The 44,044-nt window shown below is 63.2% G+C and carries 42 protein-coding genes and 1 other RNA gene; 10 read left to right on the top strand and 33 right to left on the bottom strand.

What is annotated here, in order from left to right:
* The first annotated feature begins 91 nt into the window (after nucleotides 1-91).
* Entirely contained in the window at nucleotides 92-547 is a 456-nt protein-coding gene (locus ABE459_RS16855; protein ID WP_125462726.1) for a DciA family protein, read from the top strand.
* A gap of 239 nt (nucleotides 548-786) precedes the next feature.
* Here ABE459_RS16855 and lpxC read toward each other — a convergent pair whose 3' ends face one another.
* From lpxC to rsmI, 18 genes are all read right to left on the bottom strand, one after another.
* A complete protein-coding gene (lpxC, locus tag ABE459_RS16850) occupies nucleotides 787-1,698 on the bottom strand; it encodes a UDP-3-O-acyl-N-acetylglucosamine deacetylase (RefSeq protein ID WP_110991614.1) in 912 nt (303 codons plus the stop codon).
* Nucleotides 1,699-1,812: 114 nt separating this feature from the next.
* Entirely contained in the window at nucleotides 1,813-3,009 is a 1,197-nt protein-coding gene (gene ftsZ, locus ABE459_RS16845; protein WP_110991615.1) for a cell division protein FtsZ, read from the bottom strand.
* A 55-nt stretch (nucleotides 3,010-3,064) separates the two neighbouring features.
* Nucleotides 3,065-4,327 (bottom strand): cell division protein FtsA, encoded by a 1,263-nt coding sequence (gene ftsA, locus ABE459_RS16840; protein WP_110991616.1) that lies wholly within the window; start codon nucleotides 4,325-4,327, stop codon nucleotides 3,065-3,067.
* Between the two features lie 14 nt (nucleotides 4,328-4,341).
* Entirely contained in the window at nucleotides 4,342-5,211 is an 870-nt protein-coding gene (locus tag ABE459_RS16835) for a cell division protein FtsQ/DivIB (protein ID WP_125462725.1), read from the bottom strand.
* Nucleotides 5,212-5,216: 5 nt separating this feature from the next.
* Nucleotides 5,217-6,173: a D-alanine--D-alanine ligase gene (locus tag ABE459_RS16830; protein ID WP_125462724.1), complete on the bottom strand. Its 957-nt coding sequence runs from the start codon at nucleotides 6,171-6,173 to the stop codon at nucleotides 5,217-5,219.
* On the bottom strand, nucleotides 6,170-7,618 hold the full coding sequence (murC, locus tag ABE459_RS16825) for a UDP-N-acetylmuramate--L-alanine ligase (protein WP_125462723.1): 1,449 nt from the start codon (nucleotides 7,616-7,618) through the stop codon (nucleotides 6,170-6,172). Before murC ends, ABE459_RS16830 begins: the two co-directional genes overlap by 4 nt.
* On the bottom strand, nucleotides 7,611-8,690 hold the full coding sequence (murG, locus tag ABE459_RS16820; protein ID WP_346648112.1) for an undecaprenyldiphospho-muramoylpentapeptide beta-N-acetylglucosaminyltransferase: 1,080 nt from the start codon (nucleotides 8,688-8,690) through the stop codon (nucleotides 7,611-7,613). Before murG ends, murC begins: the two co-directional genes overlap by 8 nt.
* A complete protein-coding gene (ftsW, locus tag ABE459_RS16815) occupies nucleotides 8,680-9,891 on the bottom strand; it encodes a putative lipid II flippase FtsW (protein ID WP_189654557.1) in 1,212 nt (403 codons plus the stop codon). Before ftsW ends, murG begins: the two co-directional genes overlap by 11 nt.
* Nucleotides 9,891-11,237, bottom strand: coding sequence for a UDP-N-acetylmuramoyl-L-alanine--D-glutamate ligase (gene murD, locus ABE459_RS16810; RefSeq protein ID WP_125462720.1), 1,347 nt, complete (start codon nucleotides 11,235-11,237; stop codon nucleotides 9,891-9,893). Before murD ends, ftsW begins: the two co-directional genes overlap by 1 nt.
* Before the next feature lie 6 nt (nucleotides 11,238-11,243).
* Complete coding sequence (mraY, locus tag ABE459_RS16805) at nucleotides 11,244-12,326, bottom strand: phospho-N-acetylmuramoyl-pentapeptide-transferase (protein ID WP_110991623.1); 1,083 nt, start codon at nucleotides 12,324-12,326, stop codon at nucleotides 11,244-11,246.
* Complete coding sequence (murF, locus tag ABE459_RS16800; RefSeq protein WP_125462719.1) at nucleotides 12,326-13,693, bottom strand: UDP-N-acetylmuramoyl-tripeptide--D-alanyl-D-alanine ligase; 1,368 nt, start codon at nucleotides 13,691-13,693, stop codon at nucleotides 12,326-12,328. Before murF ends, mraY begins: the two co-directional genes overlap by 1 nt.
* Nucleotides 13,686-15,173, bottom strand: a complete 1,488-nt coding sequence (locus ABE459_RS16795; protein WP_279845243.1) for a UDP-N-acetylmuramoyl-L-alanyl-D-glutamate--2,6-diaminopimelate ligase — start codon at nucleotides 15,171-15,173, stop codon at nucleotides 13,686-13,688. Before ABE459_RS16795 ends, murF begins: the two co-directional genes overlap by 8 nt.
* Complete coding sequence (locus ABE459_RS16790; RefSeq protein WP_189654556.1) at nucleotides 15,173-16,906, bottom strand: penicillin-binding protein 2; 1,734 nt, start codon at nucleotides 16,904-16,906, stop codon at nucleotides 15,173-15,175. The genes ABE459_RS16795 and ABE459_RS16790 overlap by 1 nt, the downstream gene beginning before the upstream one ends.
* A complete protein-coding gene (ftsL, locus tag ABE459_RS16785) occupies nucleotides 16,906-17,199 on the bottom strand; it encodes a cell division protein FtsL (RefSeq protein ID WP_070092339.1) in 294 nt (97 codons plus the stop codon). The genes ABE459_RS16790 and ftsL overlap by 1 nt, the downstream gene beginning before the upstream one ends.
* On the bottom strand, nucleotides 17,196-18,137 hold the full coding sequence (gene rsmH / locus ABE459_RS16780) for a 16S rRNA (cytosine(1402)-N(4))-methyltransferase RsmH (protein WP_110991785.1): 942 nt from the start codon (nucleotides 18,135-18,137) through the stop codon (nucleotides 17,196-17,198). The genes ftsL and rsmH overlap by 4 nt, the downstream gene beginning before the upstream one ends.
* Nucleotides 18,138-18,139: 2 nt before the next feature.
* The gene (gene mraZ, locus ABE459_RS16775) at nucleotides 18,140-18,595 is read right to left on the bottom strand and encodes a division/cell wall cluster transcriptional repressor MraZ (RefSeq protein ID WP_021784148.1); all 456 of its coding nucleotides are present in this window, start codon (nucleotides 18,593-18,595) and stop codon (nucleotides 18,140-18,142) included.
* 308 nt (nucleotides 18,596-18,903) lie between these two features.
* An RNA gene (rnpB, locus tag ABE459_RS16770) (RNase P RNA component class A) lies at nucleotides 18,904-19,263 on the bottom strand.
* A 67-nt stretch (nucleotides 19,264-19,330) separates the two neighbouring features.
* Nucleotides 19,331-20,173, bottom strand: a complete 843-nt coding sequence (gene rsmI / locus ABE459_RS16765; RefSeq protein WP_322360298.1) for a 16S rRNA (cytidine(1402)-2'-O)-methyltransferase — start codon at nucleotides 20,171-20,173, stop codon at nucleotides 19,331-19,333.
* Nucleotides 20,174-20,394: 221 nt separating this feature from the next.
* Between rsmI and ABE459_RS16760 the strand changes: the two genes are divergently transcribed.
* The 5 genes from ABE459_RS16760 (at nucleotide 20,395) to ABE459_RS16740 (ending at nucleotide 24,115) form a co-directional block, all read left to right on the top strand.
* Entirely contained in the window at nucleotides 20,395-22,212 is a 1,818-nt protein-coding gene (locus ABE459_RS16760; RefSeq protein WP_323830730.1) for a penicillin-binding protein activator, read from the top strand.
* Nucleotides 22,212-22,583, top strand: coding sequence for a YraN family protein (locus ABE459_RS16755; RefSeq protein ID WP_323830729.1), 372 nt, complete (start codon nucleotides 22,212-22,214; stop codon nucleotides 22,581-22,583). Before ABE459_RS16760 ends, ABE459_RS16755 begins: the two co-directional genes overlap by 1 nt.
* An 86-nt stretch (nucleotides 22,584-22,669) precedes the next feature.
* Complete coding sequence (locus tag ABE459_RS16750) at nucleotides 22,670-23,263, top strand: phosphoheptose isomerase (protein ID WP_011535550.1); 594 nt, start codon at nucleotides 22,670-22,672, stop codon at nucleotides 23,261-23,263.
* Nucleotides 23,260-23,838 carry a BON domain-containing protein gene (locus ABE459_RS16745; protein ID WP_125462715.1) on the top strand — a complete coding sequence of 193 codons (579 nt, stop codon included), beginning with the start codon at nucleotides 23,260-23,262 and terminating at the stop codon, nucleotides 23,836-23,838. Before ABE459_RS16750 ends, ABE459_RS16745 begins: the two co-directional genes overlap by 4 nt.
* A 58-nt stretch (nucleotides 23,839-23,896) precedes the next feature.
* Nucleotides 23,897-24,115 carry a YgdI/YgdR family lipoprotein gene (locus ABE459_RS16740; RefSeq protein ID WP_110991629.1) on the top strand — a complete coding sequence of 73 codons (219 nt, stop codon included), beginning with the start codon at nucleotides 23,897-23,899 and terminating at the stop codon, nucleotides 24,113-24,115.
* A gap of 52 nt (nucleotides 24,116-24,167) precedes the next feature.
* Here the strand turns inward: ABE459_RS16740 and ABE459_RS16735 are convergent, their stop codons facing one another.
* The 7 genes from ABE459_RS16735 to rplM all read right to left on the bottom strand — a co-directional run bounded on the left by ABE459_RS16735 (nucleotide 24,168) and on the right by rplM (nucleotide 29,033).
* Nucleotides 24,168-24,599, bottom strand: coding sequence for a ClpXP protease specificity-enhancing factor (locus ABE459_RS16735; RefSeq protein WP_323830728.1), 432 nt, complete (start codon nucleotides 24,597-24,599; stop codon nucleotides 24,168-24,170).
* Between the two features lie 12 nt (nucleotides 24,600-24,611).
* Entirely contained in the window at nucleotides 24,612-25,235 is a 624-nt protein-coding gene (locus ABE459_RS16730; protein ID WP_110991631.1) for a glutathione S-transferase N-terminal domain-containing protein, read from the bottom strand.
* A gap of 117 nt (nucleotides 25,236-25,352) precedes the next feature.
* A complete protein-coding gene (locus ABE459_RS16725) occupies nucleotides 25,353-26,132 on the bottom strand; it encodes a cytochrome c1 (RefSeq protein WP_125857530.1) in 780 nt (259 codons plus the stop codon).
* Nucleotides 26,132-27,343, bottom strand: a complete 1,212-nt coding sequence (locus tag ABE459_RS16720) for a cytochrome bc complex cytochrome b subunit (protein ID WP_110991633.1) — start codon at nucleotides 27,341-27,343, stop codon at nucleotides 26,132-26,134. Before ABE459_RS16720 ends, ABE459_RS16725 begins: the two co-directional genes overlap by 1 nt.
* Nucleotides 27,343-27,936 carry a ubiquinol-cytochrome c reductase iron-sulfur subunit gene (petA, locus tag ABE459_RS16715; RefSeq protein WP_125462712.1) on the bottom strand — a complete coding sequence of 198 codons (594 nt, stop codon included), beginning with the start codon at nucleotides 27,934-27,936 and terminating at the stop codon, nucleotides 27,343-27,345. The genes ABE459_RS16720 and petA overlap by 1 nt, the downstream gene beginning before the upstream one ends.
* A 261-nt stretch (nucleotides 27,937-28,197) precedes the next feature.
* On the bottom strand, nucleotides 28,198-28,590 hold the full coding sequence (rpsI, locus tag ABE459_RS16710; RefSeq protein WP_003260797.1) for a 30S ribosomal protein S9: 393 nt from the start codon (nucleotides 28,588-28,590) through the stop codon (nucleotides 28,198-28,200).
* A 14-nt stretch (nucleotides 28,591-28,604) separates the two neighbouring features.
* Nucleotides 28,605-29,033, bottom strand: a complete 429-nt coding sequence (gene rplM, locus ABE459_RS16705; RefSeq protein WP_003260798.1) for a 50S ribosomal protein L13 — start codon at nucleotides 29,031-29,033, stop codon at nucleotides 28,605-28,607.
* A gap of 257 nt (nucleotides 29,034-29,290) precedes the next feature.
* Between rplM and ABE459_RS16700 the strand changes: the two genes are divergently transcribed.
* Together ABE459_RS16700 and ABE459_RS16695 are read left to right on the top strand one after the other, a co-directional pair.
* Nucleotides 29,291-30,331, top strand: a complete 1,041-nt coding sequence (locus tag ABE459_RS16700) for an NADP(H)-dependent aldo-keto reductase (RefSeq protein WP_323830727.1) — start codon at nucleotides 29,291-29,293, stop codon at nucleotides 30,329-30,331.
* 262 nt (nucleotides 30,332-30,593) lie between these two features.
* Entirely contained in the window at nucleotides 30,594-31,490 is an 897-nt protein-coding gene (locus ABE459_RS16695) for a GlxA family transcriptional regulator (RefSeq protein ID WP_178125866.1), read from the top strand.
* 121 nt (nucleotides 31,491-31,611) lie between these two features.
* On the opposite strand, the gene zapE is transcribed toward ABE459_RS16695, so the two are convergent.
* From zapE to ABE459_RS16680, 3 genes are all read right to left on the bottom strand, one after another.
* Nucleotides 31,612-32,706, bottom strand: coding sequence for a cell division protein ZapE (gene zapE / locus ABE459_RS16690; protein ID WP_125462710.1), 1,095 nt, complete (start codon nucleotides 32,704-32,706; stop codon nucleotides 31,612-31,614).
* Between the two features lie 195 nt (nucleotides 32,707-32,901).
* Nucleotides 32,902-34,251 carry a tryptophan--tRNA ligase gene (locus ABE459_RS16685; RefSeq protein ID WP_323830726.1) on the bottom strand — a complete coding sequence of 450 codons (1,350 nt, stop codon included), beginning with the start codon at nucleotides 34,249-34,251 and terminating at the stop codon, nucleotides 32,902-32,904.
* 24 nt (nucleotides 34,252-34,275) lie between these two features.
* Complete coding sequence (locus tag ABE459_RS16680; protein WP_125462708.1) at nucleotides 34,276-34,911, bottom strand: alpha/beta fold hydrolase; 636 nt, start codon at nucleotides 34,909-34,911, stop codon at nucleotides 34,276-34,278.
* A 135-nt stretch (nucleotides 34,912-35,046) separates the two neighbouring features.
* Between ABE459_RS16680 and ABE459_RS16675 the strand changes: the two genes are divergently transcribed.
* On the top strand, nucleotides 35,047-35,484 hold the full coding sequence (locus ABE459_RS16675) for a DUF1043 family protein (protein ID WP_110991640.1): 438 nt from the start codon (nucleotides 35,047-35,049) through the stop codon (nucleotides 35,482-35,484).
* Nucleotides 35,485-35,792: 308 nt separating this feature from the next.
* On the opposite strand, the gene mdeB is transcribed toward ABE459_RS16675, so the two are convergent.
* Nucleotides 35,793-38,471: an alpha-ketoglutarate dehydrogenase gene (mdeB, locus tag ABE459_RS16670; RefSeq protein WP_323830725.1), complete on the bottom strand. Its 2,679-nt coding sequence runs from the start codon at nucleotides 38,469-38,471 to the stop codon at nucleotides 35,793-35,795.
* A 36-nt stretch (nucleotides 38,472-38,507) separates the two neighbouring features.
* A complete protein-coding gene (locus tag ABE459_RS16665; protein ID WP_110991642.1) occupies nucleotides 38,508-39,704 on the bottom strand; it encodes a methionine gamma-lyase in 1,197 nt (398 codons plus the stop codon).
* Between the two features lie 127 nt (nucleotides 39,705-39,831).
* Here ABE459_RS16665 and ABE459_RS16660 point away from each other — a divergent pair, with 127 nt between their 5' ends.
* The gene (locus tag ABE459_RS16660; protein ID WP_323830724.1) at nucleotides 39,832-40,311 is read left to right on the top strand and encodes an Lrp/AsnC family transcriptional regulator; all 480 of its coding nucleotides are present in this window, start codon (nucleotides 39,832-39,834) and stop codon (nucleotides 40,309-40,311) included.
* Between the two features lie 190 nt (nucleotides 40,312-40,501).
* Here the strand turns inward: ABE459_RS16660 and cysN are convergent, their stop codons facing one another.
* The 3 genes from cysN to cysD form a co-directional block, all read right to left on the bottom strand.
* Nucleotides 40,502-42,403, bottom strand: a complete 1,902-nt coding sequence (gene cysN / locus ABE459_RS16655; RefSeq protein ID WP_323830723.1) for a sulfate adenylyltransferase subunit CysN — start codon at nucleotides 42,401-42,403, stop codon at nucleotides 40,502-40,504.
* Between the two features lie 53 nt (nucleotides 42,404-42,456).
* A complete protein-coding gene (locus ABE459_RS16650) occupies nucleotides 42,457-42,798 on the bottom strand; it encodes a four helix bundle protein (RefSeq protein ID WP_323830722.1) in 342 nt (113 codons plus the stop codon).
* Between the two features lie 99 nt (nucleotides 42,799-42,897).
* A complete protein-coding gene (cysD, locus tag ABE459_RS16645) occupies nucleotides 42,898-43,815 on the bottom strand; it encodes a sulfate adenylyltransferase subunit CysD (RefSeq protein ID WP_110991645.1) in 918 nt (305 codons plus the stop codon).
* Nucleotides 43,816-44,044 lie beyond the last annotated feature (229 nt).

Raw genomic sequence — 44,044 nt, 5'->3', positions numbered from 1 at the left:
GCCCGCTCCCACGGTGACGCGTGGGAGCGGGCTTGCCCCGCGATGAGGTCGCAACTGTTAGACTGCCGGTTTTGTAACCCCCTGCGTACTCATGGCCTACAAACCCTCCCCCGCCCGCCCCCCCGCCGACCTGCTGCGCAAGGCCAGGCCGCTGCGCCTGCTGCTCAACCAGGCCGAGCGCCTGGAGCATCTGCAGCGCCTGCTGGAAAGCCAGCTGCAACCGGCCGCCCGCGAGCATTGCCATGTGGCGTCGTGGAAAGAGGGCACCTTGTTGCTGGTGGTCACCGACGGCCACTGGGCCACCCGCCTGCGCTACCAGCAGAAGCGCCTGCAGCGTCAGTTGCTGGCGCTGGAAGCCTTTGCCAACCTGACCCGGATCCTGTTCAAGGTGCAGCCGCCACTGGTCGCGGCCAAACGCGAGGGTCAGGGGCCGGAGCTTTCGGAAACTGCCGCAGAAAGTATCCGCGGCTCAGCCGAAGGCATCAGCGATCCGAAGCTCAAGGCCGCGCTGGAACGGCTGGCCGCGCACGCCCAGAACAAAGACTGAACACGTCCGAACTGACTGCGGCCTGTGGGGGCGGGTTTACCCGGGAAGCATGCGCTGCGGTGGATGGCACGGGCTTCGCCCGTGTTCGCGGGGCAAGCCCGCTCCCACAGGGATCGCGCTAGCTTTAGCAGTTGAGTAAGACAGTTGCTCCTACTACAGAAGCCGTGCAGCGACTGAATGCGAAAATAAAAAAGGCCACCCGAAGGTGGCCTTGATCAACAACTAGAGAGTGTTCGAACTTACACAGCCGCAACAGGGCGCATGTACGAGATCGGTGCCGTGCTGGCATCTTCGAAGAACACCACTTCCCAGGCGTCGGTTTCAGCAATCAGCTTGCGCAGCAGCTGGTTGTTCAACGAGTGGCCGGACTTGTAGCCCTTGAACTCGCCGATCAGGCTGTTGCCCAGCAGGTAAAGGTCGCCGATGGCATCGAGGATCTTGTGCTTGACGAATTCGTCTTCGGAGCGAAGGCCGTCTTCGTTGAGTACGCCGGTCTCATCGACCACGATGGCGTTCTCGACACTGCCGCCCAGCGCAAGGTTGTGCTTGCGCAGGTACTCGATGTCACGCATGAACCCGAAGGTCCGCGCGCGGCTGACTTCCTTCACGAACGAAGTGCTGGAGAAGTCTACAGACGCGCTTTGGGTCTGGCCCTTGAGGACCGGGTGATCGAAGTCGATCTCGAAGCTCACCTTGAACCCGTCGAACGGCAGGAAAGTGGCGCGCTTGTCGCCCTCTTCCACTGTCACTTCGCGCAGGATGCGAATGAACTTCTTCGGTGCGTCCTGTTCTTCCAGGCCGGCCGATTGGATCAGGAATACGAAAGGTCCGGCGCTGCCATCCATGATCGGCACTTCCGAGGCGGAGAGCTCGACGTAGGCGTTATCGATGCCCAGGCCCGCCATGGCGGAGAGCAGGTGCTCGACCGTATCGACTTTGACGTCACCGTTGACCAGCGTCGTAGACATGGTGGTCTCGCCGACGTTGGCCGCGCGCGCCGGGATTTCGACCACAGGGTCGAGGTCGGCGCGGCGGAAGACGATGCCGGTGTCGACAGGCGCAGGCTTGAGGGTCAGGTAGACCTTCTCCCCGGAGTGCAGGCCGACGCCCGTGGCACGGATGGTATTCTTCAGGGTGCGTTGTCTAATCATGGCATTGGCCGCTTCAGCGCAAATAATGCGAACAGGTATCAACAAAGGCTGGGGATGATAACAGACCCGGCCTTTGCTGAACACCAATCACCCTTATACCCCTGATAAATTCCATCAATCGGCCTGACGACGCAGGAACGCAGGGATATCCAGGTAGTCCAGATCGTCCTGTGGGTTGAGTTTAGCGGCCGCCGCTGCACCTGCATGGGCCTGGTTGCGCATGACAGTCGGGCGCTCCAGATCACGATAGTTGACGGCTGGCTGCTCCTGGCGAACCGGGGCCGGGTTGGAGGACTCGTACACCTGCTGAGCGGTCTGCAGGGTGTTGTCGACCACCTTGACCGGCTTCTCGATGCGCGCACCCAGGCCAGTAGCGACCACGGTCACGTGCAGTTCGTCGCGCATGTCCGGATCGATCACGGTACCCACCTTGACCATGGCGTGGTCGGAGGCGAAGGCTTCGATGATGCTACCCACGTCGGAGTACTCACCCAGCGACAGGTCCGGGCCTGCGGTGATGTTCACCAGGATGCCGCGGGCGCCCTGCAGGTTGACGTCTTCGAGCAGCGGGTTGCGGATCGCCGCCTCGGTGGCTTCACGGGCGCGGTTCGGGCCGCTGGCGCAACCGGTACCCATCATGGCCATGCCCATTTCGCTCATCACGGTGCGCACGTCGGCAAAGTCGACGTTGATCATGCCAGGGCGCTTGATGATGTCGGAGATACCGCGCACGGCGCCGGCCAGCACGTCGTCGGCCTTGGCGAAGGCAGACAGCAGGCTTGCATCCTTGCCCAGGATGGTCAGCAGCTTCTCGTTGGGGATGGTGATCAGCGAGTCGACGCTGTCAGCCAGCATGCGGATGCCTTCGTCGGCGATCTGCATGCGCTTGCGGCCTTCGAACGGGAACGGACGGGTCACCACCGCAACGGTGAGGATGCCCATTTCCTTGGCCACTTCGGCGATGATCGGCGCAGCACCGGTACCGGTACCACCACCCATGCCAGTGGTGATGAACACCATGTTGGTGCCCTGCAGCACTTCGGCGATGCGCTCACGGTCTTCCAGCGCGGCCTGACGGCCGACTTCCGGATTGGCGCCTGCGCCCAGGCCCTTGGTCACGCCGGTACCCAGTTGCAGAATGGTGCGCGCGCCGATGTTTTTCAGCGCCTGAGCATCGGTGTTGGCGCAGATGAACTCGACGCCTTCAATGTTGCTTTTGACCATGTGGTTAACGGCGTTGCCGCCGCCACCGCCCACACCGATCACCTTGATGACCGGGCTTTGCGGGACGTTGTCTACGAGCTCGAACATTTTCCCTCTCCTTACAGTTCTCTAGTTATTGCGCCTACCACTACTGCTTTGAAACTTAGAAGTTGCCCTGGACCCAACGCTTGAGTCGTTCAAGCACCGGGGCCTTCGGTTCATCGCCATAGCTGTTGTTGCTGCTGTTGCTGATGCCGGTCAGGGACAGGTCCTCGGACTGCTTCTGCAGCCCGTAGGTGAGCAGGCCCACACCGGTGGAATAGATCGGGTTGCGCACCACGTCGCTCAGCCCCCGAACGCTGTGCGGTACGCCCAGGCGTACCGGCATGTGGAAGATTTCCTCGGCCAGTTCCACGGCGCCTTCCATTTTCGCGGTACCGCCGGTGAGGACGATGCCGGCCGGCACCAGGTCCTCGTAGCCGCTGCGACGCAGCTCGGCCTGGATCAGGGTGAAGAGCTCGTCGTAACGGGGCTCGACGACCTCGGCCAGGGCCTGGCGCGACAGCTCGCGCGGTGGGCGGTCGCCCACGCTCGGTACCTTGATGGTCTCGCCGGCGCCAGCCAGTTTGGCCAGGGCGCAGGCGTAGCGGATCTTGATTTCCTCGGCGTACTGCGTAGGTGTGCGCAGGGCCATGGCAATGTCGTTGGTGACCTGGTCGCCGGCGATCGGGATCACCGCGGTGTGGCGGATCGCGCCTTCGGTGAAGATGGCGATGTCGGTGGTGCCACCACCGATGTCCACCAGGCACACGCCCAGCTCTTTCTCGTCGTCGGTCAGCACCGAGTACGCCGAGGCCAGCTGCTCGAGGATGATGTCGTCGATCTCAAGGCCACAGCGGCGCACGCACTTCTCGATGTTCTGCGCGGCGTTGACCGCGCAGGTGACCACGTGGACCTTGGCCTCCAGACGTACGCCGGACATGCCCAGTGGCTCGCGCACGCCTTCCTGGTTGTCGATCACGTAGTCCTGCGGCAGGGTGTGCAACACGCGCTGGTCGGCCGGAATCGCCACGGCCTGGGCCGCGTCGAGTACGCGCTCAAGGTCGGCGGTGCTGACTTCGCGATCGCGGATGGCGACGATGCCGTGGGAGTTCAGGCTGCGGATGTGGTTGCCGGCCACGCCGACGAACGCCGAGTGGATACGGCAACCGGCCATCAGCTGGGCCTCTTCCACGGCGCGCTGGATCGATTGCACGGTGGACTCGATGTTCACCACCACGCCCTTCTTCAGGCCGCGGGACGGGTGAGTACCGATACCGACGATTTCCAGGGTACCGTCTTCGCCGACTTCACCCACCAGCGCCACCACCTTGGAGGTGCCAATGTCCAGCCCGACGATCATTTTGCCGCTATGCGCGTTTGCCATGGTCCTGCCTCTCTCTAATTCTTCGCAACGGCGGGTTGGGCCGTCGTCGGTGCAATCGGTTCCCGCCAACCAACGGCCAGACCGTTGGCGTAACGCAGATCGATGCGGGCGATAGTGGTGATCTGGTCTTTAAGCGTTTTGTCGTAAATGGCAATGAAACGGCGCATTTTCTCCACCAGATGGTCACGCCCCAACAGCAGTTCGATGCCTGGCCCGGCGCTGCCCGCGCCAGTGGTCAGGAACCAGCTGCCTCGCTCGCGCAGCTCCAGGCGAGCGATGGAAAAGCCCATGGGGCGCAGCATCTGGCTCAATACCTGATACTGCTGCATGACTTGTTGCTGAGCCCGCTGCGGCCCGAACAGCTGCGGCAGGTGCTCGTAGTTGGCCAGCTCGCGCGGGGTGAAGGCCTGGCCCTGGTTGTTGAGCAGGGCCTCGTCACCCCAACGCGCCACCGGCAACTGTTCTTCCAGGCGGATCACCACTTCATCCGGCCAGACCCTGCGCACTTCGGCGTGGGCGATCCACGGCATCTGTTCCAGCTCGACGCGCATGGCCGTCAGGTCGACGGTGAAGAAGCTCGCCGCCACATAGGGCGCGATACGCTGCTGCACCGCCTGCTGGCTGATGTAGCTGAGGTCGCCCTGCACGGCGATCTTGGTGATCGGCCGATCGGCATACGGCATCAGGCGGATAGCGCCTTCATAGGCGCCAAAGCCTGCAGCCACCAGCAGCACCGGCCACAACAGGCGCTTGAGGCCGCCGAAGCTGGGACGGGGCAGGCGCGCCGATACGGGCTCGTCGGCCACCAGTCGGCTGGCACCACGCGGCACCGGCTTGCTGCGGCCGGGGACGGGTTGCTGCTGACGTATCATCGCGCCTTGCATGGCTGTTAACCTCGCGTCGCTACGCTGTCGGCCAGGATCGCCAGCACCAGTTGCTGGAAGTCCAGGCCGGCCGCGCGGGCCGCCATGGGCACCAGGCTATGATCGGTCATGCCAGGTGCGGTGTTGACTTCGAGCAGCCAGAACCGGCCCTGCTCGTCCTGCATCACGTCCAGCCGGCCCCAACCTTCGATGCCAACGGCATCGCAGGCACGCGCGGTCAGGTCGATCAGCTCTTGTTCCTTGACGCTGTCCAGGCCGCACGGGATGCGGTACTGGGTGTCATTAGCGATGTACTTGGCGTCGTAGTCGTAGAACACGTGGGGGGTGCCCAGCGCGATCGGCGGCAGCACCTGGCCACGCAGCACGGCGATGGTGAACTCCGGGCCGTGAATCCATTGCTCGACCAGTACTTGCGAATCGTATTTGGCGGCGTCTTGCCAGGCGGCGATCAGTTCCTGCTCGCTGTTCACCTTGGCCATGCCGATGCTCGAACCTTCATGGGCAGGTTTGACGATCAGCGGGAAGCCCAGTTCCGCACTGGCGGCAACACAATCCTGCTCACTGGCCAGCACGGCGTGGCGCGGGGTTGGAATGCCCAGGCTCTGCCACACCTGCTTGGTGCGCAGCTTGTCCATGGCCAGGGCCGAAGCGAGGATGCCGCTGCCGGTGTAGGGGATGCCCAGGCACTCGAGCAGGCCTTGCATGCTGCCGTCTTCACCGCCACGGCCGTGGAGGATGATGAAGGCGCGGTCGATCTTCTCGTTCTGCAGCCGCGTCAGCAGGTCATCGCCCACGTCGATGCCGACCACGTCGACACCGGCGCTGGTCAGCGCCTCGATCACCGCAGCGCCGGACTTGAGCGACACCTCGCGCTCGGCGCTCTTGCCGCCGTACAGCACGGCGACGCGGCCGAATGCTTTGACGTCGAGGGTGGAATGCAGCGTGTCGTAGGCGCTGGTCATTTCGACTTCTCCTGCTTGGCGCCAGCGAACAGCGGGCTTTTCATCAGTTGCGGGGCCAGGCCGCCGACATCACCGGCACCCTGGCACAGCAGGATGTCGCCGGCGCGCAGCAGCGGCTGCACCAGCGGCGCCAGCTCGGCGCCACGCTCGATGTAGATCGGGTCCAGCTTGCCGCGCTGGCGGATGCTATGGCACAGCTGGCGGCTGTCGGCGCCCGGGATCGGCTCTTCGCCGGCCGGGTAGACCTCCATCAGCAGCAGCACGTTGGCGTCGCCCAGCACCTGCACGAAGTCGTCGTACAGGTCGCGGGTACGGCTGTAGCGGTGCGGCTGGTAGACAATCACCAGACGGCGGCTCGGCCAGCCGCCGCGCACGGCCTTGATCACCGCGGCAACTTCGGTCGGGTGGTGGCCGTAATCGTCGACCAGCATCACGCTGCCGCCTTCGACCGGCAGCTCGCCGTACACCTGGAAGCGTCGGCCGACGCCCTGGAAGCCGGACAGGCCCTGGACGATGGCCTCGTCGCTGATGCCTTCGTCAGTGGCGATGGCGATGGTGGCCAGGGCATTGAGCACGTTGTGGTTGCCCGGCATGTTCACCGACACCTCAAGCGGCTCGCAGTCGCGGCGCAGTACGGTGAAGTGGGTCTGCATGCCCTGCTGGCGCACGTTGATGGCGCGGATGTCGGCCTCTTCGCTGAAGCCGTAGGTGACCGTCGGGCGCTTGACCTGGGGCAGGATCTCGCGCACCACCGGGTCGTCCAGGCACATCACGGCCAGGCCGTAGAACGGCAGGTTGTGCAGAAACTCGACGAAGGTCTTCTTCAGCTTGTTGAAGTCACCTTCGTAGGTTGCCATGTGGTCGGCGTCGATGTTGGTGACCACGGCGACCATCGGCTGCAGGTGCAGGAAGCTGGCATCGCTTTCGTCGGCTTCGGCGATCAGGTAGCGGCTGGTGCCCAGCTGCGCATTGGTGCCGGCGGCGGTCAGTCGGCCACCGATGACGAAGGTCGGGTCCAGGCCACCGGCAGCGAACACCGAGGCCAGCAGGCTGGTGGTGGTGGTCTTGCCGTGGGTGCCGGCCACGGCGATACCGTGGCGATAGCGCATCAGTTCGGCGAGCATCTCGGCACGCGGCACCACCGGGATGCGGCGCTCGAGCGCAGTGGCGACTTCCGGGTTGGCCGGGTTGATCGCGCTGGATACCACCAGCACATCGGCGCTGGCGGCGTTCTCGGCGCGGTGGCCGACGAAGATCTCGGCGCCGAACGATTCCAGGCGTTCGGTGACCGGCGAGGTCTTGAGGTCGGAACCGGACACTTCATAGCCCAGGTTCAGCAGCACTTCGGCGATACCGCACATGCCCACGCCGCCGATACCGACGAAGTGGATACGGCGGATACGACCCATCTTGGGCTGCGGCATGGCTTTCTGGCTTTCAACCATGGGCCACCTCCAGGCAGATATCGACCACGGTGCTGGTTGCGGCAGGTTTGGCCAGGCGACGCGCGGTGCCGGCCATGGTGTTGAGTTTCTCGGGTTGCATCAGCACCTCGTTCAGGCGTTCAGCGAGCTGCGCTGCGCCAGTTGTCGCTTGCGGCATCAGGAAGGCAGCGCCTTCACGAGCCAGATAATGGGCGTTGTGGGTCTGGTGGTCGTCGATCGCGTGGGGCAAGGGCACCAGCATCGAAGGCAGGCCTGCCGCCGCGAGTTCGCTGACGGTCAGGGCACCGGCCCGGCAGACCACCATGTCGGCCCAGCCATAGGCGTGGGCCATGTCCTTGATGAACGGTTCTACCTGCGCCTCGACCCCCGCCTCCTGATAACGCTCGGCGGTGATCGGCGCATGGTGCTTGCCGGCCTGGTGGAACACCTCGGGCCGCAGGTTCGCGGGCACCTCGGACAGGGCCTTAGGCAACAATTTGTTCAATGGTTCCGCACCCAGGCTGCCGCCCATGACCAACAGGCGCGCGCGACGATCGGCCAAGGGCGCTCGCTGCGCATCCATGAACAGCTCGGCACGCACCGGATTGCCGGTGGTGCGCAGCTTGTCGCTGGCGGCGAAGGTGCCCGGGAAGGCCTCGCACACCCGCGCCGACAGCGGCACGAGCAGACGATTGGCGGTACCGGCGCGGGCGTTCTGTTCATGGATCACCAGGGGCACGCCGCACAGCCGCGCGGCCACACCGCCAGGGCCGGTCACGTAGCCGCCGAAACCGATCACGCAGACCGGTTTGAGCTCACGGACGATACGCCGTGCCTGCAGCACGGCCTTGACCAGGCTGAACGGTGCCTTGAGCAGCGACAGCTTGCCTTTGCCGCGTAGGCCGCTGACCTGGATCAGGTGCAGGGGCAAGCCGGCCTGGGGCACCAGCTCGTTCTCGATGCCGCGCGGGGTGCCCAGCCAGTGCACGCTGTAGCCACGGGCCTGGAACTCGCGGGCACAGGCCAATGCCGGGAACACATGGCCGCCGGTACCGCCGGCCATGATCAATACGTTCTTGCCGTCAGCGGCCATGATTGGTCTCCTCGGCAAAGTCGTGTTCGTTGAACTCGTGTTCCTCGCTGCCCAGGTGCGTGCGGCTCTCCCACTCGATGCGTAATAACAAGCCCACGCAGGCGCAGCAGATCACCAGCGAACTGCCCCCGTAGCTGAGGAACGGCAGCGTCAGGCCCTTGGTCGGCAGCAGGCCGACGTTCACGCCGATGTTGATCAGGAACTGGCCGATCCACAGGAAGGCCAGGCCGAACGCCATGTAGGCGGCGAAGAACTGCTTGGCCTTCTCGGCCCACAGGCCGATGTACAGGGCGCGCACCGTGACGAAGACGAACAGCGCGACGGTCAGCAGCGAGCCGACTACGCCCAGCTCTTCAGCCAGCACCGAGAACACGAAGTCGGTGTGCGCTTCGGGCAGGTAGAACTGCTTCTGCACGCTGTTGCCCAGGCCCACGCCCAGCCACTCGCCGCGGCCGAAGGCGATCAGCGCCTGGGTCAGCTGGTAGCCGGAGCCGAACTGGTCGGACCACGGGTCGGTAAAGGTGATCAGGCGCGCCATCCGGTACGGCTGGGCCTGGACCAGCACCACCACCGACACCACCGCCAGCACCACCATCAGCGAGAAGCGGAACAACCCCACCCCGCCCAGGAACAACATGGCCGCAGCGGCGCCCATCATCACCACGGTGGCGCCGAAGTCCGGCTCCATCAGCAGCAGGACGGCCATCGGCAGCAGCACGATGAACGGCTTGAAGAAGCCCATCCAGGTTTCGCGAACTTCGGTCTGTCGGCGCACCAGGTAGCCGGCCAGGTAGATGACCACGAAGACCTTGGCGATCTCGGAAGGCTGGACGTTGAAGAAGCTGAAGCCGATCCAGCGCATCGAACCGTTAACCTCGCGGCCGATACCGGGCACCAGCACCATCACCAGCAGGCCGAAGGCGCAAATCAGCATCATGAAGCCCATGCGCTGCCAGGTGGCGATCGGCACCATCATGGTCATCACTCCGGCGCCCAGGCCGAGGACGACGTACACCAGGTGGCGGAACATGTGATAGAGCGGGTTACCCGACTGCACCGCGGCCACTTCCGAGGACGCCGAGGTGATCATCACCAGGCCCAGGCCAAGCAGCGCCAGGCAGCCGGCCAGCAACGGGAAGTCGAGGTCGATGCCACGGCCGCTGATCAGCGGCGACGGGTACGGCTTGAGGATGCCGAAGATCATGCCAGCCCCTCCGCCGCCTGGGCGAACAGGCGCCCGCGCTCTTCGAAGTTCTTGAACATGTCGAGGCTGGCGCAGGCCGGCGACAGCAGCACGGCATCGCCGGGCTGGGCCAGCTCGGCGCAGCGCTGCACCGCTTCATCGAGGGTTTTCACCCGCACCTGCAGCACGTCATCGCCAAGGGTTTGCGCCAAGCGCTCGGCATCGCGGCCCAGCAGCACCACCGCACGGCAATGCTGCGCCACCGGCGCGCGCAGGGCGGCGAAGTCAGCACCCTTGCCGTCACCGCCGGCAATCAGTACCAGCTTGCCTTCGATATCGGCCCCCAGGCCTTCGATAGCAGCCAGTGCGGCACCGACGTTGGTGGCCTTGGAATCGTCGTACCAGTTCACGCCGTTGCGCTCGCGGATCCACTGGCAGCGATGGGCCAGGCCCTTGAACTCGCGCAGGGCTTCGAGCATGGGCGCGAACGGCAGCCCGGCGGCATGGCCGAGGGCCAGGGCCGCCAGGGCGTTGCTCTGGTTGTGGGCACCGCGAATCTTCAGCTCGCGCACCGGCATGAGCGTCTGGAATTCGAAGGCCAGGTATTTTTCGCCGTCGACTTCGCGCAGGCCAAAGGCCTTGAAGTCCGGCGTATTGAGGCCGAAGGTCCAGCACGGCAGGCCTTCCACCGGCAATGGGCGGCTCAGCGCGTCCTGGCGGTTCACCACCACCTGCCGGGCGCCGCGGAAGATGCGGTGCTTGGCCAGGTGATAGGCCGGCAGGCCGCTGTAGCGGTCCATGTGGTCTTCGCTGATGTTCAGCACCGTGGCCACTTCGGCATTGAGCTGGTCGGTGGTTTCCAGCTGGAAGCTCGACAGCTCCATCACGTAGAGCTCCACGCTGTCATCGAGCAGGTCCAGCGCCGGCGTGCCGAGGTTGCCGCCGACCGCCACACGTTTGCCCGCCTTGGCGGCCATTTCACCGACCAGGGTGGTGACCGTGCTCTTGGCGTTGGAACCACTGATGGCCACGATCGGCGCCTTGGCGTAACGGGCGAACAGCTCGATGTCACCGGACAGCGTCACGCCACGTGCCGCTGCCTGCTGCAGCGCCGGGGTCGCCAGGGCCAGGCCGGGGCTCACGTACAGCGTGCTGGCGCGGCACAGGAAGTCCACATCCAGCTCGCCACAGCGCACTTCCACCTGCGGGTAATCACGGCGCAGGGTGTCCAGTTCCGGCGGTTGCTCGCGGGTGTCGGCGACCGCAAAGGCAATGCCCCGGCTCGCCAGGAAGCGAACCAGGGACATGCCGCTCTTGCCGAGGCCGACAACGATGCGGAATTGGTCGGAAGCGATCAGTGACACGCTCGTTTACCTCAGTTTCAGGGTGGCAAGGCCGATCAGCACCAGAATCACGGTGATGATCCAGAAACGGACGATCACCCGTGGCTCGGGCCAGCCCTTGAGTTCAAAGTGGTGATGGATCGGCGCCATGCGGAACACGCGCTTGCCGGTCAACTTGAAGGACGCGACCTGGATCACCACCGACAGGGTTTCCATCACGAACACACCGCCCATGATGAACAGCACGATTTCCTGGCGGACGATCACGGCGATGGTGCCCAATGCGGCGCCCAGCGCCAGTGCACCGACGTCGCCCATGAACACCTGGGCCGGGTAAGTGTTGAACCACAGGAAGCCCAGGCCGGCACCGATCAGCGCGCCGCAGAACACAATCAGCTCGCCGGAACCCGGTACGTAAGGGATCAACAGGTATTCGGCGAACTTCACGTTGCCCGACAGGTAGCAGAAGATGCCCAGGGCACCGCCGACCATCACCGTCGGCATGATCGCCAGGCCATCGAGGCCGTCGGTCAGGTTGACCGCGTTGCTCGAACCGACGATGACGAAGTAGGTGAGCACGATGAAGCCGGCACCCAGCGGAATGGTGAGGTCCTTGAGCATCGGGATGATCAGCGTGGTCTCGACGCTGGTCGGCGCGGTCTTGTAGAGGAAGATCGCCGCAGCCAGGCCGAATACCGACTGCCAGAAATACTTCCAGCGGCTTGGCAGGCCGCGCGAATTCTTCTCGATCACCTTGCGGTAGTCGTCGACCCAACCGATGGCGCCGAACGCCAGGGTGACGATCAGTACCACCCAGACGTAGCGGTTGGTCAGGTCGGCCCACAGCAGGGTGCTGATGGCGATGGCGGAAAGAATCAGCGCGCCGCCCATGGTCGGGGTGCCGGACTTGGACAGGTGCGATTGCGGGCCGTCGTTACGCACGGCCTGACCGATCTGGCGGATCTGCAGGGTACGGATCATCCACGGGCCCAGGCACAGGGCCAGGGTCAGCGCGGTCAGTACACCCAGGATCCCGCGCAGCGAGAGGTACTGAAAGACCGCGAAGCCCTTGTAGAACTGTTGCAGATACTCAGCCAACAGCAGCAGCATTAATGTTTCTCCCCGCCGGTTTCGCACAGTGCAGCCACGACGTTTTCCATCGCAGCGCTGCGCGAGCCCTTGATCAAGATAGTGGTGTCGCTGGCGGTCTCGACGCGGACGGCATCGATCAGCTCAGCTTGTGTAGCGAAATGGCGGCCATTGGCGCCGAAAGCCTGTACCGCATGGGCCATGTTGGCACCCACCGCGTATAGCGCATCGACCTTGCCGCGGGCGTAGTCACCTACCTGGCGATGGCCTTCCTCGGCCCATTGCCCCAGTTCGCCGATATCCCCGAGCACCAGAACGGTGCGCCCGGAAAAGCCGGCGAGTATATCAATGGCCGCACACATCGAGGTGGGATTTGCGTTGTAGCTGTCATCGATCACCCGCACACCGTTCGGCGCAATCTGCGCCACGGTGCGGCCCTTGACCGGTTGCACGGCCTCGAGGCCAGCTTTGATACCGCTCAGGCTCAGACCAACGGCATGGGCGGCGGCGGCGGCGGCCAGGGCATTGCTGACGTTATGAGTGCCGAGCAGGTTCAATTGAACCGGCACGTTGCCATCAGGCCCATGCAGGGTGAACGACGGGCAGCCACGGGCATCGCGACCGATGCCGCTGGCATAGAAGTCGGCCTGCGGGTTGTCCAGGGCGAAGCTCAGGATGCGATGAGCACCGGCACGCTTGCGCCAGATTTCGAAGGCTTTGTCGGCCAGGTTGAGAATGGCGGTACCGCCCTCGCCCAGGCCTTCGAGGATCTCGCCCTTGGCCTCGACGATTTTCTCGGGGCCGCCGAACTCACCCACATGGGCAGTGCCGGCGTTGTTGATGATCACCACCTGCGGCTGGGTGAGGCCGACGGTGTAGCGGATCTCGCCGATGCGCGAAGCGCCCAGTTCGATCACCGCGGCGCTGTGCTCGGGGGCGATCTCCAGCAGCGTCAGCGGCGCGCCGAGGTCGTTGTTCAGGTTGCCACGGGTGGCATGGACCAGGCCCTGGGTACGCAGGATCGCGGCCAGCATTTCCTTTACGGTGGTCTTGCCACTGGAGCCGGTGATGGCGACCACGGGCTTGTCGTAGCCGGCACGGTTCAGCGCACCGAGCTGGCCGAGGGCCACACGGCAGTCGGCGACCAGCAACTGCGGCAGGTCGACGTCGGCAATTTCCCGCTCGACCAGGGCCGCGACCGCACCCTTGGCCTTCACGTCAGCCAGGTAGTCGTGGCCATCGAAACGCGGCCCGGTGAGGGCGACGAACAGTTGACCGGCACCCACGCTGCGACTGTCGATGCTGACGCCGGTGAAGCTGGCGTCGGTACTGACCAGGCGCGCACTCAGTGCTGTGGTCAGCTGGCTGAGGGTCATGGGCTTAAGCATGCGGAGCCTCCCAGGCGGCCAGGGCCTTCTCGGCCTCGACCAGGTCGGAGAAGTCATGGCGCTCGCCATTGATCTCCTGGTAATCCTCGTGCCCCTTGCCGGCCAGGACGATCACGTCATTGGCGCTGGCGGTAGCGATCAGGTGGGCGATGGCCTCGCCACGGCCAGCGACGAACTCGACGCTGGCGGGCTGGGCGAAACCGGGGCGAATATCGTCGAAGATCCGCTGCGGATCTTCAGTGCGCGGGTTGTCGTCGGTAACCAGCACGCGGTCGGCCAGGCGCTCGGCCACTTCGGCCATCAGCGGGCGCTTGCCGCGATCGCGGTCACCGCCACAGCCGAACAGGCACAGCAACTGGCCGTGGGCATGCGGGCGCAAGGCTTCGAGGACTTTTTCCAGCGCATCAGGCGTGTGCGCGTAATCGACCACCACCAATGGTTTGTCGCCGCCACCCAGGCGCTGCATGCGGCCCACCGGCCCCTGCAGTTGCGGGGTGACCTTGAGGATCTCGTCCAGCGAATAATCCAGCGCCAGCAGCGCTGCCACGGCGGCAAGCATGTTGCTCAGGTTGAAGCGACCCAGCAGCTGACTGCGCAGGGTGCGCTCGCCCTGGGCGGTGACCAGGGTGGCGCGCACGCCATCGTCATTGAAGCTGGCTTCGCGACAGAACAGCGAGGCGTCCGGGTTTTCCAGGCTATAGCTGAGCAGCCGGGTCTCGCTGTGATCGCTGCTGGGGCGACGGGCAAAATCATCGGCCAGGCGGCGGCCAAACGCATCGTCCAGGTTGACCACCTGGCAACGCAGGCTCGGCCAGGCGAACAGCTTGGCCTTGGCGGCCTCGTAGGCCTCCATGCTGCCGTGGTAGTCGAGGTGGTCGCGGGACAGGTTGGTCATCACCGCGATATCGAATTCCAGCGCAGCGACGCGCCCCTGCTCCAGGGCGTGGGAGGACACCTCCATGGCCACGGCCTTGGCGCCGCCCTTCTTCAGGTCGTTGAGCGTCGCCTGCACGGCAATCGGATCCGGAGTGGTCAAGCGGCCACTCTGCAGCTCGCCATAGAAGCCGGTACCCAGGGTGCCGATCAGGCCGCAACGCTGGCCGAGGGCATCGAGGGCCTGGGCCAGCAGTTGGGTGACACTGGTCTTGCCATTGGTACCGGTGACGCCCACCAGGTTCAGCTGGCGGCTCGGCTCACCATAGAAGCGCCCGGCAATCTGCGACAGCTGGCCGATCAAACCCTTGACCGGGATCAGCGGCGCGTCGGTGATCGGCAGTACGCTGGCACCTTGTTCTTCGTAGGCCACCGCGGCGGCGCCACGGGCCAGGGCATCGGCGATATGGTCACGGCCATCGACCTTGGCGCCGGGCACGGCGAGGAACAGGTCGCCCGGGCGTACGGCACGGCTGTCCAGGGTCAGTTCCCGGATCAACGGGTCGCGGCTGGCGTTGGCGAATAGCTTGCTCAATGGCATCGTCATCATCCACGCCCTCCCTTGGCGGGTACTGCACTGACTTGCTGTTGTTCGGTGGGCGGCGGCAGGTTGTCTGGCGGCACGTTCATCAGGCGCAGGGTGCCGGACATGACCTTGCTGAATACCGGCGCCGATACCAGGCCGCCGAAGTAGCCGCCTTTGCTCGGCTCGTCGATGACCACGACGATGGCGTAGCGCGGGTCGCTCATCGGGCCGAAGCCGGCGAACAGCGAACGGTAGGCGTTTTCGGTGTAGCCCTTGGAGCCGACCGTGGCTTTACGGGCGGTACCCGACTTGCCGCCCACGTGATAGAACGGCACCTGCGCACGGAACACCCCGCGCGGCGCCTCGATCACCTGCTGCAGCATAGCCTGCACGGTTTCGGCGGTTTCCTTGGGGATCGCCTGCACGGCTTCTGGCGCCTTGTCGACCTTGAGGATCGACAGCGGCACCATCTTGCCGTCGTTGGCCAAGGCCGCGTAGGCATGCACCAGTTGCAGCGCGGTCACCGACACACCGTAGCCATACGACAGGGTCGCGGTCTCGGCCTTGCGCCACTCGCGGTGGTTGGGCAGGTTGCCGACGCGCTCACCCGGGAAGCCCAGGCCGGTGTACTGACCAAGACCTACCTGGGACATCACCCGGTAGATGGCCTCGCCGCCGATATCGAAGGCGATCTTGCTCATGCCCACGTTACTGGAGTTGATCAGGATGCCGGTGAGGTCGAGGATCGGGCCTTCGCTCTTGGACACGTCCTTGATGGTGTAGCGGCCAATCTGCAGGCTGCCCGGATACACCTCGACCTTGTCGGTGGGCTTCCAGCGGCCGCTCTGCAACGCAGCACTCATCGAGATCGGCTTGACCGTCGAGCCCGGCTCGAACACGTCGATGATCGCCCGGTTGCGCATGGCAGCAGGGAACATGCTGCGGCGGTTGTTCGGGTTATAGGTGGGCTGGTTGACCATGGCCAGCACTTCACCGGTCTTGACGTCCATGATCACTAGACTGCCGGCCTTGGCTTCCTGCTCGGCGATGGCATTACGCAATTCACGGGTGGCCAGGTACTGCAGGCGCAGGTCAATCGACAACGCCAAGGTCTTCCCGGCCTTGGCGTTCTTGGTTACCTGGATGTCCTTGATCAGCCGGCCGCGCCGATCCTTGATCACCTGCCGTTTGCCAGGCACCCCGGCGAGCCATTCGTCGTAAGCCAGCTCCACCCCTTCACGACCGTGGTCGTCAAGGTCGGTGAAGCCGACCATATGGGCAGTGACGTCGCCTGCCGGGTAGAAGCGGCGGAACTCTTCGAGCCCGTAGACGCCGGGTACTTTCAGGTCGAGCACATGCTGCCCCTGCTCCGGGGTCAGGCCACGGACCAGGTAGATGAATTCCTTGCTGGCCTGCTGGGTGAGGCGCTCGGTCAATTGCTGGGGGTTCTGCCCAAGGGCTGCGGCCAGTTGCGGCCAACGGTCCTTGGCAACCTGCATTTCCTTGGGGTTGGCCCACAAGGTGGTGACCGGCGTACTGACCGCCAGGGGTTCGCCGTTACGGTCGGTGATCAGGCCACGGTGCGCCGGGATAGGAATATGGCGCAGGCTGCGGGCATCGCCCTGGCCTTTGAGGAAGTCGCGGTCGACCACCTGCAGGTCGATGATGCGCCAGCAGATGGCACCGGCCATCAACGCCAACAGGCCGATGACCACACGGAAGCGCCAGGGATAGAGTGCACCTTCGAGCTTCATCATGGCGCCACCATCCGTACTTCGTCAGCGGCCGGCACACGCATCTTCAGCTGCTCGCTGGCGAGGTTCTCGATACGGCTGTGGGCGGTCCAGGTGCTCTGCTCCAGAATCAGACGCCCCCACTCGGCCTGAGCCTTGTCCCGCTCGTTCAACTCGCCGTACAGGGTGTTGAGCAGTTGGCGGTTCCAGTGGGCGCTGTAAGACACGGCAATGGCCGAAACGAGCACGCCCACGAACAGCAGAAGCATCAGGAAGCTTCCGCCTGGCAAAGGTTTGGCAAATAGCCGGCTCACCGAAGCTTCTCCGCCACCCGCATCACGGCGCTGCGCGACCGCGGGTTGGCCTTGAGCTCTTCGGCGGAGGCGAACTGCGCCTTGCCGATGAGCTTGATCTTCGGTTCGAAGACCTTGTGCTGCACCGGCAGGTTGCGCGGCAGATTGTCGGCCTCGCCCTTGACCAGCTTGCGCATGAACAGCTTGACGATGCGGTCTTCCAGCGAATGGAAGCTGATCACCACCAGGCGACCACCGATCTCCAGGGACTCCAGGGCGGCCTCAAGGCCAGCCTCCAGGTCGCCCAGCTCATTGTTGACGTGGATACGCAAACCCTGGAACGCACGGGTGGCTGGGTTCTTGCCCTTTTCCCAGGCAGGGTTGGCAACCTTGAGCACTTCGGCCAGATCACCGGTTCGGGTGAACGGCTGCTTTTCGCGACGCTCGACCACTGCACGGGCCATGCGGCCGGCGAAACGTTCCTCACCGTATTCCTTGAATACCCGGGCGATTTCTTCCACTGGAGCGGTGGCGATGAATTCGGCGGCGCTCACACCCTTGTCAGGGTTCATGCGCATGTCCAGCGGGCCGTCGTTGAGGAAACTGAAGCCACGCTCGGGATCGTCCAGCTGCGGCGAGGACACGCCCAGATCGAGCAATACGCCACTGACCTTGCCGTCCAGGCCACGCGCACGCACCTCGTCGCCCAGCTCGGCAAAGCTGCGCTGCACAATGACAAAGCGGCCGTCTTCGGCCGCCAGCGCTTGCCCGGTGGCAATCGCTTGAGGATCCTTGTCGAACCCCAGCAACTGGCCCTGCGGCCCAAGCTTGCTGAGGATCAGGCGGCTGTGCCCGCCACGCCCGAAGGTGCCGTCCAGATAGCGACCGTCGGCGCGCAGGGCCAATGCCTCGACAGCTTCGTCGAGCAGGACGGTGATGTGGTTGAAGCCGCTATCTATGGTCACAGGATCAGGTCACGCAGTTCATCGGGCATGGCGCCCGGTTGTTGAATAGCTGCAAGGTCGGCTGCCGAAACCACGTTCCAGGCATCCTCATCCCACAACTGGAATTTGTTCAGTTGCCCCACCAGCATCGCTTTCTTGTCGAGCTTGGCGTATTCACGTAAACGGGGCGGTACCAGGAAACGCCCACTGCCATCGAGCTCCAGGTCAACCGCGTTACCGATCAGCAAACGCTGCAGGCGGCGGTTTTCCTCACGCAACGACGGCAAGGCGCGCAACTTGGCTTCAATCTGTTCCCACTCATCGAGGGGGTAAACACACAGGCAGGGATCCACCGCGTCGATGGTCACGATCAATTGACCATTGCAACGCGAATCGAGCTCGTCACGGTACCGGCTCGGCATGGCGAGACGGCCCTTGGCATCGAGGCTGACGGCGTTGGCTCCGCGGAACACGGCTGCGATTCCCCACAATGTTAGCTTTTTTGTGCCAGAAAACCCACTTCATCCCACTTTCTGCCACTTGCGCACACTATAGGAATCCGCCCGCCACACCGTCAAGGCGCGTTCATAAGGAAAACCCTTATAGGACGTGGATTTAGCGCAACAAAGGGAAGGGAAAGGATTACTCACGAAGAAAAATGACGGGAAAAATCAAGCCAACTCAGACGGATAGAGCTCGGAGTTAAAGTGATTTATTAAGAGTAAGATCTTTTTGGTATTACCAGAGGCATCTGCTATCGAAACAAGCAGAGGAAGGAGGGGTGGAGAGTCGATCTGTAAGCCGGGTTTTGTCGAGGACAGTCATTCCTCTACGACGCCCATCACTGGACGCCTCTAGCAACCTACCCGGTTCCGACGCGGGCCACGCCGTATGGAACCCTATTTGGTCTTGCTCCGAGTGGGGTTTACCTAGCCACGAACTGTTGCCAGCCGTGCGGTGCGCTCTTACCGCACCTTTTCACCCTTACCGGCACCGAAGTGCTTAGGCGGTTATTTTCTGTGGCACTTTCCGTAGGCTCGCGCCTCCCAGGCGTTACCTGGCACTCTGCCCTGCGGAGCCCGGACTTTCCTCCCCCGCCTTTTGCGGAACAAAAGACGGCAGCGACTGTCCGATCGACTCTCCGCCGACAAGGTTACCGGCAGCGGCGCTCAAGAACAAGCGAGACGACAAATAATATCAGTTTGATATCATTCGCGTTGCTGTTTTTCCAGCGCCAGTTGATAGAGCAGATTCTTGCGCACCCCGGTAATTTCCGCCGCCAACGCCGCCGCACGTTTGAGCGGCAATTCCGCCAGCAGCAGATCGAGCACCCGCTGCGCTTCGACACTGATCGCCTGCTCATCTTCGGGCGCGACCCAACCGGCCACCAGCACTACACACTCGCCGCGCTGCTGATTGCTGTCGCCCTGTACGAATGCACGCAACTCGGCCAGCGGCAGGCCCTTGAGCGTTTCGAACGTCTTGGTGATCTCGCGCGCGAGCAATGCCGGGCGCTCACCACCGAACACCGCCTCCATGTCTTGCAGGCATTCCAGGATGCGATGGGGCGCCTCATAGAAGATCAGGGTGCGCGGCTCTTCCCTGACCTGTTCCAGTCGCGCGCGCCGCCCTGCCGTCTTGGCCGGCAGGAAGCCTTCGAAAATGAAGCGATCGGACGGCAGACCTGCGGCGGACAATGCAGCGATCAAGGCGCAAGCCCCCGGCACCGGCACCACCTGCACACCCGCGGCACGGGCCTGGCGCACCAGGTGATAGCCCGGATCGGAAATCAGCGGCGTACCGGCATCGGACACCAGCGCCACGTCGTCACCCGCCAACAACCGAGTAATGAAGCGCCCACCCTCATCACGCTCGTTGTGCTCATGACAGGCCGCCAGCGGCGTATCAATGCCGAAATGCTGGAGCAGACGCACCGAATGGCGAGTGTCTTCCGCAGCGATGAGGCTCACGTTCGCGAGCACCTTCAGTGCCCGCGCACTCATGTCGTCAAGGTTGCCGATGGGCGTGGCAACCACATACAGCGTTCCCATCGTGGATTTCGAAGCCCCTGCAACATCAGTCACTGCGCACACCTGCATACCGGATCAAAGCCGCCATTGTAGCCCGAGCACCGGCAACAGAGCGCAAAGAACTTCGCCTCCCTCACGCTCGCAGCCACCTATAGTGAAGGATCATCATCGGCGATGATCGCGCCACGCCCATTGCTTGGGTACAATCGCCAGCCAACTTGATCGAGTAACAGGACCTTTACATGATCGCTTGTCTGCGGCTGTTCACAGCCCTCTGCCTCGCTGCCCTGCTGGCAGCCTGCGCCAGTTCGCCCTCATCCAGCCTGGGCGAACTGCCACGCACCCCGGATGCCAGCATCGAACAGCTGCTCGAGAAGGCAGCCACCAGCAAGTCTGCCGAGGATGCAGCCCTGCTGCGACTGAGCGCCGCCGACCTGGCCTACAAGCAGAAAGACTACCCACGCTCGGCGCGCATCCTCGAGCAGGTCCCGCTGGACTCGCTCAAGCCGGCCCAGCAGGTCTTCGCCAGCACGCTGACGGCGGAGCTGGCCATGACCCGCAACCAGCCCAAGGCAGCCCTGGCAGCACTTGCCCACCCAAGCCTGCAGCGCGTCGGCGAACTACCGGAACAACAGCAAGCGCGCACCTACAGCGTTCACGCCGCCGCCCTCGAGGCCGACGGCCAGGCCCTGGCCGCCGCACAGCAGCGGGTGCTGCTGACGCCACTGCTCAGCGGCCAGGCGGCAAGCGCTAACAACGACGCCATCTGGGCCCTGGTCGCCTCGCTGCCAGCCGAACAACTGCAACAACCGGCCAACAACGAAACACTGGCCGGCTGGACCAGCCTGGCCCTCGCCGTGAAGCGCGCGGGCACCCTGGAGCAGCAACAGGCCGCGATCGACACCTGGAAGGGTCAACACCCCGACCATCCGGCCGCCAAGCAACTGCCGGTCGCCCTGGTCAAGCTAAAGGAACTGGCTAGCCAGCCACTGACCAAGATTGCCCTGCTGCTGCCCCAGGAAGGGCCACTGGCAGGCGTCGCCCGCGCCCTGCGCGACGGCTTCATGGCCGCGCACTTCCAGGCCCAGCAAGGCGGCCAGCCGGCCCCTGCCGTGCAGGTGTTCGACAGCTCGCGCATCACCTCGCTCGATGACTTCTACCGCCAGGCCCAGGCCGCCGGCGTGCAACTGGTGGTCGGCCCGCTGGAAAAACCGCTGGTGAAAAAACTCGCGGCCTACCCGCAGTTGCCCATCACCACCCTGGCCCTGAACTACGCCGATGCCGGCCAATCAGCCCCGCCTCAACTGTTCCAGTTCGGCCTTGCGGCTGAGGACGAAGCCCGCGAAGTCGCTCGCCGCGCCCGTGCCGACGGCAAGGTTCGTGCGGTCGCGCTGGTACCGCGCGGCGAATGGGGCGACCGCGTGCTCGCAGCCTTCCGCAAGGACTGGGAAAGCAATGGCGGCACCCTGCTGGCCGCCGAGCGCATCGCCCAGCCAGTCGCCCTCGCTCAACAGATCGCCGACCTGTTCCAGCTGCGCCAGAGCGAAGGCCGCGCCAAGAGCCTGCAAAGCACGGTCGGCAGCGACATCGCCGCCCAGCCGTCGCGCCGCCAGGACATCGATTTCATCTTCCTGGCCGCCACCCCGCAACAGGCCCAGCAGATCAAGCCGACGCTGAACTTCCAGTACGCCGGTGACGTGCCGGTGTACGCCACGTCCAACCTGTACAGCGCCAGCGGCGACATCAACCAGTACAACGACATGAACGGCATCCGCTTCTGCGAAACGCCGTGGCTGCTCGACACCACCAATAGCCTGCGCCAGCAGGTGGTGCAGCAGTGGCCGCAAGCGGCCGGCAGCCTCGGCCGCCTGTACGCCATGGGCGTCGACGCCTACAGCCTGGCGCCACGCCTGAGCCAGCTCAAGGCACTGCCGGACAACCGCGTCGAAGGCCTGTCTGGCAGCCTGAGCATGAACCCGGCTCAACGCATCGAGCGTCAGTTGCCATGGGCCGAGTTCTCCGGCGGCCAGGTCAAACGCCTGCCGGACGCGCCGCGCTGATGCCCAGCGCATCGCCCAGCCACGCAGGCCAGGCTGCCGAAGACCAGGCCCTCGACTACCTCCGAGGGCAAGGTCTGCAGCTGCTGACGCGCAACTGGCGATGCAAGGGCGGCGAGCTCGATCTGGTCATGCTCGATGCCGATACAGTAGTATTCGTCGAAGTCCGCTACCGGCTACACGCGGACTTCGGCGGCGCGCTCGGCAGTATCGACGGGCGCAAGCAGAAGCGACTGGCGCTGGCCGCCAACTTATTCCTGCACGATGAACCCCGCTGGGCCGCTCAACCCTGCCGCTTCGACGTTGTCGCCCTGCAGGGCCAAGGCCATGCCGGGCAACCGCTTCTTTGGCTGAAAAACGCCTTCGAGTGCTGAACCTGTACCGAATTTTTCGCTCTATGTTTCGCGGGCGGATCCCTGGCGCGCGCCGCGCCGGCCACCGCCCCATTTAAGGTCACCAGATGGACATGCAATCCCGAATTCGCCGGCTGTTCCAGGCCAGCATCGACACCAAGCAACAGGCAATGGACATCCTGGCACCTCACATCGAGCAGGCCAGCCTGGTCATGGTCAACGCCCTGCTCAGCGACGGCAAGATGCTCGCCTGCGGCAACGGCGGCTCGGCCGGCGACGCTCAGCATTTCTCGTCCGAGTTGCTCAACCGCTTCGAGCGCGAGCGCCCGAGCCTGCCGGCCATTGCCCTGACCACCGACAGCTCGACACTCACCTCGATTGCCAACGACTACAGCTACAACGAGGTCTTCTCCAAGCAGATTCGCGCCCTGGGCCAGCCTGGCGACGTTTTGCTGGCGATCTCCACCAGCGGCAACTCGGCCAACGTGATCCAGGCGATCCAGGCCGCACATGACCGCGAAATGATTGTCGTAGCCTTGACCGGTCGCGACGGCGGCGGCATGGCCTCGCTGCTGCTGCCCGAGGACGTGGAGATCCGCGTACCTTCGACCGTCACCGCACGCATCCAGGAAGTCCACCTGCTGGCGATCCACTGTCTGTGCGACCTGATCGACAGCCAACTGTTCGGGAGTGAAGAATGATCCCCAAGCACCTCGGCCTGATGGCCCTCACCCTGTGCCTGAGCGTCACAGGCTGCAGCTCGGTACTGACCTCGGCGCGCAACTCGCCCATCGAGGATGACCGCGGCACCCGCACCATCGGCAGCAAGATCGACGACTCACTGATCGAGACCAAGGTTGCGGTCAATATCGCCAAGGCCAACCCAGACCTGGACCAGGGCTCGCACATCGTCGTCAGCAGCTACAACGGCGTTGTCCTGTTGGCCGGCCAGACGCCGCGCGCAGACCTCAAGTCGCTGGCCGAACAGACCGCCAGCCAGGTCCAGCGGGTCAAGAAGGTCCACAACGAGCTGCAGGTTATCCAGCCGTCCTCGATCCTGGCGCGCAATAACGACGCCTGGCTCACCACCAAGATCAAGACCCAGATGCTGACGGACGCCAGCGTCCCCGGCTCGCGCATCAAGGTAATCACCGAGAACGGTATCGTCTACCTGCTCGGCCTGGTCACCCAGCAAGAGGCCAACGCTGCCACCAACGTGGTACAGGGCGTCTCGGGCGTGCAGAAGATCGTCAAACTGTTCGAATACATCGACTGAACCCCCGCGAGGGCGAAACCCGCCCCTCGCCTTTCAACCCAGATCCAGGAAGTACCCCATGAAGAAGTACCTGCTGCCCGCCCTGCTGATTGGCACCTTCGCCACCCTGGCCGGCTGCTCTTCGCCGAGCGTGATCACCCTCAACGACGGCCGCGAACTGCAGACCCTCGACACCCCGCACTTCGATCGCGACTCCGGCTTCTATGAGTTCAAACAACTCGACGGCAAGCAGAACCGCGTCAACAAGGACCAGGTGCAGAGCATCAAGGACCTGTAAGCGCGAGTTCCAGGCACAAAAAAAGGCGATCCACAAAGGATCGCCTTTTTTGTTACTTGACCACCTTGAGGCTGGGTCGACCGCTGGGGCGTGGAGGCTGGCTGCCCCCTTCCGGCGGGCCATCGTCATCCGGCTCGACACCGTCATCGTACTGGTCGTCTTCATTATCGAGCGGCGGATCCAGCTCAAAGACCATGCCTTGACCGTTTTCACGGGCATAAATACCCAGGATCGCGCCGGCCGGTACAAAGAGCGAGTGGGATACACCACCGAAGCGCCCCTCGAAGCTCACCGCATCGTTGTCCATGTGCAAGTTACGCACGGCGCTGGGCGAGATATTCAGGACGATCTGGCCATCGCTGGCAAAACCCTGAGGCACCTGGACCGCCGGATACTCGGCATTGACCAGCATATGGGGCGTGCAATCGTTGTCGACGATCCACTCGTACAGCGCACGAACCAGATAGGGGCGACTGGAGTTCATCAACGGTTCCTCTTAAACCTTGCGCATTTCACGTTCGGCAGCAGACAGGCTCGCCTGGAAAGGCTCGCGGGCGAACTGTCGCTCCATGTAATCCAGCAGCGGCTTGGCCTGCCGTGGCAATTCAATACCCATCACCGGCAGACGCCAGAGCATGGGCAATAGACAACAGTCGACGAGGCTTTGCTCCTCGCTCATGAAACAGGGCATCTCGCCAAACAGCGGCGCTACGCCGGTCAGGCTCTCACGTAGCTCCTTGCGCGCCTGGGTGCGTGCCGCCTCGCTGCTGCGCGGGTCGAGCACGGTATCGGCCAAGGCGCACCAGTCGCGCTGGATACGGTGCATCAGCAATCGACTGTTGCCACGCGCCACCGGGTAAACCGGCATCAGTGGCGGATGAGGATAACGCTCGTCGAGATACTCCATCACCACGGTCGACTCATACAGCGCCAGGTCACGATCGACCAGTGTCGGCAGGCTGCCATAAGGATTCACTTCGACCAGCTTGGGCGGCAGGCGTTTGGCGTCGACGTCGATGATCTGCACGGCGATGCCTTTCTCGGCGAGCACCAGGCGTACCCGATGAGAGTAATGATCAGCGGGGTCGGAATAGCAGGCTAACCTGTTGGTTGCGCCCATGTAGCGCCTCCTCGCACGGGATGCTTGTAAAACTGTAAATGAAAACGCGCCCGGGGCGCCCTGGCATTTCTGCCAGGGCGCCCCGGGCGCGTTCAACAACCAGAAACTACTGCGTGATCAGTGCACGTCCTTCCAGTATTCGCGCTTGAGCAAGTAGGCGAACACGAAGAAGAAAGCCAGGTACAGCAACACGTAGGTACCGATGCGCTGGCTTTCCAGTTTGACCGGGTTGGCCGAATAGGCCAGGAAGGTCACCAGGTTCTTGACCTTCTCGTCGAACTGCTCGGGCGTCAGGGTACCGGATTTCTCCTCGACGGTCAGCTGGTCGCACGCTTCATGGGTCAGCGGGCTGCCGGTCAGCGGGTCGAACTGTTTCTTGCCGTCGACCACGGTCTGCACCTGCTTGCAACCGATCACCTGATTACCCTGCAGGCCGACCAGTACGTTGGGCATGCCCACATTGGGGAAGACCTTGTTGTTCACCCGATAAGGCCGCGCTGGGTCCTCGTAGAAGCTGCGCAGGTAGGTGTACAGCCAGTCATTGCCACGTACCCGAGCAACCAGGGTTAGGTCGGGAGGCGCCGCGCCGAACCAGGTCTTGGCATCGTTTGGCTGCATGCCGATCTTCATGTGATCACCGATCTTGGCGCCGGTGAACACCAGGTTCTCGAGCATCAGCTCGTGCGGAATCCCCAGGTCGTCGGCCACCCGCTCATAACGCTGGAACTTGGCGCTGTGGCAGCCCATGCAATAGTTGGCGAAGGTCCGCGCACCGTCCTGCAGTGCAGCTTTGTCAGTGAGGTCGACATCGACCTTGTCCAGCTCCAGGCTGTGCTCGGCGGCAAACGAAAGGCCAGGCATCAGTGCCAGCAAGCATACTGCAATCAACTTTTTCATCAGCCAGTCACCCTTTCCGGAACCGGTTTGGTCTTCTCGAGCCTTGTGTAGAACGGCATCAGCAGGAAGTAGGCGAAGTACAGCACCGTACACACCTGCGACAGCAAGGTACGCCCCGGGGTCGGTGCCAGCACGCCCAGCACACCGAGGATGACGAAGGCCACGCAGAACACCAGCAGCCAGACCTTGCTCAGCCAACCCTTGTAGCGCATGGAGCGCACCGGGCTGCGGTCAAGCCAGGGCAACACGAACAGCACAGCGATCGCGGCGCCCATGGCGATCACCCCGAACAGCTTGTCGGGTACCGCACGCAAGATCGCGTAGAACGGCGTGAAGTACCACACCGGGGCGATATGTTCAGGGGTCTTGAAGGCGTTTGCTTGCTCGAAGTTCGGTTTTTCTAGGAAGTACCCGCCCATTTCCGGGAAGAAGAACACCACAGCGCAGAACACGAAGAGGAACACCACCACGCCGACGATATCCTTGACGGTGTAGTACGGGTGGAATGGAATGCCGTCCAGCGGGATACCGTTCTCGTCCTTTTTCTTCTTGATGTCCACACCATCGGGGTTGTTCGAACCCACTTCGTGCAGCGCCAGGATGTGCAGCACGACCAGGCCGAGAATCACGATCGGCAAGGCCACAACGTGCAGGGCGAAGAAGCGGTTCAGGGTGATACCCGAGATCAGGTAGTCGCCGCGGATCCACTGGGTGAGGTCACCACCGATCACCGGAATCGCGCCGAACAGCGAAATGATCACCTGGGCGCCCCAGTACGACATCTGGCCCCATGGCAGCAGGTAGCCCATGAAGGCCTCGGCCATCAGCGCCAGGTAGATCAGCATGCCGAACAGCCAGACCAGCTCGCGCGGCTTCTGGTAGGAGCCGTAGAGCAGGCCGCGGAACATGTGCAGGTAGACCACGATGAAGAACGCCGAGGCGCCGGTGGAGTGCAGGTAGCGCAGGATCCAGCCGTACTCGACGTCACGCATGATGTACTCGACCGAGGCGAAGGCCTCTTCCGCCGAGGGGGTGAAACTCATGGTCAGCCATACGCCGGTAACGATCTGGTTGACCAGCACCAGCAGCGCCAGCGAGCCGAAGAAGTACAGGAAGTTGAAGTTCTTGGGCGCGTAATACTTGCTCAGATGGTCTTCCCACATCTTCGTGGCGGGGAAGCGCGCATCGATCCACTCCATGAACTTGCTCATCATGCTTTCTCCTGATCGATGCCGATGACGACAAGGTCGTCAGACTCGTACGAGTGCGGTGGCACTGGCAGGTTCAGAGGCGCCGGCTGGGCTTTGTAGACACGACCGGCCAGGTCGTAGTGCGAACCGTGACAAGGGCAGAAATAGCCACCGACCCACTTCGGCCCAAGGTCGGCCGGAGCGACTTCGGGGCGGAACGTCGGCGAGCACCCCAGATGGGTGCACAAGCCAACCAGAATGAGGATTTCGGGCTTGATCGAGCGATTCTGCGGATCAACGTAGGTGGGCTGCACCGACGCCTTGGATTCAGGATCGGAGAGCTCGGCGGTGAGCTTTTTCAGGTTGCCGAGGATTTCATCCGTTCGGCGCACGATGAAGACCGGCTGACCACGCCATTCAGCCACCATTTGCTGGCCTGGCTCGACCTTGGCGATATTGACCTTCACCGGTGCCCCTGCGGCTTTCGCCTTGGCACTGGGAAACCATGACCCCACGAACGGTACCGCAGCCCCCACTGCCCCCGCTGCCCCGACCACGGATGTCGCGGCTACGAGGAAGCGGCGCCGGCCTGCGTTGACGCCGTCATTGCTCATTCAGTCCTCTCCCATCAGCTTGCTTGGCCTGTTTGAACAGGCATCTACTTAGGTACGTCTGTGGCACTAAAAATTGGCCGCCATGGTAAGAAACAAATCCACACACTGACAAGGTGATTACCCGCTCGTCGGGCTACAACCCTCGCTTTGCTTGATCTGCGTCTATACGACAAGTGCCCACCGACTGCTGACAGGTTAGTTCAAGCCATAAAAAAAGCCCGGTTCCAAAGGAACCGGGCTTCTTCGACTGCCGAAGCGAAATTAACGCTTGGAGTACTGAGGACGCTTACGCGCTTTACGCAGACCCACTTTCTTACGCTCGACTTCACGAGCGTCGCGGGTGACGTAGCCAGCACGACGCAGAGCGCCACGCAGGGTTTCGTCGTATTCCATCAGGGCGCGGGTGATACCGTGGCGGATCGCACCGGCCTGACCGCTGACACCACCACCGGAAACGGTGACGTAGATGTCGAACTTCTCAACGGTCTCGGTCAGTTCCAGCGGCTGGCGAACAACCATGCGAGCGGTTTCGCGGCCGAAGAACACGTCCAGGGAACGGTTGTTGATGGAGATGTTACCGGTACCAGGACGCAGGAAAACGCGAGCGGTTGCGGTCTTGCGACGGCCAGTGCCGTAGTTTTGAGTCGCCGACATAATGAACTATCCCGTTAGATCTTCAGTTCTTGAGGCTGCTGAGCAGTGTGAGGGTGAGCAGCACCCGCGTACACTTTCAGCTTGCGGTACATGTCGCGACCCAGCGGGTTCTTCGGCAGCATGCCTTTGACCGCGGTTTCGATGACACGCTCAGGGGCCTTGGCGATCAACTTCTCGAAGTTGATTTCCTTGATACCGCCCGGGAAGCCGGAGTGGGAGTAGTACATCTTGTCGGAAGACTTGGCACCAGTCACACGAACCTGCTCGGCGTTGATGACGACGATGTAGTCGCCGGTGTCAACGTGAGGGGTGTATTCTGGCTTGTGCTTGCCACGCAGGCGGCTAGCGATTTCGGTAGCCAGACGACCCAGGGTCTGACCAGCGGCGTCGACTACGAACCACTCGCGCTTTACTGTTTCCGGTTTAGCAGTAAAAGTTTTCATTCTCTAAAGCCTCAGAGGCCGCCCAGCGAAAAATAGACGGCGAATCTTACTGGATAGTGCACGGCTTGCCAAGGGCAAACGCGCAGCCGAACGCTGACGCTTTTGGGGGCTCGGGTCGGGCACGCCAATGTTCGACAAAGGTTCTTCATTCGTGGTGGTGCATCACTTCCGCCACGCGAAGAGCTGCAGAATTATCCAGATTGCGCGAAAAATTTCAACCTGCTTTTATGGGCTTCTTTGCCTGGAGCGTCCTTTCGATGGAATACCGCAAGCTCGGTCGTACCGACCTCAACGTCAGCGCCCTTTGCCTGGGCACCATGACCTGGGGCGAGCAGAACACCCAGGATGACGCCTTCGCCCAGATCAAGCTGGCCAAGGCCGCCGGCATCAACTTCATCGACACCGCCGAGATGTACCCGGTGCCGCCGCGCCCGGAAACCTATGCCGCCACCGAACGCATCATCGGTAACTGGTTCCGGGCCAACGGCGATCGCGACGACTGGTTGCTAGCCAGCAAGGTGGCCGGCCCCGGCAACGGCATCAGCCACATCCGCGATGGCCAGCTCAAGCACAACCGCCAGCACATCGCTGCCGCACTCGATGCAAGCCTTGCGCGCCTGCAAACCGACCGCATCGACCTGTACCAACTTCACTGGCCCGAACGCAGCACCAACTTCTTTGGCAAGCTGGGCTACCAGCACCTGCCCAACGACATGTTCACGCCGCTTGAAGAAACCCTCGAAGTGCTCGACGAGCAGGTGAGCGCCGGCAAGATCCGCCATATTGGCCTGTCCAACGAAACCCCATGGGGCACCATGAAGTTCCTGCAACTGGCCGAGGCCCGTGGCTGGCCGCGGGCGGTGTCGATCCAGAACCCCTACAACCTGCTCAACCGCAGCTTCGAAGTGGGCCTGGCGGAAGTGGCGATTCGCGAACAGTGCGGCCTGCTGGCCTACTCGCCGTTGGCCTTCGGCATGCTCTCGGGCAAGTACGAAAACGGCGCCCGTCCGGAAAACGCCCGCCTGACCCTGTTCAGCCGCTTCGCCCGTTACTCCAATCCGCAGACCGTGGCGGCCTGCAGCCGCTATGTGCAACTGGCCCGCGACCACGGCCTGGACCCGGCGCAGATGGCCCTGGCGTTCGTCACCCGGCAACCCTTCGTGACCAGCAATATCATCGGTGCGACCACCCTCGAGCAGTTGCAGAGCAACATCGATAGCCAGGGCCTGAACCTGAGTGATGAACTGCTGGCGGCAATCGAGGCAATCCATCAGGAGCAGCCGAATCCAGCGCCGTGAAAGCAGCTGCAAGCTTCAAGCTGCAAGCCACAAGAAAAAGCGCAGATCGCGTATTGATTGGCTTTTTCTTGTGGCTTGCAGCTTGAAGCTTGCAGCTCGCCCCAAAACATAAGACGATCCAGCCGGTGATTGACCACTCTACCCTATAAGAACAATGACAATGATGTTTACCCAACCCCCCGCGTCGCTGCGGCGCGTCAGCATCCTGGCCATTGATAAAGTGTTCGCTTCGACACTGATGCAGGCCAAGGACTTCTTCCACCTGGCCAGCCTGCGCTACAGCAAGCAACTGGGCCTCGGCCTGCAGCCGATGTTCGAGATCGCCCTGGTGAGCCCGGACGGCCTGCCCGTGGACAGTTTCAGCAATGTGCAGCTGCCGGTCGACAGCGGCCTGAACGATGCCGATGTGATCATCCTCCCGGCCTTCTGGGACGATTTCGACAACCTGCTGCAACGCTACCCTCAGGTCTTGCCCTGGCTGCGCGCGCAGCACGCACGCGGCGCAGTGCTGTGTGCCGAGGCCAGCGGCGTGTTCTGGCTGGCCGAGTCCGGGCTGCTGGACGGCAAGGAGGCGACCACCTACTGGCGCTTCTTCGGCAGCTTCGAGGAGCGCTTCCCCAAGGTGCGGCTGAATCAGGACAAGCACCTGACCGACGCCGACAACCTGTACTGCGCCGGTGGCACCACCTCGGCCTGCGACCTGTATATCTACCTGATCGAGCGTTTCTGCGGCGCCAACGTGGCCCGTGCAGTGGCCCGCGACATCCTCTACGAAGTGCAGCGCAGCTACACGCCCGGGCGCATGGGCTTCGGTGGGCAGAAACTGCACCAGGACCTGATCATCCTGCAGATCCAGCACTGGCTCGAAGAGCACTTCGCCGACAAGTTCCGCTTCGAGGACGTGGCCCGCAACCACGGCATGAGCATCCGCAACTTCATGCGCCGCTTCCAGAGCGCCACCGGTGACAAGCCGCTGCACTACCTGCAGCGCCTGCGCATCGAGACGGCCAAGGGCTTGCTGTCGAGCTCGCGCAAGAGCATCAAGACCATCAGCTATGAGGTGGGGTACGACGACGCGAGCTTCTTTGCGCGGTTGTTCCGCCAGCACACCGAACTGTCGCCGAACCAGTATCGCCAGCAGTTCATGCAGGAGGCCTGAAGGCCTCCTGCAGCGGCAAGTTTCAAGCTGCAAGCTGCAAGAAAAAGCAAAAAAGCCAGAGCAGTACGCGATCTGCTCTGGCTTTTTCTTGTGGCTTGCAGCTTGAAGCTTGCCGCTGCCTTCAGGGCTTGTGCGCCCGCGCCAGGAACTCGTGGGACTGCATCTCCAGCAAGCGGCTCAGGGTGCGCTGGAACTCGAAGCTCAGGCGCCCGCCGGTATACAGGTCCTTGAGCTCCACCTCAGCCGAGATGATCAGCTTCACGTTCCGGTCGTAGAACTCGTCGACCATGTTGATGAAGCGCCGGGCGATGTCATCGGTCGCCACCCCCATCTGCTCGACGTTGCTCAGCAGCACGGCATGGAAGATCTTGCCCAGTTCGATGTAGTCGTTCTGGCTGCGCGGGCCGTCGCACAGGGCGCGGAAGTCGAACCAGGCCACGTCGTCGCAGGTACGCAGGGCGGTGATCGGGCGGTTCTCGATCATCAGCACGTCGTTCTCGACCGCCTGGGTGCACTCCGGCGTCAACGCCTTGAAGCTTGCGCGCAGGCTCTGGTGGGCGGCATCGTTGAGCGGGAAGTGGAACAGCTCAGCTTGCTCCAGATGACGCAGACGATAATCCACGCCACTGTCGACGTTCACCACATCGGTGTACTGCTTGATCATGGCGATGGCCGGCAGGAAGCGCGCACGCTGCAAGCCGTCCTTGTACAGGCCGTCCGGGACGATGTTGGAGGTGGCCACCAGCGACACGCCGTTCTTGAACAGCTCTTCCATCAGGGTGCCGAGGATCATCGCATCGGTGATGTCGGAGACGAAGAATTCGTCGAAGCAGATGACCCGGGCTTCATCGCTGAAACGCTTGGCGATGATGGTCAGCGGGTTCTTCTCGCCCTTGAGGGTTTTCATCTCCTCGTGCACACGCTTCATGAAGCGGTGGAAGTGCGTGCGCATCTTCTGCTTGAACGGCAGCGCCTCGTAGAAGGTGTCGACCAGGTAAGTCTTGCCTCGCCCTACCCCACCCCAGAAGTACAGGCCCTTTACCGGAGTCTGCTCCTTCTTGCCGAACAGCTTGCCGAACACGCCCGGCTTGTTGTTCTGCGCGTGTACCAGATCGTCGTACAGACGCTGCAGGTGACGCACCGCAGTTTCCTGCGCCGCGTCATGGAAGAAGTCGGGGCGTTTCAGATCGGCTTGATAGCGTTCTAAGGGAGTCATAATTCGTTAGCGAGGCAACAAAAAACGGGCCGTCACTGTAGCGACCGGCCCGCTTAATGGCAATGATACATGCGACCAATGCGCGCAGGAATCAACCTCGTGGGAGCGGGCTTGCCCCGCGATAGCGTCGGAAAACTAAGCATCGTTGCATGCTCCAACGCAAATCGCGGGGCAAGCCCGCTCCCACGAAAGCCCTTACTCCTGGGCGGGTTGCAACGCTTCGTGCAAGCTCTGGACCGCCGCGTCACGGGCCTCGGCGCTGTCGAACTGCGGCCCCTCGGCCACCTGCTCGCCTTCCAGCCACAGGCTGAAGCTCAAGCCCTCGACCCGCACATCGGCCTCGCCACCTTGCTGCAGCTGTTTGCTTACCGCACCTGCGCTCTTGCCATCGGCAAAGCGACGCGACAGCAGCAGTTGCTCGCCATCGGCGGCCAGCAAGCGGAAGCGGAAGCTGCCGTCTTCGTCACGGAAGCTGACGAAACGCGCGCTCTTGGCGGCCTTTTTCTTCACTTCGGTGTTGGTCTGCACGCTGGTACGGAACGAACGCAAGCCCACCGCCTCGCGCAGCTGCTCGAGGAACGGCGTGGCGCTCTTGCGCGCCTTGGCGGCACCGGCCAGCAGGATGTCTTCCAGGTCCGACGGGCGCGAGATCAACTGGTGATAGTGATCGCGCTTCTCGGCCAGCTGGCCGTCAAGCAGCTGGAACAGGCGCTGCTTGGCCTCGCCCCAGCCCAGGCCCTGGAGCAGCTCTTCGCGGAACTCGGCGCATTGCGCCGGCGTCGAGAAGGCCTGGAACAGGGTGAACAGGTGCGAATTGTCCGGGTCTTTGGCTTCGCCCGGGGCGCGCGAGTCGGTGACGATGCGCGAGATCGCGTCCTTCATGTCCTTGGCGCTGGTGAACAGCGGGATGGTGTTGTCGTAGCTCTTGGACATCTTGCGCCCGTCCAGGCCCGGCAAGGTGGCCACGCTTTCCTCGATCACCGCCTCCGGCAAGGCGAAGAAGTCCTTGCCCTGGCCGAACAGGTGGTTGAAGCGCTGGCCGATGTCGCGGGCCATCTCCACGTGCTGGATCTGGTCGCGGCCGACCGGCACCTTGTGCGCGTTGAACATCAGGATGTCGGCAGCCATCAGCACCGGATAGCTGAACAGCCCCATGGTCACGCCGGCGTCCGGGTCTTCACCGTTTTCGACGTTCTTGTCCACCGACGCCTTGTAGGCGTGGGCGCGGTTGAGCAGGCCCTTGGCGGCAACGCAGGTGAGCAGCCAGGTCAGTTCGGGGATCTCGGGGATGTCGGACTGACGGTAGAAAGTCACCTTGTCCGGGTCCAGGCCGCCGGCCAGCCAGGTGGCGGCGATCTCCAGGCGCGAACGCTGGATGCGCAGCGGGTCGTCGCACTTGATCAGGGCGTGGTAGTCGGCCAGGAAATAGAACGAGTCGGCACCGGGCTGCTGGCTGGCGAGGATAGCCGGGCGGATGGCGCCGGCGTAGTTGCCCAGGTGCGGGGTGCCGGTGGTGGTGATACCGGTGAGGATGCGCGTAGTCATGGGTGTTCGCTTGTTCAGGCTTGCTCAGTTCGAAAGGCGCGGCAGCAGCAGATCCTTCAGATCGGTCAGCTTGCCATGGAAGAAGTGTCCGCATTCTGCCACTTTCAGCAGCTCATGGGGGCGCGACAGGGCGGCGGACCAATCGTAGACCAGCTGCGGCTCGACCACTTCGTCGGTGTCCGGCTGCACGACCGTCAGTGTGACCCGCTCAGGCATCGGGAACTGCTCGCTCAGGCGCATCACCGCCGGGGCGATCATGAACAGCTGCTGCAACGCGATGCCGTCGGCTTCCAGGCGCCCGGCCAGGCTGGCGGCGACGAAGCCACCGAAGGAGAAGCCCATCAGCACCAACGGCAGTTGCGGGTGCTGCTCGCGCAGCCAGGCCGCGGCAGCCTGGGCGTCGGCCACTTCACCGGCCCCCATGTCATGGCTGCCGGCGCTCTGGCCGACGCCGCGGTAGTTGAAGCGCAGGGTGACGTAGCCGGCGTCCCGGGCGGTACGTTGCAGGGTCGAAACCACCTTGTTGAGCATGGTGCCGCCCTGGACCGGGTTGGGATGGCAGATCAGCACCGCGCCACGGGCCTCGGCCACGTCCAGGTACAAGGCTTCCAACTGGCCGCACGGGCCATCGATGAACAAGGGTGTTTCGCGGATAAGCAAGGCACTACTCCGTGACCTCGGGGAGGGTCGACTCGTCTAGCAAAGGAATTCTGTTCTGATTTGCGATTGCTCGCGGTATACAGCGCAGGTCTGAGCCGTTAACGTAAAGCAAAGCCGTTTATAGAGGAAGGACTCGTGGAACACTCGCTCCTTGTTTGGTTGCTGCCGACCCTGGCCCTGGTCATCGGTGTCGTTGCAGGTTTCGCGCTGGCCCGCCTGCTGCCCAATGCGGCGCCCAGCAATACTCAACGCCAACTGGATGACATCCAGCAGCGTTTCGACACCTATCAGAACGAAGTGGTCACCCACTTCAACAGCACCGCCTCGCTGGTGCAGAAGCTCACGCAAAGCTACCAGGACGTGCAGGACCACCTGGCCGACGGCGCCAATCGCCTGGCACTCGACGAGCTGACCCGCCAGCGCCTGCTGGCCGCCCTGCATTCGGAAGCGGCGCAAGCACCACGTGACCGCCTCACGCCACCGAAAGACACCGCCGAAGTGCCGCGTGACTACGCGCCGAAAGCACCAAACTCGCCGGGTATGCTGGATGAGAGCTACGGCCTCAAGCGTTGATCCGCATGATATGAAAAAGGCCTCGTCAGAGGCCTTTTTCATATGCCTGAAAAACTGTGCGAAGCACAGCAATCAGGTCATGGCTTGCGCCATGGCAGCACATTTTCATCGTCACCATAGTTGGCAAGGCACGGGGTCAGCGCTACAACTTTGATCGCGGCATTCATGGTCAATATTCCTTTTCAATAAGCTGGCCACATGGCCAGTTCGATCAGGATGCCTTGACCTGCCGAACCGCAGCAGAGGGAAAACCCCCGACTCAAAGGGCACCACTGTCGCAGCGGGCTCAACTGCAAATCCCGCGGGAATCAGCGATACCAGGAGGCGTCCTCGCGGTGTAACCCATACCGCTGGCTCGCCTGCTCAAGCACGGCTTGCGGCAAGGTACCCTGCCGTACCAGGCTGTAGAGCGCCGCCATCACCACCGCAAACCGATCCACCTCGAAGAACCGCCGCAGATGCCGACGGGAATCGCTGCGGCCGAAGCCATCGGTGCCCAGGGTGATGTATGGCGCATCCACATATTCGGCAATCAACTGCGGCCAGGCGCGCACATAGTCACTGGCGGCGATGACAGGCGCATCGCCTTCGAGGCAGCGCCGCACATGGCTGTCTTCCACATCTCCGGCTATCGCAGCCCGACGATGATCCCTGGCCTCGCGGGCCAGCTCACTGAAGCTGGTGACACTGAACACCTCGCTGTCGACCTGCCATTCGGTCGCCAGCAGTTCACTGGCTTTGATCACTTCGCACAGGATCGCCCCCGACCCCAGCAGCCGCACCTGAGCACGCGGCTTCACTGATTGCTGCCGTGCGTGCAGGTACATGCCGCGCAACACATCGCCGTGCACGCCAGGCGGTAGCGATGGCTGTGGATAGTTTTCGTTCATGACCGCCACGTAATGGAACTCGTCGCATTGTTCCACCAGCATGCGCCGTGCGGCATGGTCGAGGATCACCGCCAGCTCCCCGGCGAAGCACGGATCCCAGGCCCGGCAGTTGGGCACCATCGAAGCCATGACCAGGCTCGAGCCATCCTGGTGTTGCAACCCCTCACCGCCGAGCGTGGTGCGCCCGGCAGTGGCGCCCAGCAACAGGCCACGGGCACGCTGGTCGGCAGCGGCCCAGATCAGGTCGCCGACACGCTGGAAACCGAACATCGAGTAATAGATGTACACCGGCAACATCGGCTCGCCGTGAACCGCATAGGAAGTGGCGGCCGCGACCCAGGACGAGATCGCCCCGGCCTCGGTGATGCCCTCTTCCAGCAACTGGCCGTCGCGCGCCTCCTTGTACGTCAGCAGCGAGCCCGCATCCTCAGGCTCGTAGCGCTGCCCCGCCGGTGAGTAGATACCAATCTGGCGGAACAGGCTGGCCATGCCGAAGGTTCGCGCCTCATCGGCGACGATCGGCACCACACGCGGCCCCAGCCCCGGGGCCTTGAGCCAGTGACCGAGCAGGCGCACGGCGGCCATGGTGGTGGACATTTCCTTGCCGTCGGCCTGCAGGGCGAAACCTGCGAAGGCATCGAGCGCCGGCAGTGGCAGCGTGGCACAGTCGCTGCGGCGCATCGGCAGAGGGCCGCCAAGAGCTGCCCGGCGCTGGCGCAGGTAGACCATCTCCGGGCTGTCCTCGGCGGGGCGATAGAAGCGCAGTTGCTCCACCGCATCGTCCGACAGCGGCAGGTGGAAACGATCGCGGAATGCCAACAGCGCCTGCACATCCAGCTTCTTGGCCTGGTGCGCAGTCATCCGTGACTCACCGGCGCTGCTCATGCCGTAGCCCTTCTTGGTCTTGGCCAGGATCACCGTCGGCCGGCCCTTGCACGCCTTGGCGGCGGCATAGGCCGCGTGCAGCTTGCGAAAGTCATGGCCGCCGCGCTTGAGGGCGTTGATCTGCTCGCTGCTCATATGCGCCACCAGGCGCTGCAAGGCCGGGTCCTGGTTGAAGAAATGCTCGAGGTTGTAGCTGCCATCCTTGGCGCCCAGGTTCTGGAACTGGCCATCGGGTGTTGCCGCCAGCTGGCGCAGCAACGCGTGCTCGTGGTCGCGGGCGAACAGCGCGTCCCACTCCGAGCCCCACAGCACCTTGATCACATTCCAGCCGGCACCGCTGAACAGCGCTTCCAGCTCCTGGACGATCTGGCCGTTGCCTCGCACCGGGCCATCCAGGCGTTGCAGGTTGCAGTTGACGATGAAGGTCAGGTTGTCCAGCCCTTCACGGGCGGCCAAGGTCAGGCCGGCGATGGACTCCGGCTCGTCCATCTCGCCGTCACCGAACACGCCCCACACATGCCGCGCCGAGGTGTCCAGCAGGCCACGATGCTGCAGGTAGCGCATGAAGCGCGCCTGGTAGATCGCACTGAGCGGGCCGATGCCCATGGAGCCGGTGGGGAATTGCCAGAAATCGGGCATCAGCCAGGGGTGTGGATAAGAGCACAGGCCATTGCCCGCGACCTCCTGGCGGTAGTTGGCCAGTTGCTGTTCGCTCAAACGTCCCTCGAGAAACGCCCGGGCATAAATACCCGGCGCCGAGTGCGGCTGGAAGAACACCAGGTCGCCCGTGCGCCCCTCGCCGCCGCTTTCGCCGCGGAAGAAGTGCTGGAAACCGACCTCGAAGATCTCCGCCGCCGAGGCGTAGCTGGCGATATGCCCGCCCAGTTCGCCATAGGCATGGTTGGCCCGCACCACCATGGCCAGGGCGTTCCAGCGCAGGATAGCGGTGATCCGCTCGTCCAGCTCCAGGTCGCCGGGGTAGGCCCCCTGCTGCTCCACCGGCAAGGTATTGCGGTAGGCGGAAAACGCCTGGGCCTCGCGCTCAAGGCCCAGCTCCAGGGCATGGGCCTGCAGGCGCTGCAGCAGGTAGCGCGCCCGCGCCGGGCCGCAATGGGCCAGGCTGGATTCCAGGGCCTGGCACCATTCGGCGGTTTCCGCCGGGTCGCTGTCCAACGCAGCATCGTGGGCCGTAAACGGCGCGTTTGGGTTCATCATCGCTACCATCGCGCAAGCCTCTTCCGTGGCAGTTCAGGCACAGGCCTTCAGGGCCTGGTCGATATCGGCCAGCAAGTCGTCGATGTCTTCGAGCCCCACCGACAACCGCACCAGCCCCTCGGAAATACCATGGTGCGCCCGCTCCTCGGGGGTGTAGCTGGAGTGGGTCATGCTCGCCGGGTGCTGGGCCAGCGACTCGGCGTCCCCCAGGCTCACCGCCCGGCTGAACAGCTGCAATGCATTCATGAATCGGCGCCCGGCCTCGATGCCACCCTTAAGCTCGAAGGCGATCATCCCGCCCGGCAAGCGCATCTGCCGTTGCGCCAATGCGTACTGAGGGAACGACGGCAGGCCTGGGTAATGGATCAGCTCGACCTGTGGCTGGCGGGCAAGGTGCTCGGCCAAGCGCTGGGCATTGGCGCAATGGCGGTCCAGGCGCAGGGCCAGGGTCTTCATGCCACGCATCAGCAGCGAGGCGTCGTGGGGCGACAGCACCGCGCCGGTCATGTCCTTGAGGCCTTGCAGGCGGATGCGGTCGACCAACGCCTTGCGCCCGACCACCAGGCCGGCAGTGATGTCGCCGTGGCCGGACAGGTATTTGGTCGCCGAGTGCACCACCAGGTCGGCGCCCAGTTCCAGAGGGCGCTGCAGATAAGGGGTGCAGTAAGTATTGTCGACCACGATGCTGATGTCGTGGCCACGCACCGCCTCGGCCACGGCGGCGATATCCACCAACTGCATGTTGGGGTTGGCCGGGGTCTCGAAGTAGATCATCCGGGTTTTCGCGGTGATCGCGGCTTTTAGCGCCTGCGGGTCGTTGAGGTCGACATGCTGGATCTTCACACCGAACTCACCGATGCCGTGGTGCAAGTAGGCAAAGGTGCAGCCATACAGGGTGCGGCCGACGATCAGCTCATCCCCCGGGCGTAGCAAGGTCCACAAGGTGGAGGTGATGGCGCCCATGCCCGAAGCCAGCGCCAGCCCGGCCTCGCCGCCTTCGAGCGACGCCATGCGCTGCTCCAGCAAGGCCAGGGTCGGGTTGGAGATTCGGCTGTAGAAGTGCCCACCCTCCTCGCCGGCAAAGCAGGCAGCACCGTATTCGACGGTCGGAAAAGCGAAGGTGGCGGTCTGGTAGACCGGCGGCACCAGGGCACCGCCATGGGACAGCGGGTCGTAGCCGTAGTGGATCGCTCGGGTGGAAAAACCGGTGTTGTTATTGGAGTCGCGCATGGCAACAGCCTCGTGTGGTTTGTTATAAGCTTATGCCACCGAGCTGCTGCAATTTTTCCAAAGTTGCCCACGCAATCGGGCCAGTATTGGAATAAAAACAATAAATGGTTAACCAGGAGGGCAAATCATGCCTTCGACCCTCGACCGCACCGACCGCGCCCTGCTCGCCGCCCTGCAGGATAACGCGCGCCTGACCGTCTCCGAACTTGCCGACCAGGTCGCCCTGACCACTTCGCCGTGCTGGCGGCGGGTCAAGTTGCTGGAGGACAACGGCTACATCACCGGCTACCAGGCCATTCTGTCGCCCAAATCGCTGGGTTTTGGGGTCACCGCCTTCGTCAGCATCATGATGGACTCGCACACCAAGGAGATCGCCCTGGCGTTCGAGAGGCGGCTGATGGAAATCCCCGAGATCGTCGCCTGCCACAACATTTCCGGGCGCTATGACTTCTTGCTGGAGATCCTGGCGCGCGATCTGGAGTCGTTTGGCGAATTCACCCGCGAGGTGCTGCAGCGGTTGCCGGGGGTGAAGGAGATCTACTCGAGTTTTTCGTACAAGGCGGTGAAGGAGCGCAGAGTCATCCCCGTTACGGAAAAGCATATCTAGAGCGTGGGAGCGGGCTTGCCCCGCGATAAAGCCAGCCCAGGCAACCGCTTGCATGGCATGGACTTCGTCCATGATCGCGGGGCAAGCCCGCTCCCACAGGACCGCGCCGAACTCAAAACCCGCTCCCACAGGCACACCGTCCACAAAAGAAAAAACCCGCCGAAGCGGGTTTTTCATGCACGACGACGGATCAGATCGCCCCACGCTGACGCAGCACATCCAGCACCAGCTTCACGCCTTCATCGACGCTGACCGACTGGGTGTCGATCACCAGGTCCGCATCCAGCGGCACGTCGTACGGGAAGCTTTCGCCCGGGATGTTGTCGCCACCGGCGGCATACAGGCCCTGCGGGTCTCGCTCGCGGCAGGCCAGCGGCGAGGCCTGGACATAGACGGTCACCAGGCGCTCTTTGCCGATCAGCGCCTTGGCCTGCTCGCGGCCTTCGGCGTCCGGGGCAACGAAGGCGGCCAGGGTCAGCAGGCCGGCTTCGTTGAACTGGCGCGCCACATGGGCGGCGCGGCGCCAGTTCTCGGTGCGGCCCGCGCGGTCCTGCGGCAGGCCCTTGTTCAGGTCGTGACGCAGGTTCTGGCCATCGAGCACGTACACCGCGCGGCCCATGTCGAACAGCTTGCGCTCCACCGCATAGGCCAGGGTGCTCTTGCCGGCGCCGGAGAGGCCGCTGAACAGCACGGTGGCCGGCTGCTGGCCAAAGCGCAGGGCGCGCTCTTCGGTGGCCACGTGGGCCAGCTTGCCATGCTGGCCGGCGCTGCCGTGGGGCAGTACCGGCGGCGCGATGATCATGCCGGCGCCGACGGTGCCGTTGGTCAGGCGGTCGATGACGATGAACGCACCAGTGGTGCGGTTGCTGTCGTAACCATCCAGGGCGATGGCGCTGTCCAGGGCGACCCTGACGCGACCGATCTCGTTCAGCTGCAGCGCGCTGGCGGCGCACTGCTCGAGGGTGTTCACATCGACCTTGTGGGTGATGCTGGCAATCGAGCCCGGCACGTAGCTGGTGGCGCGCTTGATGTCGTATTTCTTGCCTGGGAGCATCGGCTCCTCGGCCATCCACACCAGCATGGCGTCGAACTGGTCGGTCACCTGCGGCACGTTGTCGGCATGCACCAGCAGGTCGCCACGGGAGATGTCGATCTCGTCTTCCATGGTCAAGGTCACTGCCTGGCCAGGGCCGGCGTTCTCCAGCTCACCTTCGAAGGTGACGATGGACTTGACCCGGCTGCTCTTGCCCGACGGCAGCACGACGATCTCGTCGCCCTTGTGCACCACGCCACCGGCGATGGTGCCGGCAAAGCCGCGGAAGTTCAGGTTCGGGCGGTTGACGTACTGCACCGGGAAGCGCAGGTCGGTGACATTGCGGTCGGCGGCGATCTCGACGGACTCGAGGATTTCCATCAGCACCGGGCCGGTGTACCACGGCGATTGCTCGCTGCGGTTGACCACGTTGTCGCCCTTGAGCGCCGACATCGGCACGAAGTGCAGGCTCGATGGCTTGAGGTTGATGCTCTCGGCGAACTTCAGGTAGTCGGCCTTGATCGACTCGAAGACCTGCTCGTCGAAGCCCTTGAGGTCCATCTTGTTGACCGCGACGACGATGTGCTTGATGCCCAGCAACGAGGCGATGTAGCTGTGCCGGCGGGTCTGGGTCTGCACGCCGTAGCGGGCATCGACCAGGATGATCGCCAGGTCGCAGGTCGAGGCGCCGGTGGCCATGTTGCGGGTGTACTGCTCGTGGCCCGGGGTGTCGGCGATGATGAACTTGCGCTTGGCGGTAGAGAAGTAGCGGTAGGCGACATCGATGGTGATGCCCTGCTCGCGCTCGGCCTGCAGGCCGTCCACCAGCAGCGCCAGGTCGACTTCCTCGCCGGTGGTGCCGGACTTCTTCGAGTCGCGGGTGATGGCCTCGAGGTGGTCCTCGTAGATCATCTTGGAGTCGTGCAGCAGGCGCCCGATCAGGGTGCTCTTGCCGTCGTCTACGTTGCCGCAGGTGAGGAAGCGCAGCAGCTCTTTACGCTCATGCTGGGCCAGGTAGGCGAGGATGTCCTCGCTGATCAGATCAGATTGGTGACTCATTGCATTCAAGCTCCAAGCTGTAAGCTTCAAGCAGCAAGCTTGTCGGCGTACAGCTAGTTAGAAATTTTGTTGATCAACCCTGCAAGCATCCTGGAGAGCTCACGGGTTTCATTAATCCAGTCGTTAGCCGATTCAGCAGTCACGTATCCAATTTCACCAGCGATGATCAATTGCGTACGCAATTCCGCACAGGATGCTTTTGCTACGTTTAGGAACCAGACCTTTTCTCGACATGACTGCCGCTCCATGCCCTCCGCAATGTTGGAAGGTACCGAGACTGCAGAACGCGTGATTTGAGACTTGAACGCAAAGTCTCGGCAATCGGCAAAAGCCTGATACATCCCAACCGCAAGATCCTTGCTTCTCTGCCAAACCATCAACTTCTCAAAATCCACTGCGAGCGCTCCCGGCCCGCAGAGCAGGCGACAAACCACAAATTTCAGAAGCTACGCGTTCTGCTTCTGTCTTGCAGCTTGCCGCTTGTAACTTGAAGCTTAGAAATAGCCTTGGCGTTTTTTGTCTTCCATCGAGCCTGCACCATCGTGGTCGATGACGCGGCCCTGGCGCTCGGACGTGCGGGTCAGGAGCATTTCCTGAATGATGTCCGTCAGGGTCTCGGCTTCGGACTCGACCGCCCCCGTCAACGGGTAGCAGCCCAGGGTACGGAAACGCACTTTCTTCTTGACGATGCGCGCCTTCTCTTCCTCGCTGAGGTGCTCGAGGATGCGTTCGTCGTCGATCATGATCAGGGTGCCGTTCTTCTCGATCACTTCACGCTCGGCGGCGAAGTACAGCGGCACGATCGGGATGCCTTCGAGGTAGATGTACTGCCAGATGTCCAGCTCGGTCCAGTTGGACAGCGGGAACACACGGATCGACTCGCCCTTGTTGACCTTGCCGTTGTAGATATTCCACAGCTCCGGGCGCTGGTTCTTCGGGTCCCAGCGGTGCTTGCTGTCGCGGAACGAATACACGCGCTCTTTCGCGCGGGACTTCTCTTCGTCGCGACGCGCGCCACCGAAGGCGGCGTCGAAACCATGCTTGTCCAGCGCCTGTTTCAGGCCCTGGGTCTTCATGATGTCGGTGTGCTTGGAGCTGCCATGGGTGAACGGGTTGATGCCCTGCGCCACACCCTCTGGGTTGACGTGGGTGATCAGCTCCAGGCCCATCTCCTCAACCATCTTGTCGCGGAAGCTGTACATCTCCTGGAACTTCCACTGGGTGTCGACGTGCATCACCGGGAACGGCAGCTTGCCCGGGAAGAAGGCCTTGCGCGCCAGGTGCAGCATGACCGCGGAATCCTTGCCGATCGAGTACAGCATCACCGGGTTGTCGAACTCGGCGGCCACCTCGCGGATGATATGGATGCTCTCCGCCTCCAGCTGTTTCAAGTGCGTCAGATTGTCGACCATGGCTACTCACGAAAAACGATCTTATGGACGGCCTGCGGGCCGTGTTCGAGCGAGCCACTTTATCACAGCACCTGATTCTATTTAGGAGGCCGCCTAGATCGAAACAATCTAACGATATGACTGGGGGTTTGGGCCAAAAAGCATCGCGGGGCAATCCCCCACCCACCCCCGCGTTTTCGGGGGGGGGTGCGGGGGTGGCCCCCGCACAGACCCACACAAAGGGATGGGG

It is taken from the genome of Pseudomonas sp. TWI923, from assembly GCF_039673365.1.
Taxonomy (GTDB): domain Bacteria; phylum Pseudomonadota; class Gammaproteobacteria; order Pseudomonadales; family Pseudomonadaceae; genus Aquipseudomonas; species Aquipseudomonas sichuanensis.
Note: the sequence above shows the minus strand (reverse complement) of the source record. Positions and strands in the feature narration are given on the sequence as shown.

Coding starts and splice junctions, on each gene's coding strand:
- ABE459_RS16855 (WP_125462726.1), top strand. CDS start 92: ATGGCCTACAAACCCTCCCCCGCCCGCCCCCCCGCCGACCTGCTGCGC.
- lpxC (WP_110991614.1), bottom strand. CDS start 1,698: ATGATTAGACAACGCACCCTGAAGAATACCATCCGTGCCACGGGCGTC.
- ftsZ (WP_110991615.1), bottom strand. CDS start 3,009: ATGTTCGAGCTCGTAGACAACGTCCCGCAAAGCCCGGTCATCAAGGTG.
- ftsA (WP_110991616.1), bottom strand. CDS start 4,327: ATGGCAAACGCGCATAGCGGCAAAATGATCGTCGGGCTGGACATTGGC.
- ABE459_RS16835 (WP_125462725.1), bottom strand. CDS start 5,211: ATGCAAGGCGCGATGATACGTCAGCAGCAACCCGTCCCCGGCCGCAGC.
- ABE459_RS16830 (WP_125462724.1), bottom strand. CDS start 6,173: ATGACCAGCGCCTACGACACGCTGCATTCCACCCTCGACGTCAAAGCA.
- murC (WP_125462723.1), bottom strand. CDS start 7,618: ATGGTTGAAAGCCAGAAAGCCATGCCGCAGCCCAAGATGGGTCGTATC.
- murG (WP_346648112.1), bottom strand. CDS start 8,690: ATGGCCGCTGACGGCAAGAACGTATTGATCATGGCCGGCGGTACCGGC.
- mraY (WP_110991623.1), bottom strand. CDS start 12,326: ATGCTGCTGCTGTTGGCTGAGTATCTGCAACAGTTCTACAAGGGCTTC.
- murF (WP_125462719.1), bottom strand. CDS start 13,693: ATGCTTAAGCCCATGACCCTCAGCCAGCTGACCACAGCACTGAGTGCG.
- ABE459_RS16795 (WP_279845243.1), bottom strand. CDS start 15,173: ATGACGATGCCATTGAGCAAGCTATTCGCCAACGCCAGCCGCGACCCG.
- ABE459_RS16790 (WP_189654556.1), bottom strand. CDS start 16,906: ATGAAGCTCGAAGGTGCACTCTATCCCTGGCGCTTCCGTGTGGTCATC.
- rsmI (WP_322360298.1), bottom strand. CDS start 20,173: ATGGGAACGCTGTATGTGGTTGCCACGCCCATCGGCAACCTTGACGAC.
- ABE459_RS16760 (WP_323830730.1), top strand. CDS start 20,395: ATGATCGCTTGTCTGCGGCTGTTCACAGCCCTCTGCCTCGCTGCCCTG.
- ABE459_RS16755 (WP_323830729.1), top strand. CDS start 22,212: ATGCCCAGCGCATCGCCCAGCCACGCAGGCCAGGCTGCCGAAGACCAG.
- ABE459_RS16750 (WP_011535550.1), top strand. CDS start 22,670: ATGGACATGCAATCCCGAATTCGCCGGCTGTTCCAGGCCAGCATCGAC.
- ABE459_RS16745 (WP_125462715.1), top strand. CDS start 23,260: ATGATCCCCAAGCACCTCGGCCTGATGGCCCTCACCCTGTGCCTGAGC.
- ABE459_RS16740 (WP_110991629.1), top strand. CDS start 23,897: ATGAAGAAGTACCTGCTGCCCGCCCTGCTGATTGGCACCTTCGCCACC.
- ABE459_RS16735 (WP_323830728.1), bottom strand. CDS start 24,599: ATGAACTCCAGTCGCCCCTATCTGGTTCGTGCGCTGTACGAGTGGATC.
- ABE459_RS16730 (WP_110991631.1), bottom strand. CDS start 25,235: ATGGGCGCAACCAACAGGTTAGCCTGCTATTCCGACCCCGCTGATCAT.
- ABE459_RS16725 (WP_125857530.1), bottom strand. CDS start 26,132: ATGAAAAAGTTGATTGCAGTATGCTTGCTGGCACTGATGCCTGGCCTT.
- ABE459_RS16720 (WP_110991633.1), bottom strand. CDS start 27,343: ATGAGCAAGTTCATGGAGTGGATCGATGCGCGCTTCCCCGCCACGAAG.
- petA (WP_125462712.1), bottom strand. CDS start 27,936: ATGAGCAATGACGGCGTCAACGCAGGCCGGCGCCGCTTCCTCGTAGCC.
- rpsI (WP_003260797.1), bottom strand. CDS start 28,590: ATGTCGGCGACTCAAAACTACGGCACTGGCCGTCGCAAGACCGCAACC.
- rplM (WP_003260798.1), bottom strand. CDS start 29,033: ATGAAAACTTTTACTGCTAAACCGGAAACAGTAAAGCGCGAGTGGTTC.
- ABE459_RS16700 (WP_323830727.1), top strand. CDS start 29,291: ATGGAATACCGCAAGCTCGGTCGTACCGACCTCAACGTCAGCGCCCTT.
- zapE (WP_125462710.1), bottom strand. CDS start 32,706: ATGACTCCCTTAGAACGCTATCAAGCCGATCTGAAACGCCCCGACTTC.
- ABE459_RS16685 (WP_323830726.1), bottom strand. CDS start 34,251: ATGACTACGCGCATCCTCACCGGTATCACCACCACCGGCACCCCGCAC.
- mdeB (WP_323830725.1), bottom strand. CDS start 38,471: ATGAACCCAAACGCGCCGTTTACGGCCCACGATGCTGCGTTGGACAGC.
- ABE459_RS16665 (WP_110991642.1), bottom strand. CDS start 39,704: ATGCGCGACTCCAATAACAACACCGGTTTTTCCACCCGAGCGATCCAC.
- ABE459_RS16660 (WP_323830724.1), top strand. CDS start 39,832: ATGCCTTCGACCCTCGACCGCACCGACCGCGCCCTGCTCGCCGCCCTG.
- cysN (WP_323830723.1), bottom strand. CDS start 42,403: ATGAGTCACCAATCTGATCTGATCAGCGAGGACATCCTCGCCTACCTG.
- cysD (WP_110991645.1), bottom strand. CDS start 43,815: ATGGTCGACAATCTGACGCACTTGAAACAGCTGGAGGCGGAGAGCATC.